The organism is Streptomyces sp. NPDC055254, from assembly GCF_053606025.1.
Map to the genome: position 1 here is coordinate 400,712 of NZ_JBSGQV010000001.1, position 56,194 is coordinate 456,905.

General features: G+C 74.4%; 48 protein-coding genes (2 of these 48 cut by a window edge). 17 read left to right on the forward strand and 31 right to left on the reverse strand.

The window, feature by feature from the left end:
* Together ACWFQ8_RS01750 and ACWFQ8_RS01755 are read left to right on the forward strand one after the other, a co-directional pair.
* Positions 1 to 411, forward strand: the 3' end of a protein-coding gene (locus ACWFQ8_RS01750; protein WP_453784194.1) for an XdhC family protein. Its footprint begins 573 nt before the window's first position; 411 of the gene's 984 nt are visible here — the last part of the coding sequence; its start codon lies beyond the left edge, outside the window; its stop codon occupies positions 409 to 411.
* A gap of 213 nt (positions 412 to 624) precedes the next feature.
* Complete coding sequence (locus ACWFQ8_RS01755) at positions 625 to 987, forward strand: hypothetical protein (RefSeq protein ID WP_453784195.1); 363 nt, start codon at positions 625 to 627, stop codon at positions 985 to 987.
* Between the two features lie 80 nt (positions 988 to 1,067).
* Here ACWFQ8_RS01755 and ACWFQ8_RS01760 read toward each other — a convergent pair whose 3' ends face one another.
* Both ACWFQ8_RS01760 and ACWFQ8_RS01765 read right to left on the reverse strand, forming a co-directional pair.
* Complete coding sequence (locus ACWFQ8_RS01760; RefSeq protein WP_453784196.1) at positions 1,068 to 1,448, reverse strand: hypothetical protein; 381 nt, start codon at positions 1,446 to 1,448, stop codon at positions 1,068 to 1,070.
* Between the two features lie 234 nt (positions 1,449 to 1,682).
* Positions 1,683 to 2,006: a plasmid stabilization protein gene (locus ACWFQ8_RS01765; protein ID WP_453784197.1), complete on the reverse strand. Its 324-nt coding sequence runs from the start codon at positions 2,004 to 2,006 to the stop codon at positions 1,683 to 1,685.
* Positions 2,007 to 2,117: 111 nt separating this feature from the next.
* Between ACWFQ8_RS01765 and ACWFQ8_RS01770 the strand changes: the two genes are divergently transcribed.
* Complete coding sequence (locus tag ACWFQ8_RS01770; RefSeq protein WP_453784198.1) at positions 2,118 to 2,513, forward strand: DUF6479 family protein; 396 nt, start codon at positions 2,118 to 2,120, stop codon at positions 2,511 to 2,513.
* Between the two features lie 199 nt (positions 2,514 to 2,712).
* Here the strand turns inward: ACWFQ8_RS01770 and ACWFQ8_RS01775 are convergent, their stop codons facing one another.
* Together ACWFQ8_RS01775 and ligD are read right to left on the reverse strand one after the other, a co-directional pair.
* Complete coding sequence (locus tag ACWFQ8_RS01775; protein ID WP_453784291.1) at positions 2,713 to 3,600, reverse strand: ATP-dependent DNA ligase; 888 nt, start codon at positions 3,598 to 3,600, stop codon at positions 2,713 to 2,715.
* Positions 3,600 to 4,496: a non-homologous end-joining DNA ligase gene (gene ligD, locus ACWFQ8_RS01780; RefSeq protein WP_453784199.1), complete on the reverse strand. Its 897-nt coding sequence runs from the start codon at positions 4,494 to 4,496 to the stop codon at positions 3,600 to 3,602. Before ligD ends, ACWFQ8_RS01775 begins: the two co-directional genes overlap by 1 nt.
* 31 nt (positions 4,497 to 4,527) lie before the next feature.
* Between ligD and ku the strand changes: the two genes are divergently transcribed.
* Positions 4,528 to 5,703 (forward strand): non-homologous end joining protein Ku, encoded by a 1,176-nt coding sequence (ku, locus tag ACWFQ8_RS01785; RefSeq protein WP_453784200.1) that lies wholly within the window; start codon positions 4,528 to 4,530, stop codon positions 5,701 to 5,703.
* A 451-nt stretch (positions 5,704 to 6,154) separates the two neighbouring features.
* Here ku and ACWFQ8_RS01790 read toward each other — a convergent pair whose 3' ends face one another.
* A complete protein-coding gene (locus ACWFQ8_RS01790) occupies positions 6,155 to 6,949 on the reverse strand; it encodes a nuclease-related domain-containing protein (RefSeq protein WP_453784201.1) in 795 nt (264 codons plus the stop codon).
* A gap of 184 nt (positions 6,950 to 7,133) precedes the next feature.
* On the opposite strand from ACWFQ8_RS01790, the gene ACWFQ8_RS01795 reads away from it, so the two are divergent.
* Positions 7,134 to 7,775 carry a hypothetical protein gene (locus tag ACWFQ8_RS01795; RefSeq protein WP_453784202.1) on the forward strand — a complete coding sequence of 214 codons (642 nt, stop codon included), beginning with the start codon at positions 7,134 to 7,136 and terminating at the stop codon, positions 7,773 to 7,775.
* Between the two features lie 242 nt (positions 7,776 to 8,017).
* Here ACWFQ8_RS01795 and ACWFQ8_RS01800 read toward each other — a convergent pair whose 3' ends face one another.
* Genes ACWFQ8_RS01800 through ACWFQ8_RS01810 form a run of 3 tightly spaced genes read right to left on the reverse strand, consistent with a single transcriptional unit; the run spans position 8,018 to position 9,958 of the window.
* Positions 8,018 to 8,275: a hypothetical protein gene (locus ACWFQ8_RS01800; RefSeq protein ID WP_453784203.1), complete on the reverse strand. Its 258-nt coding sequence runs from the start codon at positions 8,273 to 8,275 to the stop codon at positions 8,018 to 8,020.
* Positions 8,276 to 8,285: 10 nt separating this feature from the next.
* The gene (locus ACWFQ8_RS01805; protein ID WP_453784204.1) at positions 8,286 to 8,999 is read right to left on the reverse strand and encodes a TetR/AcrR family transcriptional regulator; all 714 of its coding nucleotides are present in this window, start codon (positions 8,997 to 8,999) and stop codon (positions 8,286 to 8,288) included.
* Between the two features lie 29 nt (positions 9,000 to 9,028).
* Entirely contained in the window at positions 9,029 to 9,958 is a 930-nt protein-coding gene (locus ACWFQ8_RS01810) for an AurF N-oxygenase family protein (RefSeq protein WP_453784205.1), read from the reverse strand.
* 166 nt (positions 9,959 to 10,124) lie between these two features.
* On the opposite strand from ACWFQ8_RS01810, the gene ACWFQ8_RS01815 reads away from it, so the two are divergent.
* A complete protein-coding gene (locus ACWFQ8_RS01815; protein WP_453784206.1) occupies positions 10,125 to 11,237 on the forward strand; it encodes a ferritin-like domain-containing protein in 1,113 nt (370 codons plus the stop codon).
* A 151-nt stretch (positions 11,238 to 11,388) separates the two neighbouring features.
* Here the strand turns inward: ACWFQ8_RS01815 and ACWFQ8_RS01820 are convergent, their stop codons facing one another.
* Both ACWFQ8_RS01820 and ACWFQ8_RS01825 read right to left on the reverse strand, forming a co-directional pair.
* Positions 11,389 to 12,858: a penicillin-binding transpeptidase domain-containing protein gene (locus ACWFQ8_RS01820; protein ID WP_453784207.1), complete on the reverse strand. Its 1,470-nt coding sequence runs from the start codon at positions 12,856 to 12,858 to the stop codon at positions 11,389 to 11,391.
* The gene (locus ACWFQ8_RS01825) at positions 12,855 to 14,222 is read right to left on the reverse strand and encodes an FtsW/RodA/SpoVE family cell cycle protein (protein ID WP_453784208.1); all 1,368 of its coding nucleotides are present in this window, start codon (positions 14,220 to 14,222) and stop codon (positions 12,855 to 12,857) included. Before ACWFQ8_RS01825 ends, ACWFQ8_RS01820 begins: the two co-directional genes overlap by 4 nt.
* A 96-nt stretch (positions 14,223 to 14,318) precedes the next feature.
* Here ACWFQ8_RS01825 and ACWFQ8_RS01830 point away from each other — a divergent pair, with 96 nt between their 5' ends.
* From ACWFQ8_RS01830 to ACWFQ8_RS01840, 3 genes are all read left to right on the forward strand, one after another.
* Positions 14,319 to 14,726, forward strand: a complete 408-nt coding sequence (locus tag ACWFQ8_RS01830; RefSeq protein WP_453784209.1) for a DUF6325 family protein — start codon at positions 14,319 to 14,321, stop codon at positions 14,724 to 14,726.
* The gene (locus ACWFQ8_RS01835) at positions 14,726 to 15,079 is read left to right on the forward strand and encodes a hypothetical protein (RefSeq protein WP_453784210.1); all 354 of its coding nucleotides are present in this window, start codon (positions 14,726 to 14,728) and stop codon (positions 15,077 to 15,079) included. The genes ACWFQ8_RS01830 and ACWFQ8_RS01835 overlap by 1 nt, the downstream gene beginning before the upstream one ends.
* A gap of 120 nt (positions 15,080 to 15,199) precedes the next feature.
* Positions 15,200 to 16,453 carry an NlpC/P60 family protein gene (locus ACWFQ8_RS01840; protein WP_453784211.1) on the forward strand — a complete coding sequence of 418 codons (1,254 nt, stop codon included), beginning with the start codon at positions 15,200 to 15,202 and terminating at the stop codon, positions 16,451 to 16,453.
* On the opposite strand, the gene ACWFQ8_RS01845 is transcribed toward ACWFQ8_RS01840, so the two are convergent.
* From ACWFQ8_RS01845 to ACWFQ8_RS01865, 5 genes are read right to left on the reverse strand one after another with little or no spacing between them, the layout of a single operon-like run.
* A complete protein-coding gene (locus ACWFQ8_RS01845) occupies positions 16,378 to 17,664 on the reverse strand; it encodes a styrene monooxygenase/indole monooxygenase family protein (RefSeq protein ID WP_453784212.1) in 1,287 nt (428 codons plus the stop codon). The two genes, ACWFQ8_RS01840 and ACWFQ8_RS01845, sit on opposite strands and share 76 nt — an antisense overlap.
* 46 nt (positions 17,665 to 17,710) lie before the next feature.
* Entirely contained in the window at positions 17,711 to 18,343 is a 633-nt protein-coding gene (locus tag ACWFQ8_RS01850) for a GTP-binding protein (RefSeq protein ID WP_453784213.1), read from the reverse strand.
* A gap of 22 nt (positions 18,344 to 18,365) precedes the next feature.
* Positions 18,366 to 18,758, reverse strand: coding sequence for a DUF742 domain-containing protein (locus ACWFQ8_RS01855; protein WP_453784214.1), 393 nt, complete (start codon positions 18,756 to 18,758; stop codon positions 18,366 to 18,368).
* Entirely contained in the window at positions 18,755 to 19,243 is a 489-nt protein-coding gene (locus ACWFQ8_RS01860; RefSeq protein ID WP_453784215.1) for a roadblock/LC7 domain-containing protein, read from the reverse strand. The genes ACWFQ8_RS01855 and ACWFQ8_RS01860 overlap by 4 nt, the downstream gene beginning before the upstream one ends.
* A complete protein-coding gene (locus ACWFQ8_RS01865) occupies positions 19,240 to 22,065 on the reverse strand; it encodes a nitrate- and nitrite sensing domain-containing protein (RefSeq protein ID WP_453784216.1) in 2,826 nt (941 codons plus the stop codon). The genes ACWFQ8_RS01860 and ACWFQ8_RS01865 overlap by 4 nt, the downstream gene beginning before the upstream one ends.
* A 461-nt stretch (positions 22,066 to 22,526) precedes the next feature.
* On the opposite strand from ACWFQ8_RS01865, the gene ACWFQ8_RS01870 reads away from it, so the two are divergent.
* Positions 22,527 to 23,300: a hypothetical protein gene (locus ACWFQ8_RS01870; RefSeq protein WP_453784217.1), complete on the forward strand. Its 774-nt coding sequence runs from the start codon at positions 22,527 to 22,529 to the stop codon at positions 23,298 to 23,300.
* A 103-nt stretch (positions 23,301 to 23,403) separates the two neighbouring features.
* Here the strand turns inward: ACWFQ8_RS01870 and ACWFQ8_RS01875 are convergent, their stop codons facing one another.
* From ACWFQ8_RS01875 to ACWFQ8_RS01890, 4 genes are all read right to left on the reverse strand, one after another.
* Positions 23,404 to 23,859 (reverse strand): MarR family winged helix-turn-helix transcriptional regulator, encoded by a 456-nt coding sequence (locus tag ACWFQ8_RS01875; protein ID WP_453784218.1) that lies wholly within the window; start codon positions 23,857 to 23,859, stop codon positions 23,404 to 23,406.
* Between the two features lie 302 nt (positions 23,860 to 24,161).
* On the reverse strand, positions 24,162 to 26,558 hold the full coding sequence (lon, locus tag ACWFQ8_RS01880; protein WP_453784219.1) for an endopeptidase La: 2,397 nt from the start codon (positions 26,556 to 26,558) through the stop codon (positions 24,162 to 24,164).
* Positions 26,559 to 26,741: 183 nt separating this feature from the next.
* Positions 26,742 to 27,572, reverse strand: a complete 831-nt coding sequence (locus tag ACWFQ8_RS01885) for a sulfurtransferase (protein WP_453784292.1) — start codon at positions 27,570 to 27,572, stop codon at positions 26,742 to 26,744.
* A gap of 626 nt (positions 27,573 to 28,198) precedes the next feature.
* Positions 28,199 to 29,596, reverse strand: a complete 1,398-nt coding sequence (locus ACWFQ8_RS01890; protein WP_453784220.1) for a glycosyltransferase family 39 protein — start codon at positions 29,594 to 29,596, stop codon at positions 28,199 to 28,201.
* 36 nt (positions 29,597 to 29,632) lie between these two features.
* On the opposite strand from ACWFQ8_RS01890, the gene ACWFQ8_RS01895 reads away from it, so the two are divergent.
* The 4 genes from ACWFQ8_RS01895 (at position 29,633) to ACWFQ8_RS01910 (ending at position 36,545) form a co-directional block, all read left to right on the forward strand.
* Positions 29,633 to 30,250 carry a hypothetical protein gene (locus tag ACWFQ8_RS01895; RefSeq protein WP_453784221.1) on the forward strand — a complete coding sequence of 206 codons (618 nt, stop codon included), beginning with the start codon at positions 29,633 to 29,635 and terminating at the stop codon, positions 30,248 to 30,250.
* Positions 30,251 to 30,579: 329 nt separating this feature from the next.
* Complete coding sequence (locus tag ACWFQ8_RS01900; protein ID WP_384532548.1) at positions 30,580 to 31,320, forward strand: response regulator transcription factor; 741 nt, start codon at positions 30,580 to 30,582, stop codon at positions 31,318 to 31,320.
* The gene (locus tag ACWFQ8_RS01905; RefSeq protein ID WP_453784222.1) at positions 31,317 to 32,414 is read left to right on the forward strand and encodes a HAMP domain-containing sensor histidine kinase; all 1,098 of its coding nucleotides are present in this window, start codon (positions 31,317 to 31,319) and stop codon (positions 32,412 to 32,414) included. The genes ACWFQ8_RS01900 and ACWFQ8_RS01905 overlap by 4 nt, the downstream gene beginning before the upstream one ends.
* 258 nt (positions 32,415 to 32,672) lie before the next feature.
* Positions 32,673 to 36,545 (forward strand): multifunctional oxoglutarate decarboxylase/oxoglutarate dehydrogenase thiamine pyrophosphate-binding subunit/dihydrolipoyllysine-residue succinyltransferase subunit, encoded by a 3,873-nt coding sequence (locus ACWFQ8_RS01910; protein WP_453784223.1) that lies wholly within the window; start codon positions 32,673 to 32,675, stop codon positions 36,543 to 36,545.
* Positions 36,546 to 36,745: 200 nt separating this feature from the next.
* Here the strand turns inward: ACWFQ8_RS01910 and fxsT are convergent, their stop codons facing one another.
* From fxsT to ACWFQ8_RS01945, 7 genes are all read right to left on the reverse strand, one after another.
* Positions 36,746 to 39,754, reverse strand: coding sequence for an FxSxx-COOH system tetratricopeptide repeat protein (gene fxsT, locus ACWFQ8_RS01915; RefSeq protein WP_453784224.1), 3,009 nt, complete (start codon positions 39,752 to 39,754; stop codon positions 36,746 to 36,748).
* Positions 39,755 to 39,842: 88 nt separating this feature from the next.
* Positions 39,843 to 41,099: an HEXXH motif domain-containing protein gene (locus ACWFQ8_RS01920; RefSeq protein ID WP_453784225.1), complete on the reverse strand. Its 1,257-nt coding sequence runs from the start codon at positions 41,097 to 41,099 to the stop codon at positions 39,843 to 39,845.
* Complete coding sequence (locus tag ACWFQ8_RS01925) at positions 41,096 to 42,559, reverse strand: FxsB family cyclophane-forming radical SAM/SPASM peptide maturase (RefSeq protein WP_453784226.1); 1,464 nt, start codon at positions 42,557 to 42,559, stop codon at positions 41,096 to 41,098. The genes ACWFQ8_RS01920 and ACWFQ8_RS01925 overlap by 4 nt, the downstream gene beginning before the upstream one ends.
* Before the next feature lie 439 nt (positions 42,560 to 42,998).
* Positions 42,999 to 43,139 (reverse strand): FxSxx-COOH cyclophane-containing RiPP peptide, encoded by a 141-nt coding sequence (gene fxsA / locus ACWFQ8_RS01930; protein ID WP_453784227.1) that lies wholly within the window; start codon positions 43,137 to 43,139, stop codon positions 42,999 to 43,001.
* Between the two features lie 760 nt (positions 43,140 to 43,899).
* Complete coding sequence (locus tag ACWFQ8_RS01935; protein ID WP_453784228.1) at positions 43,900 to 47,799, reverse strand: SAV_2336 N-terminal domain-related protein; 3,900 nt, start codon at positions 47,797 to 47,799, stop codon at positions 43,900 to 43,902.
* A 147-nt stretch (positions 47,800 to 47,946) separates the two neighbouring features.
* Entirely contained in the window at positions 47,947 to 49,092 is a 1,146-nt protein-coding gene (locus ACWFQ8_RS01940) for an AAA family ATPase (protein ID WP_453784229.1), read from the reverse strand.
* A 22-nt stretch (positions 49,093 to 49,114) separates the two neighbouring features.
* The gene (locus ACWFQ8_RS01945; protein WP_453784230.1) at positions 49,115 to 51,205 is read right to left on the reverse strand and encodes a VMAP-C domain-containing protein; all 2,091 of its coding nucleotides are present in this window, start codon (positions 51,203 to 51,205) and stop codon (positions 49,115 to 49,117) included.
* Positions 51,206 to 51,322: 117 nt separating this feature from the next.
* Here ACWFQ8_RS01945 and ACWFQ8_RS01950 point away from each other — a divergent pair, with 117 nt between their 5' ends.
* Positions 51,323 to 51,508, forward strand: a complete 186-nt coding sequence (locus ACWFQ8_RS01950) for a DUF6104 family protein (protein ID WP_008741559.1) — start codon at positions 51,323 to 51,325, stop codon at positions 51,506 to 51,508.
* 111 nt (positions 51,509 to 51,619) lie between these two features.
* On the opposite strand, the gene sodN is transcribed toward ACWFQ8_RS01950, so the two are convergent.
* Positions 51,620 to 52,015: a superoxide dismutase, Ni gene (gene sodN, locus ACWFQ8_RS01955; RefSeq protein ID WP_384372162.1), complete on the reverse strand. Its 396-nt coding sequence runs from the start codon at positions 52,013 to 52,015 to the stop codon at positions 51,620 to 51,622.
* Positions 52,016 to 52,186: 171 nt separating this feature from the next.
* On the opposite strand from sodN, the gene sodX reads away from it, so the two are divergent.
* Positions 52,187 to 52,609, forward strand: coding sequence for a nickel-type superoxide dismutase maturation protease (sodX, locus tag ACWFQ8_RS01960; protein ID WP_453784231.1), 423 nt, complete (start codon positions 52,187 to 52,189; stop codon positions 52,607 to 52,609).
* Here the strand turns inward: sodX and ACWFQ8_RS01965 are convergent.
* Positions 52,513 to 53,142: a CGNR zinc finger domain-containing protein gene (locus tag ACWFQ8_RS01965; protein ID WP_453784232.1), complete on the reverse strand. Its 630-nt coding sequence runs from the start codon at positions 53,140 to 53,142 to the stop codon at positions 52,513 to 52,515. The two genes, sodX and ACWFQ8_RS01965, sit on opposite strands and share 97 nt — an antisense overlap.
* An 81-nt stretch (positions 53,143 to 53,223) precedes the next feature.
* On the opposite strand from ACWFQ8_RS01965, the gene ACWFQ8_RS01970 reads away from it, so the two are divergent.
* Complete coding sequence (locus ACWFQ8_RS01970) at positions 53,224 to 53,988, forward strand: class I SAM-dependent methyltransferase (RefSeq protein WP_453784233.1); 765 nt, start codon at positions 53,224 to 53,226, stop codon at positions 53,986 to 53,988.
* A gap of 93 nt (positions 53,989 to 54,081) precedes the next feature.
* On the opposite strand, the gene ACWFQ8_RS01975 is transcribed toward ACWFQ8_RS01970, so the two are convergent.
* The 3 genes in view from ACWFQ8_RS01975 to ACWFQ8_RS01985 are tightly spaced (at most 38 nt apart) and all read right to left on the reverse strand, a layout consistent with a single transcriptional unit that may run on beyond the window.
* On the reverse strand, positions 54,082 to 54,846 hold the full coding sequence (locus ACWFQ8_RS01975; RefSeq protein ID WP_453784234.1) for an amino acid ABC transporter ATP-binding protein: 765 nt from the start codon (positions 54,844 to 54,846) through the stop codon (positions 54,082 to 54,084).
* Positions 54,846 to 55,787 (reverse strand): amino acid ABC transporter permease, encoded by a 942-nt coding sequence (locus tag ACWFQ8_RS01980; protein ID WP_384532516.1) that lies wholly within the window; start codon positions 55,785 to 55,787, stop codon positions 54,846 to 54,848. The genes ACWFQ8_RS01975 and ACWFQ8_RS01980 overlap by 1 nt, the downstream gene beginning before the upstream one ends.
* Positions 55,788 to 55,825: 38 nt before the next feature.
* Positions 55,826 to 56,194 carry the end of an ABC transporter substrate-binding protein gene (locus ACWFQ8_RS01985; protein ID WP_453784235.1) on the reverse strand. The gene runs 591 nt beyond the window's last position, so 369 of the gene's 960 nt are visible here — the last part of the coding sequence; the start codon falls outside the window, past its right edge — the gene reads right to left on this strand; its stop codon occupies positions 55,826 to 55,828.

Consider the following 56,194-nt stretch of genomic DNA (forward strand, 5'->3'; position numbering starts at 1 on the left):
GCCGGCGTCATCGCCCGGCAGGCCGAACTGCTGGGCTGGGGAGCGGAGCTGGTGGAGACGGCCGCTGATGCCGAGAAGGTGCTGACGGCCCACCGCGACGCCGCCTGTCTGGTGCTGCTGAGCCACGATCCGGACTTCGACGTCCCGACGCTGCGCAGGGCGCTGGCCCTCGAAGTGCCGTACGTGGGGGCGCTCGGGTCGCGGCGCACCACCGCGCGGCGCCGGGAAGGGCTGGTCGCCGCCAGGGTGCCCGAGGCCCGACTGGCCCGTGTGCACGGGCCGATCGGGCTCGATCTGGGGGCCCGTACTCCGGCGGAGACCGCCCTCGCGATCTGCGCCGAGATCCTGGGCGTGCTGGGCGGCCGCGAGACCCGGGGGCTGAGCGACTCCGACGGACCGCTGAGGGGGTAGGGGCGGTTCCTTCCCGTGGTCCGGAGTCCTCCCTCGCATCCGGGCCTGCGTCCGGGCGTCCGGGCCTCCGTCCGGTCTCCGTGGCGCAGCTCGTTCCCCCGCTGGTGGGGGGGTGGGGGCGCCGCCGCGGTCGAGGTGTTGAGGGGGGCGCCGGGACTGGCACTCTGCCGCCATGGCCTTCCTAGACGGAAAGGCGGACTCCGCCGCGCGACTGTGAGCGCCCGGGAGTTCGAGTACGAGCGCGTGCGCGAGGCGTGCGCGCTGCGGGACGCGTGGCTGGCGTACGGGCTCAGTACCCGGTCGGCCGAACGGGCCGAGGCCGAGGATGCGGTCGGGGAGATCCACCGGCTGTTCGGCGAGCCTCGGCCCCGGTTCGAGTGGGTGGCGTCACCGGCCGCCGCCCTGGACGCCGTACGGGACGGGCCCGGTTTCCGGTCCGGGCTGTCGAAGCCCGGGGCGTTACCCCTGCCCGACCGGCTCGCCGGCCTGGAGTCCGGTCTGCGCGAGCGGCTCGACCAGGCCGTGCGGGAGCCGCGGGTGCTGTCCTGGGCGTCCCGGGGCGCGTTTCCGGACTGAAAAGCGGTGCCCCTGCTGTCGGCGACGACACCAGGGGCACCCGGGTGGAGGCGGCGGATCCGATGTGGATTTATGCGGTGCTACTGGGGCGACGCCTCCGTCTTCCGCTTGCCGAAGTGCCACTCGGAGACGACGAACTTGCAGTTCGTGAGGTCACCCCTCGCGTCGAAGCTCAGGTCGCCGGTCGGCATCTGGAAAGTGCCCTCGTGGATGGCCTTCGCGACCCTGTCGGTGTCCTCCGAGCGGGCCGCATTGATGCCCGCGACGACCAGCGCGACCGCCGAGTAGGCGGGGAAGACGTACGGGCCGCGGGGGTCCAGGCCGTCGGCCTTGATCGCGTCGGCGATGACCTTGTTGGCGGGGTCCGCGTCGAATGCCTTCGGAGCGGTGACGAGCAGCCCCTCCGATGCGCCCTGGGCGATCTGGGAGAGCGAGTCGTTGGCGCAGGCGTCGCCGGCCATGAATAGACCGGCCTCCTCGGCAGCTCGGCGGGGCCGGGAACCCCGGGCCGTGACCGTGACCGGGAAGCGCGGGGCTGGGGGCCGCGAGCACGGGCCGGGACCAGAAGCGCGGGCTGGGGGCCGGGCCCGGCGTCGGGAGACCGGGGCGAAGGGCCGCTGGGCCGCCGGGCCGCCGGGGCCGCCGGGGCCGCCGGGGCCAAGGCCTCCGGGCCGCCAAGGCCCCGGGGCGGTTGCTCAGGCGTCCAGGGCGCGTTGGAGCTGGGCCTTGTTCATGTCCGAGCGGCCGGGGACGTTGCGGCGCTTGGCCTCCGCGTAGAGCTGGTCGTACGTGGGGCCCTCAGGGCCCGTGTGGGAGTGGAGGCCGCCTCGCCGGGAGGAGGACATGTCCTCCAGCGACTCCTTGCTCGCCGTCTCGGACTCACCCGCCCGGGCGCGTTCCTTGTTCACGGTCCGGGCCGCGATCTCCTTCGCCTTCTCGGCGGGCTCCCCGCGCTCCTCCAAGCCCTCCTTGATGTGCTCGTACTGGCGTTCACGCTTGGGGGAAGATCCGCGGGGCATGACCGGGCTCCTCTCGGTTCGGGTGTGCGCGCCCCGGCTCGTACCCCGGATGCCGCAAGGTATCCCGCCCGCGATGGCGCATATCGGGGCGAAGTGCGGGAAAATGGAGTCATGGACCCGATCCTGAGTGTGGACTCGACCCTCACCGACATCGCGTGGTTCCTGGTCGTCGGAATCATGGTGGCGGGCTTTCTGCTCGGCGGATTCTGGCTGGGCAAGAAGGTGCGGGCGCAGGAACCCGCGCCACCGACTGCCGAGAGCCAGCCGCACCTTCCGGCCGGCGGGGCGGTCTTGGAGGTAAGTGAGGAACGCGAGCACGTGGAGTTCCCCAAGAACGGCCTGAGGCCGCACGAGATGCAGGGCTACGGAAACTTCGGCTCCACCACCTCCAGCCATCAGGAGGAGACCCGCGCCGAACGGGAGTCGGGCTACAGGCACTCCGAGGGCCCGCCTCCGCACGCACAGCCGGGGGCTCCCCCGGACGCGGGGCGCGGCGCCCACAGCTGACCCGCGGGACCCGCCTTGTGGGCGCGGGACCCGGCCCGAGCGGCTCCCGGCCGCGCCTGACCCGAGCCGCGCCCGAGCCGAGCCCGAGCCGAGCCGGCCCCGACCCGAGCCGGCCCCCGAGCAGCCCGGGCGAGCAGCGCCGCCCCCACACCGGGAAGCGACCGCCCGGGACGGTTCTGACCCGCGCCTGCCGCGCGGGTCAGAGGTCCGTGCGCAGTCTCAGCACCTCCGGCGGCGGATGCCGGGCCGACGTGTGCCGCACCTCCGCCGTCAGCGGCGGGTCCAGTGGCCTGAACGGCACCTCGCCGAGGCCGATCGCCGTCACCGTGGCCCCGGTCGGGGCCACCGCCTGCCGCGCCGCCACCGCCTCGGCCACCTCCGCGCGCAGCGCCGCCGACAGCGGGCTCGACACCAGCGGGGTCTCCTCGCCGACCGGCAGCACGAGTACGAGCGCCAGCGGCCGGCGCGGGGTCCCGGTGTAGCCGACCACCGCCGCGTCCCGCACGTTCGTGTGCCGCAGCTTCTGCCAGCCGCGCCGCCCGGCCGGGTAGGTCTGGTCCAGCCGTTTGACGACCAGTCCCTCGATGCCGCTGGCGGGCAAGGTCTCGTACCAGGTGGCGGCCAGTTCCGGATCGGTCGTCATCGGTACCGGCTGGAGGGGCGGCCCCAGCGGCAGCAGCAGCTCGACCAAGAGCGCGCGGCGGCGCTCGTAGGGGCGTGCGCGCAGGTCGAGACCGGCCAGTTCCAGGACGTCGAAGGCGGCGTACGAGGCCGGCAGGGTCTGCGCCAGTACGGCGGCCCGCGCCGCCGAGGCCACCGCCGCCCGGCGCTGCACGAGGGCGAATTCGGTACGGCCGGCGTGCCAGACCACCACCTCCCCGTCGAGGACCGTCCCGGCGGGCAGCTGCGACGCGGCCGCCGCCAGGTCCGGGAAGGCCGCGGTCACGATCCGGCCGGAGCGGGCCTGGAGCGTCACATCGGCGGCCGAGCGCACTACGACCATCCGATGGCCGTCGAACTTCGGCTCGTAGGCGAGCCCGGGCCCGCGCGGCAGGGTCCGTACGGCGGTGGCCAGCGCGACGCGGATCACGACCGGCTCCCGGGGAGCGGGTGCGCACGGCCGGGGTCGGCCAGGGGGGCGAAGAGGTCCCCGTCGAGCGCGAGCCGGGGCGGGACGTCGTCGGCGAGGAAGACCAGGTCGGCGGGGGTTCGACAGGCCTCGACCTCGGCCCAGGAGACGGGCGCGGATACGGTCGGCCGGGCCCGCGCGCGCAGCGTGTAGGGGGCGGCGGTGGTCTTGGCGGCGGCGTTCTGGCTGTGGTCGACGAAGACCTTGCCGGGCCGCAGGGCCTTGGCCATGCGGTGCACGACGAGGTCGGGGAGGTCGCGCTCGGCCTCCTGCGCGAGCCGTTTGGCGTACGCCGACACCCGCTCGGACGGGGTCGGCTCCAGTGCCACCGCCATGTGCAGGCCCTTGGACCCGGAGGTCTTGACGAAGGCCTCCAGACCGTCGGCGGCGAGGCGGTCGCGCAGCCAGAGCGCGGCGGCGCGGCACTCGACGACGGTGGCGGGCGGGCCGGGGTCGAGGTCGAGGACGAGCCGGTCGGCGATCGCCGGACTGCCGGCGGTCCACTGCGGGGTGTGGAACTCGACGACGAGGTTGGCGGACCACATGAGGGTGGCCAGGTCGGCGACGACGAGCTGTTCGGCGGACGGGTCGTCGGAGCGGGGCACGGGGGTGGTCGTCACCCATGCGGGTGTGCCGGGGGGCGGATTCTTGGTGAAGAAGAGCTGGCCGTCCGGGCCGTCGGGATAGCGCAGGAACGACACCGGCCGGTCGTGGATGTGGGCGAGGAGGGGCGCCGCGACGGTGGCGTAGTAGTGGAGCACCTCGCCCTTGGTGAAGCCGGTCTCGGGGTACAGGACCTTGTCGAGATTGCTGAGCGCGATGCGACGGCCCTCCACCAATGTGATCGGCGTCATACGATGAGATTGCCACGAATCAGGAGGAACCGTGCGATCCATTTGGAACGGGGCGATCTCCTTCGGCCTGGTCAGCATTCCGATCAAGCTCGTGAACGCCACCGAGAGCCACTCGATCTCCTTCCGTCAGATCCACCTCGCCGACGGCGGGCGGATCCGCTACCGCAAGGTGTGCGAAACGGACGGGGAGGAGGTGCCGGGCACCGAGATCGGCAAGGGGTACGAGGAGGCCGACGGGTCGATCATCCCGATCACGGACGAGGATCTGGCGCAGCTGCCGATCTCCACGGCCCGGACGATCGAGATCATGTCGTTCGTACCGGCGGACGAGATCGATCCGCTGCAGATGGATGCGGCGTACTACCTCGCGGCGAACGGGGCGACGGCGGCCAAGCCGTACACGCTGCTGCGGGAGGCGCTCAAACGGAGCCGGAAGGTCGCGATCGCCAAGTTCGCGCTGCGCGGGCGGGAGCGGCTCGGCATGCTGCGGGTCGTCGACGACGTGATCGCGATGCACGGGCTGTTGTGGCCGGACGAGATCCGGGCGCCGGAGGGGGTGGCGCCGGACGCGGACGTGACGGTGCGGGACGCGGAACTCGACCTGGCGGACGCGCTGATGGCGACCTTGGGGGAGGTGGAGATGTCCTCGCTGCACGACGACTACCGCGAGGCCGTGGAGGCGATGATCACGGCGAAGGCGGGCGGGGCGTTCGAGCCGGGCGAGGCGGTCGTGGAGCCGGCGGGTGGGCAGGTGATCGACCTGATGGCGGCGCTGGAGCGGAGCGTGCGGGCGGCGAAGGAGTCCCGGGGCGAGGGTGCGGGTGCCGGCGGCGCGGATACGGGGTCGGAGTCGGGTTCGGGGTCCGGTGAGGCGGCTGATGTCACACCGATCCGGGGCAAGGCGGCGGCCGGGCGCGGCAGCACGAATGCGCCGAAGGCGGTGGGCGGGAAGAAGTCGACGGCGGCGTCGGCCGGGAAGTCCGCGTCGGGGGCGGCCTCGGCCAAGAAGAGCACGGCGACGGGCAAGTCCGCTGCGGCGGCCACGCGGAAGACGACGGCGAAATCGACGGCGAAGACGACGAGGACCGCGAAGTCGGCGAAGTCGGGGTCCGCGGGAGCCGTCAAGTCGACGTCCGCCTCCGCGAAGAAGGCCTCCGCAGCCGCTGCGAAGAAGGCCGCCCCGGCCCGGAAGCGCTCCTCGGCGTGACGCCTGCGGCGCGCTTGAGGGGGGCGGTACCGCGGCCGCGTCGGCGGATACGGGGGCCCGGCGCCGGGACGGAACCATCGCCGCGCGGCAGCGGCCTCACCCGGCACGGCGTATCGGGCGGGCGGGCCGGCAGGCGGCTAGGCGGGGTGCGGGCGGGCAGGCGGAGGTGGGCGCGGGCAGGCAGGCCGGCAGGCGGCCAGGCCGAGGTGCGCGCAGGCAGGCGGAGGTGCGCGCGGGCAGACGGGCCGGCAGGCGGCCAGGCGATGGTGCGCGCAGGCAGGCGGGGGTGTGCGCGGGCGGGAGGAGGTGGGCGCGGGCAGGCGCGCCGGCAGGCGGCCAGGCCGAGTTGGGCGCGGGCGCGCGGGCAGGCGGGCCGGCAGGCGGCCAGGCCGGGGGGCGCGGGCAGGCGGGGGGTGCGCCGGTAGGTGGGCGGGGCGGGGAGCCGGGTGGGTCAGAGCCAGGTTCGGGTGTCGCGGGCCAGGGCGAACAGGGTCTCTATGTCCGGCGGTTTGAGGGTGACGGGGGCTGCGGCCAGGTCGGCGGCGGCCGTTGGCGGTTGGAGGACGCGGACGTCCCGCAGGGTCGGGGCGATGTCGACGCGCGAGGCGTCGACCACCCCCAACGCCGGAGTGACCTCGGCGGACAGGGCGCGCGTGGCACGGGCCGCCGCGCGGCGGGCCCAACGGGGGTCGGCACGGGGCTCCGTACGGCCGACCGTGATGAGCAGGTCGCCGGCCACCGCGCGCTGGCGGCGGCCGGGGACCGTACGGACGCAGAAGATTCCGGCGGGCCCGACGAGCAGGTGGTCGATGCGGCCCAGGCCCGGGAGCGGTACGCAGTGCAGCGTCCGCCAGCCGCTCGCTTCCAGGGCGTCGAGGGCGTCCCCCATCCGCTGCCGGGCGGCGAGCTCCAGCCGCAGCCGGTGGCGGGCCCTCGTCCCCGCCTGTCCGTGTTCCAGCTCGCCCAGCAGGGTTTCGGCCGGTCGGTTCGGCGCCAGGTCGGCATCGGGCGGGAGGGCCAGACGGCGCAGCTCGGCCGCCGTCGGGACCGGGGGCGGGCCGATGGCGACCGGTCCGCGCAGGTACGGCCGCAAGACCTTGACGACCGCCTCGCGGTGGTCGTCCGCGAGGACGCTGATCCGGTTCGTCTGCCGGTCGTACCAGGCCACGGCCCTGCCGTCGGGCAGATTGACGTACAGCCGGCCGCGGCCGGGCCGGCCGCTCGGCAGCACCTTGAGTCCCCGCATCGCCGTCACCCCCGCCGTCCATAGGAGCAGCCGGGGCGCCGCGCGGCAATCCCCCGGTGGTGTAACGACTCCGCGGGGACCCTGCGACGTCGCTGTTACAAGAACGGGGCCCCGGCGCAACGGCCGGCCCCTACGTTGGTCCCGCCTGGACGCACCAGGGCCTGACCAGCACCGAAGGATTCGAGTGAGCACCGTCAGCCGTCGCACTCTTGTTCGCGCCGCCGCCGTGACCGCCTGCGCCGGGAGCCTGCTGGCACTGCCGACCGCCGCGGCCCTCGCCGAGGGAGTGCCGGCGGCCTCCTCGGCGCGCTCCGCGGCGTCGGCGCGGACCCTGGTCAAGAGCCTTTCCCTCGCGGACGGCGTCTCCACGGCGAGGGTCTACCGCCTTCCCGGGAACGTCCACCAGGCGGACATCCTGGCCGCGGACGGCCGCCGGGCCGCCACCTTGACCAGCGGCGGCGGCGCCTCCGGCACGGGCGCCTCCGGCACGGGCTCCACCGGCGAGCTGCACGCCGCCCTCGCCGCGGACGGGGAGCTGACGTCCTGGGTCGGCGGAAGCCCTTCCCGGGACGGCGGGCACGGCGTCGTGGCGGGCGGGTACAAGACCGGCACCCGGACGGGCCGGGTCGTTCCCGCCGCCGCGCGGCCCTCGGGCGGCGACGCGGGCATCGTGGCCGCCCGGCCCGCCGGTGTCCCCCGCCTGAACACGTTGGCCGACGGCCCGGGCGAGGGCGTCCTGCTGCTCGCCGCGGGTGGCGGCCTGGCCGCCGTCGGTGCGGCCGGGCTCGGCTTCGCGATGCTGCGGCGCGGGCGTACGGAAGGCTGACGCGTCCGGCGCCGCCCCCGCCGACGTGAGGGGCGCGGGCACCGGGCCACCCATGTGCTCGGGCGGGCCCTGTCGGCCCCGCCGGCGTTCGAGGCGCGGGGCGGGGCCCCGAGTGTTCGAGGCCCGGTCCCCGGCCCGGGACGCCACGTGCGGCTCATGGCGGTCCGGGGCCCGGGACGCCAGCGGCTCGCCGGGGGCAACCCGGCCCCGCCGGCGTTCGAGGCGCGGGGCCGGGGCGGGGATCAGGGGCGGCGCCAGGGCCAGCGGGGTGCGGGCTTGGTGGCGGAGGGGCGGAACGCGTACTTCCAGCCCTTCTGGAGGCCCAGCCGCTTGCTGTACCCCGACGGGACCCGTTCGTACAGCAGCACCGTCGCGGGGCCCTCGGGCGTCGGGACCGGGATCTCGTACCACTTGGGCGGGTGCCCGGTCGGGCCGAGGAGGATCGGGAGGACCCGCCCGTCCATCGGGCCGCCTTCGAAGGGGGTCGGTTCGCTTCTCACGCCTCCAGTGTCACAGCAGGTGGGCCGCCTCGGAGACCACGGGGATCACGCGCCGGGCCAGGACCCCGACCGGCCCGTCCGGGGACTCCAGGGCGAGGGCCGCCCGCGCGGCGGTGGCCGTCTCCGGGTCCGTGGCCGCGGTGGCCGTCAGCAGGGCGATGAACTGGTCCACCAACCAGTCCCGGAGGGAGTCGACCTCCGGCTGCTTGCCCTCGTCGATCCAGATGAGCGAGGCCGCCTCGACCGCCGTGATCCAGGTGCGGACCATCATCCGCAGCCTGGGCCCCGGGGCGGGGACAGACAGGTGGACGAGGATCTGGTCGGCCGCCGCGCGGCGGATGCCGTCGACCGTCGCCGTCGTGCGGGAGGTCTCGACGACGCTGCCGCCCTGGAGGAGGGCGGCGAAGCCGGCGTCGTGTTCGTCGACGAAGGCCAGGTACCGGTCCAGGGCCCGGGAGAGGCGCTGGGTCAGGGGCCCCTGCTGGGGTTCGGCGAAGCACAGCTCCAGGACGTCCGCCGCCGAGCGCAGGGCGGCTTCGTAGAGCTGCTGCTTGCCGCCCGGGAAGTAGCGGTAGACGAGCGGGCGCGAGACCCCGGCCGCCTCCGCGACGTCGTCGATCGAGACGTCCTCCGGCGCCCGGTGCGCGAACAGCGAGAGGGCAGCGTCGAGGAGTTGGGCTCGCCGCTCCTCGACGCCCAGCCTGCGGTAGGCGCGTACGGTCATGACCGCAGGGTAGCCGCCCGGCACGCGCCTCAGGCCAGGAGTCCGGAGCTCTTCCACAGCTTCCGGCCGACCCCGCGCAGGATGCCGATGTCGTCGAGGAAGTCGGTGAGCCGCTTGGCTCCGGTCTGCATGACCTCGCGGCGGTGGCCGCTCGCCCGGACCTGTGCGACGGCTTCGCGCCGGTCGAGGCCGATGTTGTCGTAGACGGCGGGGTTCACGAAGGCCACCGAGAAGACGCGGGCGGCCTCGCCGCAGCTGATCCGGGTGAGTTCCTGTTCCCAGCGCGGCGCCGTGAGCATCTGGCGGCGCAGTTCCTCGCGGGCGTACCGGACGTGCCGGGCCTCCTCGATGACGTGGATCCGGGTGACGCCGCGGACCAGCGGCTGGATGCGCTCGTCCGGGAAGGTCAGGCGCTGCATCCAGTCGAGGATCTCCTCGCCGAGGAGGGTGCAGGCGAAGGAACCGGGCGTGGTGGAGACGGTCTTGAGGATCCGCGCGAGGTTGTGGTTGAGGCGCGAGACCGGGTACTCGGGCGCCCCGCCCGTCCGGATCATCCGCGCGAACATCATCGAGTGCCGGCACTCGTCGGCGATCTCGGTGAGGGCGTAGCGGACGTGATTGCTGGTCAGGGACTTGTCGTAGATGTGGCGCACCAGGAGCTGCATCAGGATGATCTCGAACCAGATGCCGAGCGAGCCGAGCGCCGCGGCTTCGTGGCGGGAGAGGTCGATGCGCTGCTCCTCCCCCATCTTCTTCCACAGGGGGGTGCCGTAGAGCGAGAGCAGCTCGGGGGGCCAGTAGTACTTGCCCTCGATGACGGGGGCGTCCCAGTCGAGTTCCTTGTCGGGGTCGAAGGAGTGCTTGGCTGAGGATTCGAGCAGCCGCTCGGCGATCTGCTCGCGGTCCTTGAGCAGGCCGAGGGCGTCCCTCAGCTCGGCTCGATAGGTCACGGTCGTCATGGCTTCGGACACCTCGTCGTCGAGTTACCGGCGGTCCCTCTTTATGAGACTGCCTGTCAGCAAGGTCGTCAATCCCTCGCGCACGACTTGTTGACCCCGCGTCTACCAACGTGTGACGCTGCCAACTGTCCGGTCCTGTACGGCGGTACGTGACAAGGGGGCGTCAGTGTCGACGCACGAGCTCTACACCCAGCACCCGGGCGACGGCGTCTGGGACGTCCCGTCCTTCGGTTCGGCCCGCTTCAGCTGGGAGTACGACGGCGGCCGCGAGCGGCTCCTCGCGCTGTACCAGAAGGGCAAGGACAAGCAGTGGGACGGCGCCAAGCGCATCGCCTGGGACATCGAGGTGGACCCCTGCGATCCGCTCGGCACCCCCGACGAGGTGCTGACGCTCTACGGCACGCGGCACTGGGCCAAGCTCACCGAGAAGGACAAGGGGGAGCTGCGCCGGCACTACACCGCCTGGAACTTCAGTCAGTTCCTGCACGGCGAACAGGGCGCGATGGTGTGCGCGGCGCGCATCGTGGAGTCGGTGCCGGACCTGGACGCGAAGTTCTACTCCGCGACGCAGACCATGGACGAGGCCCGGCACGCCGAGGTCTTCGGACGCTTCCTCCACGAGAAGGTCGGGATGCTGTACCCGATCAACGACAGCCTGCGGGGACTGCTGGGCGACACCCTGCGCGACTCCCGCTGGGACATGCCGTACCTGGGCATGCAGGTGCTCATCGAAGGCCTGGCCCTGGCCGCCTTCGGCATGATCCGCGACACGACGGACAAGCCGCTGCCGAAGCAGATCCTGGCGTACGTGATGCAGGACGAGGCCCGGCACGTGGCCTTCGGCCGGATGGCGCTGCGGGACTACTACAAGCAGCTGACGGACGCCGAACTGCGCGAGCGCGAGGAGTTCGTGATCGAGGGCTGCTACTTGATGCGGGACCGCCTGCGCGGGGTGGAGGTGCTGGAGAACTTCGGCATCCCGAGGAGGGAGGCGGAGCGGTTCAGCGAGCAGTCGGAGTTCCTGCACCTTTTCCGGAAGCTGCTGTTCAGCCGGATCGTGCCCTGCGTGAAGGACATCGGGCTGTGGGGCGAGCGGCTCCAGCGGGCGTACCTGGACATGGGCGTCTTCGACATGGGTGACTCCAACCTGGACCTGCTGATGAGCCAGGACGAGGAGATCGCGGAGGCGTTGGACGCGGAGCGGTTCGCGGTCGAGGAGCGCGAGCGGGTCGCGGAGGTGGAGGCGGCGATCGCCTCCGGCCGACACCCGCAGCCCTGAGCCCGGGCGGGGCCCGGCCCCTGAGCCCGGGCGGGGCCCTCGCCCACCGGCCGCCGCACGGAGCCGTCCGCCGCTGCCGCGGCCACCCGCGGAGCCGTCCCCCGCCGCCGACCGCCACCCGCGGAGCCCTCCGCCACTGCCGCCCCTCAGGTCACGGGCCGGACGCGGAAGTCAGCGCGGCCTCCATCACGGCCCGCGCGATCGGGGCGGCGGCGCTGTTGCCGCTGATGTCCCCCCGGTCCGCCGCCGCGTCCTCGACCACCACCGCGACCGCGACCGCGGGCAGCGGCGCGCCCTCGGCCCTGGCCCAGGAGATGAACCAGGCGTACGGCGTGCCCGCGTTGCCGAGGCCGTGCTGCGCCGTGCCCGTCTTGCCGCCGACCACCGCGCCCGGGATGGCCGCGTTCCGGCCCGTTCCCTCCCGCACCACCTTCACCATCAGCTCCTGGAGCCGCAGCGCGGTGGCCGGGCTCATGGCCCGGCCGAGGGTCTGCCGGCCGACGCGGCGGACCTGGTCCCCGTCGTCCTGCGTCGTCCGGTCGATCAGGTGGGGCGCCTGGAGCTCGCCGCCGCCCGCGACCGCGGCCGCCACCATCGCCATCTGCAGCGGGGTCGCCTTCGTGTTGAACTGCCCGATCGAGGACAGCGCGAGCTGGTCCTGGCTCATGTCGGTGTCGAAGTTCGACCGGGACACCCAGGACGGCACCTTGAGCCGCCCGTCGTTGAACCCGAAGCGCTCGGCCGCCTCCACCATCGCCCGCAGCCCCACCCGTACGCCGATCTTCGCCATGACGGTGTTGCACGACCACTGCACCGCCTCCGCCATCGAGGCGTCCCGGCAGCCCGTGCCGGCGTTCGGCAGCAGGGTCCTGGTCCCGGGGAGCGGGTACGGGTCGGGGGTCTCGGTCGGCGCGTCGACGTCGGTGACCGCACCCGAGTCCAGCGCGGCCGCGGCCGTCACGATCTTGAAGGTGGAGCCCGGCGGGTACGTCTCGCGCAGGGCCCGGTTGAGCATCGGCTTGGCCGGGTCCGCGTTCAGCCGCGTCCACGCCTCCCTGACGCCCGTACCGGTGCCGGACAGCACGGCGGGATCGTAGGAGGGGCTGCTGACCAGGGCCAGGATCTTCCCGGTGGCCGGCTCCACGGCGGCCACCGCGCCGCGCTTGCCCGCCAGCCCGTCGTACGCGGCCCGCTGCATGCCGGCGCGGACGGTGGTGGCCGCGTTCCCGCCGCCCGGTCGGCCCCGCGACAGGTCGTACCAGAGGGGGAAGGCGGAGAGCCCGGGGTCCGTGCCGGACAGCACGGCGTCCTCCGCCCGCTCCACGAAGCTGGTCCCGTACGTCTGGGAGGAGAAGCCGGTCACGGGGGCGTAGAGCGGGCCGTCGCGGTACGTCCGTTCGTAGCGCAGCAGTTGCCCGCTGTCGCGGGAGCCGGTCACGGGGCGGTCGTCGACCAGGATGTCCCCGCGCGGTTCGGCGTACCGCGCGATGGCGGGGCGCTTGTTGGCCGGGTCGGCGCCGTAGGCGGCGGCCTCCCAGACCTGCACGCGGGCGAGGTTGACCAGCAGCGCGACGAGCAGCAGGGCGCAGAAGTACGCGCACCAGCGGATGTAGCGGATCACCCGGCGCCCTCCTCTGCGGGGCGGGGCCTGCGGGAGCTGTCACTGAGCCGCACCAGCAGTGCCACGATGATCCAGTTGGTGACGACGGACGAGCCGCCCTGGGCCAGGAAGGGCATGGCCATGCCGGTGAGCGGGATCAGCCCGGTGACGCCGCCGGCGATGACGAACACTTGGAGCGCGATGATCGAGGCGAGGCCGGTGGCGAGCAGGCGGCCGAAGGGGTCGCGCAGCCACAGCCCGGCCCGGAAGCCCCGGGCCACGAGGAGCCCGTAGAGCAGCAGGATCGCGGTGAGTCCGACGAGGCCGAGCTCTTCCCCGGCGGTGGCGAGGATGAAGTCCGACTTGGCGGCGAAGCCGATGAGGAAGGACTGGCCGTTGCCGAGCCCGGCGCCGAGCAGGCCGCCCGCGCCGAAGGCGAACAGGGACTGGGCGAGCTGACCGGGGCCCTCGCCGCGCTCGATGGAGGCGAAGGGGTTCAGCCAGTCGTCCACCCGGCTGTGCACGTGCGGTTCGAAGGTCCCCACCGCGTACGCGCCGAGGGCGGCCAGGACCAGGCCGATCGCGATCCATCCGATGCGGCCGGTGGCCGTGAAGAGCATGATGACGAACAGCCCGAAGAAGAGGAGCGAGGTACCGAGGTCGCGCTCCAGGACCAGCAGCCCGACGCTGAGCAGCCAGATGGTCAGGATCGGGCCGAGGACCCGGCCGGGCAGGAGGCGCAGCTTCCAGAAGAGCCGGCGGCCGGTGAGGGCGAGGGCGGTGCGGTTGGCGGCGAGGTAGGAGGCGAAGAAGACGGCGAGCAGGATCTTGGCGAACTCGCCCGGCTGGAAGGACAGTCCGGCGAACCGGACCCAGATGTGCGCGCCGTTGACCGCGGGGAAGAAGACGGGTACCAGCATCAGCGCGAGCGCGGAGGTCACGGAGAGGTACGCGTACCGCTGGAGCACCCGGTGGTCGCGCAGCAGCACGACGACGAGGACGAACAGGGCCGTCCCGAGCGCGGACCACAGCAGTTGGTCCCCCGCGGTCGGATGCGCGGGGGTGGTCACGTCCAGGCGCTGGACGAGGACGAGGCCGAGCCCGTTGAGCAGGACGGCGATCGGGAGCAGCAGCGGGTCGGCGTACGGGGCCCGGAACCGGACGGCGAGGTGCGCGACCAGGGCGAAGGCGGCGACGCCGCCCGCGTACCGGGCGGCGGGGCGGGGCAGGTGACCGGTGGTCGCGAGGCCGACGTACAGGTGCCCGAGCACGGCGATCAGGACGGCGCCGGCGAGCAGCGTCAGCTCGACGCCGCGGCCGGTGCGGGTGGCGGCGCCGGGGGGCGGTGGCGCGGGCTCCGCCACCTTCGCCGTCAGAGCGGTCATACGGGAAACGTAGCAAGCAGAGGGATGCTATGTCCGCTTATGTCATAGTGTGCCGAAGAGTCGTCAGAATCGGTCAGGTGTGAGGAGCCCAGACGCATGGGACCTGTGGAATTCATCGTCCTCGCCTTCCCCGAGGAGCAGCTGCGCGTACCGGCCGTCGAGGCCGTGATGGGGCTGCGGAAGACCGGGGTCGTCCGGCTGATCGACGGGCTCGTGGCCACGCACACGGCGTCGGGCGAGGTGCTGGCGGCGGAGTTCGACGAGTTCGTGGAGCTGCACGGCCTCCTCACCGGCCGCGACGTCGCCCGGCTGATCGGACCGGAGGACGTCCAGGAGGCGGCGGAGCTGCTGGAGCGCGGGAGCTGCGCGCTGCTCCTGGTCGTCGAGCACGTGTGGGCCGAGGACGCGGCGGTCGCCGTCCGCGCGGCCGGCGGCCGGATCGTCGGCTCGGTCCGCATTCCGGTGGACCGCATGCCGGCGGAGCCCCGGGCGGGGGTCGCCTGATGTTCATCCGCCCGCTGCACACGACGGTGACCCCCGCGGACCGCCCGGCGGGCCGCCCCCTGCTGCGCGGCCTACTGACCCGCGCCGCCGCACCCCCGCCCCCGGGCCTCCTCACCCGCGGCGTCCGGGCCGCCGCCGAGCCCCCCTCCCCGCCGGAACCGCCCTCCCGTCCGGAGCCCCCCGCCCCCGAACCGGACCCCCGCCCCGAGGACGTCCCCCCGCCCCCGGAGCCTGCTCCCGCGCCCAGCCCGGGCCTGGCGGCCGACCTCGCCCAACTGGCCGCCCTGGCCCGCGAGGGCCTCCTCACCCCGGACGAATTCACCACGGCGAAGGCGCACCTCCTCCATCCCTGACCCCCGCCGGCGGGCTCCCCTTCCCGCCGCCGAACGGATGACCCCCGTACGACCGGCCGATACGGTTGGGCGATTTGTCATACCGGGCGTGGCAGCATCGGCCGCCTCGGAGGTGATCCCATGTCACATCGGCCGCTGCCCCCCGCCCCCGGCGCCCGCGCGCTCCGCGCCACCCGCGCCGCCTGCGTCGCCGCCGCACTCCTCGTCGTCGCACCCGCCCCGGCCGCCCGAGCCGAACCCCCGCCGCCCGCAGGGGGCGCGGAGTCCGTAGGCGCGCTCCTCACCCGCCTCCGGGGCCTCTACCAGAAGGCCGAGGAGGCCACCGAGGCCTACAACGCCACCGAGGCCGCCCTCGGATCCCGCGCCGCCGACGAGCGGCGGCTCAGCGCCGAGCTCGGCAAGGTCCGTACCGCGCTCGCTTCCGAGCGGGCCCTGGCGGGACAGCTCGCCCGGGAGCAGTACCAGAGTGCCCGCGGCCTCTCCCCGTACGCCCGGATGCTGCTCGCCGGCGATCCGCGGGCCGCCCTGGACCAGCGCCGCCTCGCCGCGCGCGAGGGCGCCCGCCGGGCAGCCGTGCTGCGCCGCCTCGCGCGCGGCGAGAAGGCGGCCGGCTCCCTCGCGGTCGAGGCCCGCAAGGCCCTGGACGCCCAGCAGTCCCTGGCCGAGCAACGCAGGACGAGCAAGGAGGAGGTCGCCCGGCAGCTCAAGGAGGTCGAGCGGACGCTCGCCGCGCTGACCCCCGAGCAGCTCGCGCAGCTCGGCGCGCGGGAGGCCGCGGACACCGCCGAGGCGCAGCGGCGGCTGGTGGATTCCGGCCGACTGCCCGCCCGTACCGGTACTCCCACGGCCGCCGGTGGCGCGGCCCTCGCCTACGCCGCCGCCCAGATCGGCAAGCCGTACGTCTGGGGCGCCGAGGGGCCGGCTTCCTTCGACTGCTCCGGTCTCACCTCGCAGGCCTGGGCACACGCCGGCCGTGCGATCCCGCGGACCAGCCAGGAGCAGTGGGCCCGGCTCCCGAAGGTGCCGCTCGACCGACTGCGCCCGGGCGACCTGGTGGTGTACTTCCCCAAGGCCACGCACGTCGGCCTGTACCTCGGCGACGGCAAGGTGATCCAGGCGCCGCGGCCGGGCGCGAAGGTCAAGGTCTCGCCGATCGCCGCGAACCCGCTGCTGGGCGCCGTCCGTCCGGACCCGCAGGGGACCCCGCTGACGGAGTTCACCCCGCCGCCGCTGCCCGAGGCGCCGGCGGCGGGCGACGACAGCGGCTACTCCGCCGAGGAGGCCCCTCCCGAGGCGGATCAGCCCGAGGACTCGGCGGGGGCCTCCGCGGACGGACCGGCGCCCGACACCGATTCCGCCACCTCGGCCAGGTAGTCCGCCGCGTCCTGCGGGTCGTAGAAGTACCCGTCGAAGTCGGCCGGGTTGTCGAAGCCGTTGGCGAACCGATCCGCCACCGGCTGGAGCTGCCCGGCCGCCCCGATCAGGTTCAGGACGTGCTCCGGCGGGACGCCCAGCATCGCGTTCGTCCACTGGGTCACCGGCTTGCCCGTGGTGAACCAGTACTTCTCGAACGTCGCCTTCATCCACGCCTCGTCGAACGGCTTGTCGCCGTGCATCAGGATCGACGAGAGGTACGAGGCGGCGCACTTGGCGGCGGAGTTCGAACCCTGCCCCGTGATCGGGTCGTTCGCGACGACCACGTCCGCCACGCCGAGGACCAGGCCGCCCCCCGGGAGCCGGCCGATCGGATTGCGGACCACGGGCGCGTACCGGCCCGCCAAGGTGGCGCCCGCGTCCGTCAGGTCCACCTTGGTGGCCCGCGCGTACTCCCAGGGGGTGAACCGCTCCATCAGGTCCAGCGTGAGCGCCAGGTGCTCCCCCGGGTCCTTGACCCCGTTGAAGGCGTCGACCGGGCCACCGGGCACGCCCTCCCAGAAGAGGATGTCCGCCCGGCCCGAGGTGGTGAGGGTCGGCATCACGAACAGCTCGCCGACGCCCGGCACGAGGTTGCAGCGGACGGCCTCCGTCTGCGGGTGCTCCGGCCGCGGGCCCAGCCCGTGCACGTAGGAGACCGCGAGCGCGCGCTGCGGGGCGTCGTACGGGGAACGCGCCGCGTCCCGCCCGAACATCGAGACCAGCTCGCCCTTGCCCGCGGCGACCAGCACCAGGTCGTAGGTGCGGGAGAAGTAGTCGAGGTCGGCGACGGAGGCGCCGTGGACGACCAGCTGCCCGCCGCGCTGCGCGAAGGTGTCGAGCCAGCCGGCCATCTTCACGCGCTGGTCGACGGATTGCGCGTACCCCTTGAGGCGGCCGAGCCAGTCGATCGGACGGGAGCCGTCCGGGGCGGCGACGGAGACGCCCAGCCCCTCGATCCTCGGGGCCTGCCGGTCCCAGAAGTCGATGGCGAGATCACGCTCGTGCTGGAGCGCCGTGTCGAACATGCACTGCGTGGACATCACCCGCCCGGTGCGTATCTCGTCCGGCGTCCGGTTGGACATGAGGGTGACCTCGTACCCCTTGGACTGCAGTCCGAGGGCGAGCTGGAGACCGGACTGACCGGCTCCGACGACGAGTATCTTGCGCATCTGGGTTCTCGATTCGGGGCTAGTGCGGCGGTGGACCGGGACCGGGCTACTCGGGGGTGCTGTCCAGGGCGTGGCCCACCAGGGTCAGCAGGGACTCGACCACGGTGCCCCGTTGCCGTGCGTCCATGATCACGACCGGTACGTGGGGCGGCACCGTCAGCGCCTCGCGCACGTCCTCGGGCTCGTAGGCGCGCGAGCCCTCGAAGTGGTTGACGGCGACGGCGTACGGGAGGCCGCAGCTCTCGAAGTAGTCGAGGGCGGGGAAGCAGTCCCGCAGCCGGCGGGTGTCGGCCAGCACGATGCCGCCGATGGCGCCGCGCACCAGGTCGTCCCACATGAACCAGAACCGCTCCTGGCCCGGGGTCCCGTACACGTACAGGACGAGGTCGTCGTCGAGGGTGACGCGGCCGAAGTCCATGGCGACGGTGGTGGTGTGCTTGTCCGGCGTCCCGGACAGGTCGTCGGTCGTGACACTGGCCTGGGTCATCACCGCCTCGGTGCGCAGCGGGGTGATCTCGGAGACGGAGGAGACGAAGGTGGTCTTGCCGACGCCGAATCCACCCGCCACCAGCACCTTGACGGCGACGGGCGCGCGGGAGCGGTCGTACTGCCAGGGCTGTGCGGGCTCGGAATCGGCCGACCCGGACACAGCGGCCTCGGACACAGCGGCTTCGGACACAGCGGCTTCGGAGAGGCTGGATTCAGAGACGGCGGAGCCCACTGAGCACCCTTTCCAGCAGCGCGCGTTCGGGGCGGCCGGCGCCGTGCCCCGTCCCGTAGACGCGGATCCGTCCCTGGTCGGCGAGGTCGCTGACCAGGACGCGGACCACACCGAGCGGCAGTTTCAGCAGCGCCGCGATCTCGGCGACCGTGCGCATGCGGCGGCACACCTCGACTATGGCCCGCATCTCGGGCATGCGGTCGGGCTTCTGGGGCTCCGGCTTCGAGGCGGTGTCCAGGGCGGCGACGAAGGTCTCGACGAGCAGGACTTGCGCGAAGCGGGTGCGGCCGCCCGTGAGGGAGTACGGGCGGACGCGGGCGGGGCGGCGGTCGGCTCCGCGTATCGGCAGCCGGTCGGAGGCCGTACTCCTCACGGGGTCTTCTCCATCGACTGGCGCAGCTCACTGCGGACTTCGGGGGTCAGGACGTGGCCGGCGCGGCCGACGAACAGGGCCATGTGGTAGGCGACGACGCTCATGTCGCAGTCCGGGGTGGCGTGCACACCCAGCAGTGAACCGTCGCTGATCGCCATGACGAAGACGGAACCGTGCTCCATCGCCACCATGGTCTGCTTGACCGATCCGCACTCCATCAGCGAGGCGGCGCCGGCGGTGAGGCTGCCGAGGCCGGAGACGATGGTGGCCAGGTCGGCCGAGGCGCCGCGCGGGCCCTTGGCCGGCCGGGTCGGCCGGGCCGCCTCCGCCGCGCCCGTGCCGGGATCGGAGGAGAGCAGCAGCAGGCCGTCGGAGGACACGACGGCGACGGAGTTGACGCCGGGCACCTCCTCGACCAGGTCGGTCAGCAGCCACTGCAGGTTGCGTGCCTGGGTGCTCAGTCCGTACGTACTGGGCGCGGTCATGTGCGTGCCTCCTGTGCGGTGTCCCCCTGGTCGGTCGGCCCCTGTCCCTGCCCCCGGGCCTGAACATGGTCCTGGACGTCGTCCTGCGCGTCCTGCGCGTCCTGCGCCTCCGACGCGTCCTGCGGCGCGTGGTCGCGCGCGAGCTCGGCCGCGACGACGCGGCGCCCGTCCTGGGCCCCCTGGTAGAAGCCGCCGAGGCGGCGTCTCAGCTCGTCGGCGTCGACCCGGCGCGGCGGCTCGGTCCGTACGGGCTCCTCGGCGCGGCCGGTGCCGACGGTGCGCGGGGTCCGCTTGGGCAGGCCCTTGTCGGTGACGGCCTCCTCGGAGTCCGTCCCGTGCGCGGGATGGCTGCCCTGGCGCGGCACCCAGTTCTCCTCGGCGGCGGCGTGGCTGTGCGGGTGCGGCTCGGGCTCCGGCGCCAGGTCCGGGTCCGGGACGAGCGGTCGCTCGTGGGAGGCCGCCGGGTCCTGGACGGTGAACACCTGCTCGGCGGGCGGCAGCTGGGCATCGGCACCGGGCTCGAAGGCGAGCGGGGCATCGGGCACCACCCTGGCCAGCAGCTCCTCGGCGGCGGCCGGCTCGGGGGCGCCGTCCCGGGCGTCGAACGGGAGGCCGTCCGCGTCCGTGCCCGACTCCCGCACGGCGTCCGAGTCATGGCCCGAGGGGCTCGCGAGCCCCTCCGGCTCCGCGGGGTCCGCCGGCCGCGGTTCGTCCGCGGGGGCGGACGGCGCCGCCGCGACCGGCTCCGCCTCCGCCGCGTTCTGCGCGGCCTCCGGGCCGCGGGCCCGCGACGGAAGGGTGTTCTCGTTCGCCTCCGCGATCACGCCCGGCAGGCGCAGCGCCGGCGCGCCCGGCGTGGCGAGGCTGTGGACGGGGGACGCCGGCGGGGTGGCCGGCAGCAGCGCCGCCGGGACGACCACGAGGGCCTCGGTGCCGCCGTGCCGGGCGGCGCGCAGCTCCGCGGTGACACCGTGCCGGGCGGCGAGCCGCCCGGCCACGTACAGGCCGAGGCCCAGGCCGTGTTCCGCCTCGGGTTCCTCGTCGTACGCGTCGGGCGACGACAGCCGCAGGTTCAGCGATTCCAGCCGGTCCGCGGTGACGCCGATGCCCTCGTCCACGACGGACAGCACCACGTTGCCGGAGTCCAGCGTCCAGCCCGACACCTTCACCTTGGCGTCCGGCGGCGAGAACGTCGTCGCGTTCTCCAGCAGTTCGGCCAGGACGTGCGAGATGTCGTCGGCCGCGTGCCCCGCTACCTGCGTGTACGAGGGCAGCGCCGCGAGGTCGACGCGCTCGTAGCGCTCGATCTCGCTGACGGCGGCCCGCATGACGTCGACCAGCGGGACCGGCAGGCCCTGCCCGTGGCCGTGCTCCTGACCGGCCAGGACCAGCAGGTTCTCGTTGTGCCGGCGCATCACGGTCGCCAGGTGGTCCAGCTTGAAGAGGGTCGCCAGCCGGTCCGGGTCCTGCTCCTTGGACTCCATCTCCTCGATGACCGCGAGCTGGCGCTCGACCAGGCCCAGGGTCCGCAGCGACAGTGAGACGGAGGTCGTCGACATGTTGCGGCGGTGCTCCTCCAGCCCGGCCCGCAGCGTGCCCAGCTCCTCCTCCAGCACCTCGCGGCCGGCGGCCAGGGCCTCGTTGCGGCCGATGATCCGCCGCCGGTCGGCGTCGAGCCCGGCGATCCGGGTGTGCAGGGAGACCGTCTGGTCCCGTACCGCGTTCAGGTGGCGGACGACCTCGGCGAACTCGTCGTTGCGGCCGGTGAACCGGACCGGTTCCACCGAGCCCTCGGGAGTCGCCAGCCGCGCCGCGCCCCGGCGCAGGACGGACAGCGGGCGGGTCAGCGAGCGGGCCACGGCGGTCGATACGCCGACCGTGACCAGGAACAGCGCGCCGAGCAGTCCGATCAGGACCTCCAGCCGCGTCACGTCGTCGTCCCGCAGCGCGGCGAGCGATGAGGCCCGCTGTCCGGCGAGGGTGGACTCCACGGACCGGATCCGGTCGACGCGGGCGGTGAGCGCGGACCCGAGGGCGGCCGGATCGGTCCGGCGGTCGGCGGTGGTGAGGGTGGGCCGGTCGGTGAGCCGCCCGAGGAAGTCCTCGGCGGTCTTGACCTCGGGTCCGGTGACGGTGGCGGCGAGGGTCTGGCGCACGTCCGGCCGCGCGACCCGCGCGAAGTCGTCGAGGGCGGCCTGCTCCCGTACGCGCGAACGCTGGGCGGCCGTGGTGAGTTCGTCGGCCACCGCCGAGTTGGGGAGCTGCTCGCCGCGGGGGACGGCCAACGCGGCGAGCAGCAGTCCGCGGGTGGCCGAGGCCTGTTCCACGGCCTGGCCCAACGGAGCCAGCGGGCGGGTGGTGGCGAGGGCGGCCTCGGCGCGCGGCGGGGTCAGCTCGGCGAGCCGGTCGCCAGGGGCGAGGACTTCCGAGATGACCCCGGCGTAGGCCTGGTGGGCGGCGAGGGCGCTGCCCTTGCCGTCGACGGCCTCGGTGCGGACGGCCTGGACGCGCCCCAGGGCGCGGGCGAGTTCCTCGTCCGCCTCGGCCCGCACCTCGGCGATCTGCCGGTCGGTGCGGGCGGTGCGCTCCTGGACGGGGCCGCGGGCGGCCCCGGGGCGGCCCTTGGCCGCGTACTCGACGACGGCGTCGCGCTCGTCGCCGAGGAGGTGCGCCAAGGTGAGGATCTGCCCGGTCTGCTCCGCGAGGTTGACCAGGCGCTGGGAGTCGTTCAGTTCCGTCGTGGCCGAGACGACGGCGGGGGCACCGGCCGCGAGGACGGTGAGGCCCGCGACGGCCACGCCGACGACCAGCCTGCTGCGCACGCGAACGCGCCGCCCTGCGGGGGCCGGGCCGTCGGTGGCGGTGCCGTTCTTCCGAGACCGCTTCTTCTGCACCGGTACTCGCAATCCTGTACGTGGGCTCTGGCTCGTCTACTCGTGTGGCCGAGGTAACGGCCGGTCAACAAGTAAACGCTCCCTGCCCCCTCGTACCGCCTCAGACCCTTGCAGTGTGATGGGGAGAGAGCCGTACATCGCCCGCCCCGCCACCTGAACGAGTGAACATCACGGATTAGTTGGCGACCAACTCGGACACCCCGTGTCAGAAGGCCGTCCGTGGACGGGTGGTTGAAAGATCGATGCGGCCTTTGGCAGGATGCCCGCCCACATGCGCCGCGGACCGGTGCGCCCTCCCGGTGCGCGGCCGGTCGGACGGGTCCGGGCGGCGGCCGCTGCGGTACGTACCTGATCGGGCACCCCTGCACCCTGCCGGGCAGAATGTCCGTATGCGCATCGACCTCGCATCGACCCCCGGCGACCCGGAACGCCCCAATGAGGACTGGCTGTCGGCCGCGATCCCCGCCTCGGGCGGCGGTGTCCTGGTCGCCCTGGACGGGGTCACCCCGCCCCGCGGCGAGGACGGCTGCGTGCACGGAGTGCCGTGGTTCACGGCGCGACTCGGCGGCCGATTGACCGAACTGTCCGGATCGCGACGGGACATGCCGCTGGGCCGAATCCTGGCCGAAGCCGTCCGCGGCACGGCCGAGGCACATCGTGACACCTGTGACCTTTCTCACATCCGTACGCCGCAGGCGACGGTGGTCGTCGTCCGCTGGGACGGCTCGTACGTGGAACACCTGGTGCTGTCGGACTCCGTGCTGCTCCTCCAGGCGCCGGCGGGCGATGTGACGGCGGTGCTCGACGACCGGCTGGACCTGGTCCCCCGGGAAGTGCTGCGCTCGGTGGCGGCGACGGACGCGCTGCGCAACGCGGAGGGCGGCTTCTTCACGGCGGCGGCGGATCCGGCGGTGGCGGCCCGGGCGGTGACGGGGCGCACCCCGAGGGAGCGGGTGCGGGCGGTGGCGGTGCTCACGGACGGCGCGAGCCGGTGGACGGACACGTTCGGGGAGGGCGACTGGGGCGCGTGCGTGGCGGTGCTGCGCAAGGAGGGCGCGGCCGGCCTGATCGGCCGGGTCCGCGCCATCGAGTCCGATCCGGCCCGGCCACCGGCCCGGCACAAGCGCCACGACGACGCGTCAGCCGCGTACGCGGAGCTGTAGCGGCGCGGCGCCCGCCGGGTTCCGCACGCCACGACTGCGTCCCGGGACCGGCGGGCAGCGCGAAGGACGTGCCCTTCACCTCGGCGGCTCGGGCGGCCTGCGCCTACTCCGCGCCGGCGTTCAGTTGGTTGAGCAGTCGGGCCAGTTCCGCCACTTCGCCGCGGTCCCAGTCGGCGAGCTTGCGCATGTACTGCTCGCGCCGGGCGTCCCGTACCCGCAGGAACCGTTCGCGGCCCTCCTCGGTGAGGCCGACCAGGAAGGCCCGGCCGTCGGCGGGGTCCGGTTCGCGGGCGACCAGGCCGAGGACCTCCAGGGCCCGGAGCTGCCGGCTCATGGTGGCCTTCCCGACCCCGAAGTACGCGGCGAGCTCGGTGGCCCGCTGCCGCCCGGCGGCCTCCAGGCGTACGAGCAGTCCGTACGCGGCGGGCTCCAGCTCGGGGTGGAGGGCGCGGGCCATCTCGCCGGAGGAGGCGCGGGCGCGCCGGAGGAAGACGGACAGCTCCCGCTCCAGGGCAAGGAACTCCTGGTCTTCGCTCCCGTGCACGTCCCGCTCCTTCACTGGTGGGTGACACCCGATGGGCGCCCGATGGGCGCCGGACGGCGGCCCGTGGATGGACGCCCAGTATTTCGCAGCGGGCCCGCCGGGGCCCCGGGACCCCACCGGAGCGGGACCCGGGGCCATACGTCCGGCGGTGCTGGCGCCCTCGCGGGCAGCCGACCCACCGGACCCCGGACCCGGCCGGCCCCGGCCCGCCGGGGGGCCTCCGTAGCGGACGGACCCCGGACCCGGCGGGCCCCGGACCCCGAAGGCGTCCGCGGACGGGTGCCCGCACGGGGCCGCGGGCGGGTGGGGGCGGAGGGTCAGGCGGCGACCGGGACGCGGGCCTGCGCGGGAGTCAGGGCGAGTTCCAGGACCTGGCGCACGTCCGTCACCGGGTGGACCTCCAGGCCGGCCAGCACCTCCGCCGGGACGTCGTCCAGGTCGGCCTCGTTCCGCTTCGGGATGATCACCGTGGTCAGCCCGGCCCGGTGCGCGGCCAGCAGCTTCTGCTTGACGCCGCCGATCGGCAGCACCCGCCCCGTCAGCGAGACCTCGCCGGTCATCGCCACGTCCGTCCGCACCTGCCGCCCCGACAGCAGCGAGGCCAGCGCCGTCGTCATCGTGATGCCCGCGCTGGGGCCGTCCTTGGGCACCGCGCCCGCCGGGAAGTGGATGTGCACGCCCCGGTCCTTGAGGTCGGCGACCGGAAGCTCCAGCTCCGCCCCGTGGGACCGCAGGAAGCTCAGCGCGATCTGCGCCGACTCCTTCATGACGTCGCCCAGCTGACCGGTGAGGGTCAGGCCGGCCGCTCCCGTCTCCGGGTCGGCCAGCGAGGCCTCGACGAACAGCACGTCGCCGCCCGCCCCGGTCACCGCGAGGCCGGTGGCCACACCGGGTACGGCCGTGCGCCGCTCCGCCGGGTCCTGGGCGGACTCCGGCACGTGGTGCGGTCGCCCGATCAGCCCGCGCAGCTCACCGGCGCCGATCCGCAGCGGCAGTTCCCGCTCCCCCAGCTCGTGCTGGGAAGCGACCTTGCGCAGCAGCCGCGCCAGCGACCGCTCCAGGGTGCGCACGCCCGCCTCGCGGGTGTACTCCCCGGCGAGCTTCCTGAGCGCGTCCTCCTCCAGGACCACCTCGTCGGCGGCGAGTCCGGCCCGGTCCAGCTGCCGGGGCAGCAGGTGGTCGCGGGCGATGACGATCTTCTCGTCCTCGGTGTACCCGTCGAGGCGGACGAGCTCCATCCGGTCGGCCAGCGCCTCCGGGATGGCCTCCAGGACGTTGGCGGTGGCCAGGAACACCACGTCGCTGAGGTCCAGTTCCACTTCCAGGTAGTGGTCCCGGAAGGTGTGGTTCTGTGCCGGGTCCAGGACTTCGAGCAGTGCGGCCGCCGGGTCCCCGCGGAAGTCGGAGCCCACCTTGTCGATCTCGTCGAGGAGCACGACCGGGTTCATGGACCCGGCCTCCTTGATGGCCCGCACGATCCGGCCCGGCAGCGCGCCGACGTAGGTCCGGCGGTGTCCGCGCACCTCGGCCTCGTCCCGTACGCCGCCCAGGGCGACCCGGACGAACTTGCGGCCCATGGCGTGGGCCACCGACTCGCCCAGCGAGGTCTTGCCGACGCCGGGCGGCCCGACCAGCGCGAGCACGGCTCCGCCGCGCCGCCCGCCGATGACGCCCATGCCGCGCTCGCCGCGCCGCTTGCGGACGGCGAGGTACTCGGTGATGCGGTCCTTCACGTCGCCGAGGCCGGCGTGCTCGGCGTCGAGGACGGCCCGCGCGCCGCGGATGTCGTACCGGTCCTCGGTGCGCTCGTTCCAGGGCAGTTCCAGCACGGTGTCGAGCCAGGTGCGGATCCAGGAGCCCTCCGGGCTCTGGTCGCTGGACCGCTCCAGCTTGTCGACCTCCTTGAGGGCGGCCTCGCGTACCTTCTCCGGGAGGTCGGCGGCCTCGACGCGGGCCCGGTAGTCGTCGGACTCCTCGCCCTCCTTCTCGCCGCCCAGCTCGCGCAGTTCCTTGCGGACCGCCTCCAGCTGCCTGCGGAGCAGGAACTCCCGCTGCTGCTTGTCCACGCCTTCCTGGACGTCCTTGGCGATGGACTCGGCGACGTCCTGCTCGGCGAGGTGGTCACTGAGCGCCTTGACGGCGAGCTTGAGGCGGGCGATCGGGTCGGCGGTCTCCAGCAGTTCGACCTTCTGCTCGACCGTCAGGAACGGGGAGTAGCCGGAGTTGTCGGCGAGGGCCGACACCCCTTCGATCTGCTGGACGCGGTCGACGACCTGCCACGCCCCGCGCTTCTTGAGCCAGCTGGTGGCGAGCGCCTTGTACTCCTTGACGAGCTCGGTCACCGCACCGGGCAGCGGGTCCGGCAGGGCCTCCTCCACCGTCTCGCCCTCGACCCAGAGCGCCGCGCCGGGACCGGTGGTCCCGGCGCCGATGCGGACCCGCTCGCGACCGCGGATGAGGGCTCCCGGGTCGCCGTCGGAGAGCCGCCCCACCTGTTCGACGGTCCCCAGCACACCCGTTGCCGCGTACGTGCCGTCGACCCGGGGCACGAGCAGCACCCGGGGCTTCCCGCTGCCCGCCGCGGCCTGCGCGGCCTCGACGGCGGCGCGCACCTCGGTGTCGGACAGGTCCAGCGGAACGACCATTCCCGGCAGCACGACCTCGTCGTCGAGCGGCAGCACGGGCAGGGTGAGCGATACGGACGTCGAAGCCATGATCTTCCCTCCGGCAGTGAAGTTGAGCTATGCCGACTCAATGCATGTGCGCCTCCGGATGTTCCCCCACGCCCGTTCGCCGGCGGCGAACACCTTCGTACGGGGGCACGCAGCGCCGTGGGGAAGGCCGGTCGGCGCGGTCGGCCGTCGGGGAACGGTGCGCTGGGGGGCCGTCGGGGACGGTCAGCTGCCCGTGACCACCGGGCGCGCGTCCGAGGGCAGGCCCCACTCGCTCCAGGAGCCGTCGTACACGGCGATCCGGCCCCCGTGTCCGGCGAGCTCGGCGCCCAGAGCGAGCACACAGGCCGTCACTCCGGAACCGCAGCTGAAGTAGAGGTGTTCCCGATCCCCCGTCAGCGCCCGGAAGATGTCGCGGAGTTCCTCGGGCGGGCGCATCCGGCCGTCGGGCCGCCGGAGTTCGCCGAAGGGGAGGTTCAGCGCGCCCGGCATGTGACCGCCGCGCAGGCCGGGGCGGGGTTCGGGGTCGGTACCGGCGAAACGCCCCCGGGTCCGGGCGTCCAGGACGGCCGCGGCGGGGTCGGCCAGAGCGACGGTGACGGCGGCGGCGTCGACGAGCAGCCCGGGGCGGGGGCGGGCGGTGAAGGAGCCGCGCGGTCCGTCGTACGCGGGGCCGGCGGGCTCGACGGGCAGGCCGGCGGCCGTCCAGGCGGGCAGGCCGCCGTCGAGCACGGCGACCCGGTCGAGGCCCATGGCGCGCAGCATCCACCAGGCGCGGGGGGCCGAGTAGACGCCGGCGCCGTCGTAGACGACGACGGTGCTGGTGGCGTCCACGCCGAGGTCGCGCAGGGCCTCGGTGAACGCGGCGGGGCCGGGCATGGTGTGCGGGGCGGGGGCGTCGTGGTCGGAGAGGGCGCCGTCGAGGTCGAAGGGGCGGGCGCCGGGAATGCGGTGGTCCGCGCCGCGGTGGGCGCCGACGGAGGCGTCGAAGAGGACGAGCCCGGGCGCCCCGAGCCGCCCGGCCAGCCAGTCCACCCCGACCAGCGGCCCCGGCACCTCGGCGTCGCCCCGGGCCCCGGCGCCGGCGTCCGCGCCACCCGGCCGGGTGCCCGCCGCCGGACCGGCGCTCGCGGGGTCGCGGCCTTCGGCCGCTGTCCCCCGTCCGGGCGGTACGGGCTCCTGGGACGCGGGGGTTCGGGGCGTGGACGCGGGGGTTCGGGGCGTGGGCACGGGGCACCTCCGGAGGTTGCGGCCGACCGCGCCGCCCAACTCCCGGGCGGACGGCCCGCCGACTGCGCGACGCGGGTCGCCCCCATCCTCGTCCGCCGCCTGACCGGTGGTACCACCGGCCCGACTCGGGCCGTGCCGCCAGGGGCAGGCCGCCGCCCGTCACGAGGCGGCGCGGTCAGGGGGCCGGTCCCGCCGCCCTGCATCCCGGCGGACCCGGCACCCACGTAGGTCCGGTCCGCCCCGGCCTGCACGGTCGGAGCCGAACCCCGCGCCCACGGGTGGGCCGTTCGTGGGCCCGGGCAGGCGCAGGTGCAAGGGAGACGGAGGGCACGCCCCGGGGCGACTCGGCCCCTGAACCGGGTACGACCGACCCGTGACCCCGCATGCCCGCGGGGCAACCCGGCACACACCGGAACGCGCGACCCGGGACGGGAGCCTCAGGAACAGGAGCCTCAGGGGCAGGTGTGGGGGCGGGCGTAGAGCGCGATGCGGGCGCCGCGGACCTCCGTGGTGGAGCAGAGGTCGAACCAGGCCGCCAGGGTCTGGCGTTTGACCGCCTCGCGCGGGTAGGGGTCCACCGGCTGGTCGGCCGGGTCCAGCAGGGCGACGACCCGGGGGGACGCGATCAGCGCCTCGCGGATCTCCACCGACGGCAGCTCCGTGCCCTGGAGGCTCCGCGAGGCGGCCGGGGCGCGGTCCAGGGCGACGTCGCGCAGTTCCCCGTACGCCTCCGGCGACGACAGCAGCCACTCGCGCCGCCGCGACGGCAGGAACACCACCGCGTCGCCCGGCCGGGCCCGTTCGCGGACCGCCGCGGCCACCGCGAGGGCGTCGTCCTTGCGGCTCTCGGGGGTGTGCAGCCACGCCGACCACAGCACGGTCGGCGCCAGCAGCGCCGCGGCCGCCAGCCAGGGCCACACGCGCCGGACCGTCCCGGACGGCAGCGCCGCCAGTCGCGCCCCTGCCAGCAGGGCGAGGCCGGCCAGCGCGTACAGCACGTACCGGTCGACGTACCAGGGGTGCACCAGCGACAGCGTCAGCAGCAGCCCGGGCGGCAGCAGCACCAGCGGCAGGGCCACCCGTACGAGCTCCCGTTCCGCCCCCCGTGCGAGCAGCAGCGCGGCCGCCGCGACCACCCCGTACGCCGTCCAGTCCTCCCAGCCCGGCCGCCCCAGCCAGCCCAGCTGCTGCCGCGCCTGCCGCGCGCTCACCAGTGCCAGCGGCAGCAGCAGGGCGAGCACGGCCCCGGCGGCCCACCACCAGCCGCGCGAGCGCCGGCCGGTGAAGGCGTGGGCGAGCAGGGCCAGCGCGGCGAACTCGTGCAGCCAGCAGCCGAGCAGCAGCACCACCGCGTACGCCGCCCACCGCTCGCGCAGCATCAGGTACGTGGCCCACACCACCGCGGCCGCGACGAGGGCGTACGAGCGCCCCTCCTGCGCGTACATCTGCACCGGCGGCAGTACGGCGTACCCGAGGCCGGACAGGAGCGCCGCCCGGTCGCCGGCGAGCCGGTGGGCGACGGCGGCCACGCCGGCGGCGGCGAGGGCGGTCGCGGCGACGGAGGGCAGCCGCAGCGCCCACAGGCCGCCGTCCCACAGCTGGAAGACGCCGTGCAGGAGCAGGTAGTAGAGCCCGTGCACGGCGTCGACCTGCCCCAGCAGGTCCCAGAGCCCGCCGAGGGGGCGGTGGGCCACCTGCCAGGTGACGGACTCGTCGCGCCACATGCTGCCGCCGCGCTCCAGGCCCCAGAGGCCGAGCAGGGAGGCGAGCAGCGGCGGCAGCACGCGCCATGGGGCGATGCGGCGGATGACGGCCTCCGGGTGCTGTTCGTACGGTGGTGGGGACTCCATACTCGGGGTTCGGCCCGGGTCCTTGCGGAGGTGGGTGTGCGAGCGTTGCGAACGGCGGCGGTGGCGGGGCTCCTGCTGGGCGCGGTGGTCCTGGGCGGGTGCGCGCCGTCCGGCGCCGGGGACGGTGCGCCGCCCGCGCCGGGGCCGACGGCGAGCGGAACGGCGGGCGGGACGGCGGGCGCGACTGCGACACCCGGACCGGACCCGACCCGGACGTCGGCCCCTCCGACCGACCCCGCCACGCCGGCGGCCACGTCCCCGGCCACGACCTCGTCCGCCTCGACGCCCCCGGCCGCGACCCGGCCGCCCGCCGCCGGCGCGGCGCTGGTCCGTGTCTCCCGTACGGGCGGCTTCGCCGGGGAGACCCGGACCGTCGTCGTCAAGGAGGACGGCTCCTGGAGCCGGTCGGACGCCAGGTCGGGGACGGAATCGTCCGGCCGGCTGCCCGGCGCGGACCTCGACCGCCTGCGCGCGGCGCTGCGCGAGGCGGACTTCGCCCGGCTGCCGAGGATCTCCACGGGCGGTCCGAAGGTCTACGACGGGTACTTCTTCGCGTTCGTCCACGGCGGCCACGAGGTGTCCGGCGCCCAGGAATCGCTACCGCCGGCTCTGACGCGGGTGCTGGAGGCACTACCCCCGCTGACCGGAGGCTGACTCCGCCGGGGCGAGCCCCATCCGCTCGGACGGGGCAGGTCGCCTCGGAGCGGCACGGGCAGGGCCGCATCGGATCAAGGACGTGGTCACCGGCCGGCCCCGGCGCAGGACCGGGACCGACCGGGGACGGTAGCCCCCGAGACCGCGAGGCACCTGACCGCCTCGCCTGCCAGGGGCCGGTCCCGTGGGGGGGTCCGGCACCCGGCACAACCTCCGCCCTACCAGGGCGTTCCGCACAAATGCCCTGTCCGAACCCCGCATAGCCGCAGCCCGGTGCCTCCTCTACGCTGCACCCCACCACGCAGATCTTCATGGGGCGGGACCGGGACATGGAACAGACACACACCACCCACAACGGCGCCGCGGCGACACCCGGCGCCCAGCGGCGCGTGCTCGTCGTCGAGGACGACCGCACCATCGCCGAGGCCATCGCGGCCCGACTGCGGGCCGAGGGCTTCCAGGTGCAGACGGCCGCGGACGGCCCCGCCGCCGTCGCCGCGGCCGAGAGCTGGCTGCCGGAGCTGCTGGTGCTCGACATCATGCTGCCGGGCTTCGACGGGCTGGAGGTCTGCCGCCGGGTGCAGGCGCAGCGGCCGGTGCCGGTACTGATGCTCACGGCCCGGGACGACGAGACCGACCTGCTGGTCGGCCTCGGGGTCGGCGCCGACGACTACATGACCAAGCCGTTCTCGATGCGCGAGCTGGCCGCCCGCGTCCACGTGCTGCTGCGACGCGTCGAACGGGCCACGCTCGCCGCGCACGCGCCGCGCGGGGCCACCCTGCGGCTGGGCGACCTGGAGATCGACCACGCGCAGCGCCGGGTCCGGGTACAGGCCGAGGACGTGCACCTGACGCCGACCGAGTTCGACCTGCTGGTGTGCCTGGCCGGCACCCCGCGGGCGGTGCTCTCCCGCGAGCAGCTGCTGGCCGAGGTGTGGGACTGGGCCGACGCGTCCGGCACCCGTACGGTCGACAGCCACATCAAGGCGCTGCGGCGGAAGATCGGCGCGGAGCGGATCCGTACGGTCCACGGCGTCGGGTACGCCCTGGAGACCCCGGCGCAGGCATGAGCGGGCCGGCCCATCCGCCGGCCCGGTCCTCGTCCGGGGGGCTCCGGCCGTTCTCGCCGTTCTCGATCAAGACGAAGCTGGGCACCCTCGTGGTGGTCTCGGTCTTCATCACGACGGGCCTGCTGCTGGTGGCCCTGCGCACCGACACCGAGCTGCGGTTCATCACGGTCTTCTCGGTGATCGCCTCGATGCTGATCACCCAGTTCGTGGCGCACAGCCTGACGGCTCCGCTGGACGACATGACGACGGTGGCGCGGGCGATATCGCGCGGGGACTACACGCGGCGGGTGCGCGGCGTCGGGCGCCGGGACGAGCTGGGCGACCTGGCCGCGACGATCAACCTGATGGCGGACGACCTGGAGGCGGTGGACCGCCACCGCAAGGAACTGGTCGCGAACGTCTCCCACGAGCTGCGCACGCCGATCGCGGCCCTGCGGGCGGTCCTGGAGAACGTCGTGGACGGGGTCTCGGCCGCCGACCCGGAGACCATGCGCACGGCCCTCAAGCAGACCGAGCGGCTGGGCCGTCTGGTGGAGACCCTGCTGGACCTGTCCCGGGTGGACAACGGGGTGGTCCCGCTGCGCGCCCGCCGCTTCGAGGTGTGGCCGTACCTGTCGGGGGTGCTCAAGGAGTCGGGGCTGGCGGCTGCCGGTCGGCCGGGGCTGTCCTCCGGTTCCGGCGGGCACACCCGCAACGACGTGCACCTGCATCTGGACGTCTTCCCGCCCGAGCTGACGGCGTACGCGGACGCCGAGCGGCTGCACCAGGTGGTGGCCAACCTGATCGACAACGCGGTCAAGCACAGCCCCGCGCACGGCCGGGTCACGGTCCGCGCCCGGGCCGGCGAGGCGCCCGGCAGTCTGGCCCTGGAGGTACGGGACGAGGGCCCGGGCATTCCGGAGGCGGAGCGGCACCGGGTCTTCGAGCGGTTCAACCGGGGCAACGCGGGCGGCGGCGACGGCGGCACCGGGCTGGGGCTCGCCATCGCCCGGTGGGCGGTGGAACTGCACGGCGGGCACATCGGGGTGGCCGAATCGTCACGGGGCTGCCGAATCCTTGTCACACTGCCGGGCAGCTCGCGGGCGCCGCGTTGACGTAGGGTTCGAGTGGGAAGGACATGATCTCGGCCACATGTGCCCGAGGTCGTCAGGGGTGCGAAGCCATGGGGGCCGCAACCACGCTGTCGCCTACCCGAACCACGCTTGTTTCCCGCCATTCCAGGCGGCGAAACCCGCCGTTCGATGTGACCTGCGTGACGGAAGTCCCGCCCGGTCTGCATGTCGCGGCCCAGGAGGCGTAGCCTTTATTCCCGCTGTCCATACCTTGTGAAGCGGAAGAGGGCGGTTGCCGCCGTGTCGCCACAGTCCCCCAGTAATTCGAGCACCACGACCGAAGCAGCAGAGGGCGGGAAGAACCCCGCCTCAGGCTTCGGTGCCAACGAGTGGCTCGTCGACGAGATCTATCAGCAGTACCTCCAGGACCCGAACTCGGTCGACCGGGCCTGGTGGGACTTCTTCGCCGACTACCAGCCGGGGGGCACCGTCGCTCCGGCCAAGGCCGAAGAGCCGAAGAAGTCCCCGACGACGGACGGCGCCTCCGCACAGGCCGCCGACGCCGCCGCAGTGCCGCAGGCCGCCGACGCCGCCACGGGGGCGGCGAGCACCGTGCCCGCGTCTGCGCCGACCCCCGTCTCCGCGCCCACGCCCGTGCCAGCTCCTGCCCCTGCTCCTGCCACCCCCTCTGGTGCCCCTGCTGTGACTGTCACCTCCCAGGCCCCGGCCGCCGCACCGGCCGCCGCTCCCGCTCCCGCAGCCCCCAAGCAGGCCGCGCCCGCCACCGGGGGCCCCGCGGGCCCCGAACTGGTGACGCTCCGCGGCCCGGCGGCTGCCGTCGCCAAGAACATGAACGCCTCGCTGGAGGTGCCGACGGCCACGTCCGTCCGCGCCGTCCCGGTGAAGCTGCTGTTCGACAACCGCATCGTCATCAACAACCACCTGAAGCGCGCCCGGGGCGGGAAGATCTCCTTCACCCACCTCATCGGCTACGCGATGGTGCAGGCCATCAAGGCCATGCCGTCGATGAACTACTCCTTCGCGGAGAAGGACGGCAAGCCGACCCTGGTCAAGCCGGAGCACGTCAACTTCGGCCTCGCGATCGACCTCGTGAAGCCGAACGGCGACCGCCAGCTCGTCGTCGCCGGCATCAAGAAGGCCGAGACGCTCAACTTCTTCGAGTTCTGGCAGGCGTACGAGGACATCGTCCGCCGGGCCCGCGTCGGCAAGCTGACGATGGACGACTTCACCGGCGTCACCGTCTCGCTGACCAACCCCGGCGGCCTGGGCACCGTCCACTCCGTGCCGCGCCTGATGCCCGGGCAGTCGGTCATCATGGGCGTCGGCTCGATGGACTACCCGGCCGAGTTCCAGGGCACCTCCCAGGACACCCTGAACAAGCTGGGCATCTCCAAGGTCATGACCCTGACCTCGACGTACGACCACCGGGTGATCCAGGGCGCCGCATCGGGCGAGTTCCTGCGCGTCGTCGCGAACATGCTGCTCGGCGAGAACGGCTTCTACGACGACGTCTTCGAGGCGCTGCGCATCCCGTACGAGCCGGTGCGCTGGAACCGCGACATCGACGCCTCGCACGACGACGACGTCACGAAGGCCGCCCGCGTCTTCGAGCTGATCCACTCCTACCGGGTGCGCGGCCACGTCATGGCCGACACCGACCCGCTGGAGTACAAGCAGCGCAAGCACCCCGACCTCGACATCACCGAGCACGGCCTCACCCTGTGGGACCTGGAGCGCGAGTTCGCGGTCGGCGGCTTCTCCGGCAAGTCGATGATGAAGCTCCGCGACATCCTCGGCGTGCTGCGCGACTCGTACTGCCGCACCACCGGCGTCGAGTTCATGCACATCCAGGACCCGAAGCAGCGCCGCTGGATCCAGGACCGCATCGAGCGCCCGCACACCAAGCCGGAGCGCGAGGAGCAGCTGCGCATCCTGCGCCGGCTGAACGCGGCGGAGGCCTTCGAGACCTTCCTGCAGACGAAGTACGTCGGCCAGAAGCGCTTCTCGCTGGAGGGCGGCGAGTCCGTCATCCCGCTGCTCGACGCCGTCATCGACTCGGCCGCCGAGGCCCGCCTCGAAGAGGTCGTCATCGGCATGGCCCACCGCGGCCGCCTGAACGTGCTCGCGAACATCGTCGGCAAGTCGTACGCGCAGATCTTCCGCGAGTTCGAGGGCAACCTCGACCCGAAGTCGATGCACGGCTCCGGCGACGTCAAGTACCACCTGGGCGCCGAGGGCACCTTCACCGGCCTCGACGGCGAGCAGATCAAGGTCTCGCTCGTCGCGAACCCCTCGCACCTGGAGGCGGTCGACCCGGTCCTGGAGGGTGTCGCCCGCGCCAAGCAGGACGTCATCAACAAGGGCGGCACGGACTTCACCGTCCTGCCTCTGGCCCTGCACGGCGACGCGGCCTTCGCGGGCCAGGGCGTGGTCGCCGAGACGCTGAACATGTCGCAGCTGCGCGGCTACCGCACCGGCGGCACCGTGCACGTGGTCATCAACAACCAGGTCGGCTTCACCGCCGCACCGGAGTCCTCGCGTTCCTCGATGTACGCGACCGACGTGGCCCGCATGATCGAGGCGCCGATCTTCCACGTGAACGGCGACGACCCGGAGGCCGTGGTCCGCATCGCGCGGCTCGCCTTCGAGTTCCGTCAGGCGTTCAACAAGGACGTGGTCATCGACCTCATCTGCTACCGCCGCCGCGGCCACAACGAGTCCGACAACCCGGCGTTCACGCAGCCGCTGATGTACGACCTGATCGACAAGAAGCGCTCGGTGCGCAAGCTGTACACCGAGTCCCTCATCGGTCGCGGCGACATCACGCTGGAAGAGGCCGAGCAGGCGCTCCAGGACTTCCAGGGCCAGCTGGAGAAGGTCTTCGCGGAGGTCCGCGAGGCCGCCACGCAGCCGGCCGCCGGCTCCCCGGTGCCGCCCGCGCAGGTGGCGCAGGTGTTCCCGGTCGCCGTGAACACCGCGATCTCCCAGGAGGTCGTCAAGCGGATCGCCGAGTCCCAGGTCAACATCCCCGAGCACGTCACCGTCCACCCGCGCCTGCTGCCGCAGCTGCAGCGCCGCGCGTCGATGATCGACGAGGGCACGATCGACTGGGGCATGGGCGAGACCCTGGCCTTCGGCTCGCTGCTGATGGAGGGCACCCCGGTCCGGCTGTCCGGCCAGGACTCCCGGCGCGGCACCTTCGGCCAGCGGCACGCGGTCCTCATCGACCGGGAGACCGGCGAGGACTACACCCCGCTGCAGTACCTGTCCGAGGACCAGGCCCGGTACAACGTCTACGACTCGCTGCTCTCCGAGTACGCGGCCATGGGCTTCGAGTACGGTTACTCGCTGGCCCGTCCGGACGCGCTGGTCCTCTGGGAGGCCCAGTTCGGTGACTTCGTCAACGGCGCGCAGACCGTCGTGGACGAGTTCATCTCCTCGGCCGAGCAGAAGTGGGGCCAGACCTCCGGCGTCACGCTGCTCCTGCCGCACGGCTACGAGGGCCAGGGCCCGGACCACTCGTCCGCCCGCCCGGAGCGCTTCCTGCAGATGTGCGCGCAGGACAACATGACGGTCGCGATGCCGACCCTGCCGTCGAACTACTTCCACCTGCTGCGCTGGCAGGTCCACAACCCGCACCACAAGCCGCTGATCGTCTTCACCCCGAAGTCGATGCTGCGTCTGAAGGCGGCGGCGTCGAAGGCGGAGGAGTTCACGAACGGTTCGTTCCGTCCGGTCATCGGCGACAGCACGGTGGACCCGAACGCGGTCCGCAAGGTCGTCTTCTGCGCGGGCAAGGTCTTCTACGACCTTGAGGCCGAGCGGGAGAAGCGCGGCATCACCGACACGGCCATCATCCGCATCGAGCGGCTGTACCCGCTGGCGGGCGCGGAACTCCAGGCGGAGATCGCCAAGTTCCCGAACGCGGCGAAGTACATCTGGGCCCAGGAAGAGCCGGCGAACCAGGGTGCGTGGCCGTTCATCGCGCTGAACCTGATCGACCACCTCGACCTGGCGGTCGGCGCGGAGGTCCCGGCGGGCGAGCGCCTGCGGCGCGTCTCGCGCCCGCACGGCTCGTCCCCGGCGGTGGGCTCCGCGAAGCGCCACCAGGCGGAGCAGCAGCTCCTCCTGAACGAGGTCTTCGAGGCCTGACCCCGGCGCACCTCACCACCCGGAAGGCCCGGTCCCCCCAGGGGGCCGGGCCTTCCGGCACGTCCTGACCTCGGGCACCGGCGCGGGCGGTCGATCGGTACCGGAGTGGATCGTCCTTCCGGTAAGAAGGCGGCTCAGACGCCTACCTGTCACGGGTCGCCGACGAAACCTCCCCGGGCGCGTGACGCGCCCGACCCCCTCTACGGTTGGGGCTCGAAGTCCCAGTACGGGCGGGTGCGTTGTTTCGCCGAGACCGTGTGGACGTGCTCCGCGCCCAGGGTGCGGGTGAGGCCCTGGATGGCGGCGTCCTCGTGCTGGGCCGCCTCCGTGTCCTCGCGTACCGACCGGAGGTCCGCGGCCAGGGCGATGCGGGCGCTCAGCGCCAGCGGGTGGTCCCGGCCCAGGACCCGTTCGGCGGTGCGGAGCGTCTCGCGGCTCAGGTCCAGCGCGTCCTCCAGACGACCGGTGATGTTGCGGTGCCCGGTGGCGTTCAGCGCGCAGCCCAGCGTCCAGGGGTGCCGGTCCCCGAGCGCGTTCCGCATGCCGACCAGGGCCCGTTCGGCGAGGTCCAGTGCCTCGGTGCGCTCGCCCTGGGCGCGGAGTACGAGGCCGAGGTTGCCGGCGGTGCCGACGCTGTACGGGTGGGCGGGGCCCAGCTGCGAGCGGTAGCCGCGGACCACGTCCTCGGAGATCCGGCGCGCCTCGCCGATGTCCCCGTACTCGCGCAGGTAGGTGGCGTAGTCGGAGGCGACCATCAGCGTCCACGGGTAGTCGGCCCCGAAGACCCTCGTCGCCCGTTCCCACACCGTCCGCAGCCGCAGCCCCGCACCCGGGATGTCGCCGCAGCGGCGCAGGCACAGGCCGAGGTTGTGCTCGGCCCGCAGGGTCTGCGGGTGACCCAGGCCCAGGACCTGCGTGTTGAGCTTGACGCCCTGCTCCTGCCGGGTCTGCGCCTCCCGGTAGCGGCCCATCAGCCGCAGTCCCATGGCGCAGGCGATGCCGGAGGCGAGGGTCGAGATGTGCAGGGCCTTCAGGACCCGCTCGCGGCGGCGCAGGGTGTCCAGGTCGAGGTCGTAGGCGTCCTGGTAGCGGCCGAGGAGCCGGTAGGTGGCGGCGAGGTTGTTCTGGGCGTCGAGGGTGACCGGGTCGTCCTCGCCGAGCAGTTCGCGGTACGTGGCCAGGCAGTGCTCGAAGATCTCGCGGGCCGGCTCGAAGTCCGCGATGCACAGCAGGACGCCGCCGTAGGCGCTGCTGGCGCGCAGGGTCTGCAGGTCCCGCTCGCCGCGCTCCCGCGTGAGCCGGTCGGCGACGGCCCGGGTGAGGATCTCGCCGCGGCGGAAGAGGCCGAGGTTGCGCAGGGCTCCGCCGTACGGGTAGCTCAGCTCGCGCACCATGGGGTGGTCGTCGCCGAGCGCGGCGCGCCAGACCCGGTCGGTCTCCTCGGACAGCCGCAGGCAGGTGCGGTACTCGCCGGCGAGCAGCAGGTAGCGCAGGCAGTGCAGGAGGAAGTTCTGGATCCGGGGGTTGCCGCTGGTCAGCACCCCGGAGGTGGTCAGGTGCGGGACGAGTTCGGCGTAGCGGGGCCACAGCCGCGCGTCGGAGGGGCGGCCGGGGTCGGCGGCCGCGAGCACCTGGCGGACGGCGCGGGCGAGCGGTTCGGCCTCGTCCTCGGCGAGGTCCTCGCGGACGATGCCGTGGACCATGCGGTGCAGTTGTACGGTCTCCAGCCCGCCGCCCTCCTCCACGGGCAGGTCGGAGTACTCCAGGCGGACGACGGAGAACTGGACGAGCTTGTTCAGGGCGGCGTTCCAGCGGATCTGGTCGTTGATCAGGCCGGCGAGGTCCTCGGGCACGTCCTCGGCGGGGAATTCGCGCAGCAGGCGCAGCGGTACCGGTCCGGGCGCGAAGAAGACGAACAGCCGCAGCAGGGCGAGGGCGTCGGGGAAGTTCTCCCGGACGTTGTTGAGGAGTATGGCGAGGGCGGTGGGAAAGGGCAGCGGGTAGTCGTCGGAGAGGGTGACGGCCTCGCGGGAGTCCAGTCGGCGCCGGAGCAGTTCCAGGTAGTCGCCGACGGTGAGCGGGGAGTCGGCGAGCCAGCCGGCGGTCTGGTCGAGGGCGAGGGGGTAGTCCTCCAGGGCCTCCGCGAGCCGGTCGGCCTCGGCGGCGGTCAGCCGCAGGGCGCGGCGGCGGATGAAGGTGACGGACTCGGGCCGCGCGTAGAGGGGGACTTCGACCAGGCTGGTGTGCCGGGAGCCCCAGGCGCGGTTGCGGGAGGTGATGATGACGTCGCCCGCGCCGGAGGGCAGCAGGTCGACGAGGTCGTCGGGGTTGTCGCAGCCGTCGAAGACCATCAGCCAGCGGTGGTACGGGGCCCCGCGCCGCAGCGCTTCGAGGACGGCCCGGATCTGCTCCCCGTAGCTGCCCGCGCCGCGCGGCAGGCCGAGGGCGGGGGCCAGGTCGGCGAGGCGTTCGCGCAGGGTGGGCCGGTCCTCGGCGGGGACCCACCAGACGACGTCGTACTCGGAGGCGAAGCGGTAGGCGTACTCGGTCGCGACCTGGGTCTTGCCCACGCCGGAGAGCCCCAGCAGGGTGACGGTGGAGGCGCCGGGCGGCGCCTCGGTGAGCGCCGCGCGCAGGGCGCCGATGACGTCGTTGCGGCCGGTGAAGCGGGGGTTGCGGCGCGGGACCCGGCCCCAGATCTCGGGCGGGTCGTTGGGGAAGCGGGGTCCCCGGCGGCCGGTCTCGACGCCGATCCGGTCGGTGGGGAGTTCCAGCCGGCGCAGCACGCGGTACTCCGCCTCGTACGCGTCCAGGCCCCACAGGTCGGCCTTCTCCAGGACGGCGACGGCGCTGGGCAGCGGGGCGTCGGTGAGGCAGACGGCGGCGAACCGCTCGGGGTGGCGGTCGGTGACGGTGCGCAGGGCGGTGTTCCACTCCTCGTCGGTGTGGGTGCCGACGGAGAAGTAGCGCTCGCTGAGGACCAGGAGGACCCGGCTGCCGGAGCGGGCCAGGTCGTCGAGCGCGGGGGCGAGTCCGGGGCCGCCCTGCGGGTCCCAGCGCTGGAGCGCGACACGGTGTCCGTGCTCCTCCAGGCGGTGGGCGATCCACACCGCCCAGGGGCGGTTGAAGCCTGCGAAGCTGATGACGAAGCGCTGCGGCCGCCGCGGCCGCAGCGCCGCCGGGTCGGGGTCCTGACGACTACCGGTCATGCTGCCGTCTCCCTGGGGTGCGGGCCGTGGACGGGGTGCACAAGGTATCGCGGACGTACCGGGACGGAGCCTGTCGATCCGCTCCGGCTCACCCGTCCGCGAACGGCGCGAGTTCGGGGTGTGCCTCGCACCAGGCGCGGCGCTCCCGGTCGACGGCGCGGCGGGCGGTGGCGTGCTGGTCCCCGGGCGGCGGCAGCTCGTCCATGGCCCGTTCGGCGGCGGCCATCGCGTCGGTGAACTCCCGTCCGGCGGAGGTCAGTCGGTCGTGGGCGCGCAGGGCGGGCAGGACGGCGGCCACCTGGGCCCGGATCCGGGCGTGCTGGGCCCAGGCGCCCCGGGCCCCGTAGAGGGCGGCGCGCTGCCAGTACCCCGCCAGGGCCAGGTGCGCGTAGGTCCCGTGCAGGAGCCCCTCCAGGGGGCGGGGGTCGGCGCGCCAGGGGGCCCAGTGGCGGGCGGTGCGGTCGGCGGTGTGCAGGGTCAGCACGTCGGCGAGGGCGGCGAGTTTGCCGTGCTGGACCTCGTGGACGAGCGTGGCGGCCAGGGCGGGCGGGGCCTGCGCCCGGGCCAGTACGGAGCCGGGAGCCGCGGGGAGGGTGGCGCCGCTGGAGCGGGAGCCTCCGGCGAGCGGTACGACGGAGCGCAGCAGGTGGACGGTCTCCTCCGCACGGGTGGTGTCGTACCGGTGGAGGAGGGTGAGCGCGCCGGACCACTGGGTGTCCCAGCGCTTGTGGCCCTTGGCGGTGAGCCGGCGGGCCGGTCGGACGGGCGCCGGGCGGGCCGGGCCGGGCGCGCGGTACGGGTCGAGGTCGTCGAGGGTGGTGCCGCCGCCGGGCAGGGCGTGCAGGGGCAGCGTGGCGGGATCGTCGGGGTCCCAGGAGCGCTCGGTCAGGGCGAGCGGGCCGGGGCGTTCGGGGCGCAGCAGGCCGAGGGTGGGCAGGACGAGGCGGCCGTGCACGGGCCGAAGGGTCGTGGTGAAGGCGATCCCGGCGCGCAGGGCGGCGGCGACGGCGACGGCCCCGAGGTGGGCGAGGTCGGGCGCGGGTCCGTGCGGGGCGTGCAGGCGGCGCAGGGTCTCCTCGGCCCAGACCCCGGTGGCGGGGTAGTGCAGTACGTCGCGCACGGCGGCCGGGGCGTGTCGTTCGGCGTCCTCCAACAGGGCCCAGTGGTCGGCGGTCTCTCCGGTCGGGCCGCCGGGGGCGGCGTCCAGGACGGCGCGGAGCAGGACCAGGCGCTTGGAGCGGCGGATGTCGCGGACGAGGCGGGTGCCGTCGGGGGAGGGCTCGGTGGAGGCGAGGGCGCGCAGGGTGCGGGAGGTGACGGCGAAGGAGGTGAGCACGGGGTTCATGAGGCGGCCCCCGCGGGGCGGTCGGTGGCGGGGGGCGGGGTGGTGGGGGGCGGGGTGGTGGGGGGCGGGGGCTGAGCGGCCGGCCTCGGGGAGAGCGGCTGGGCGGAGGGTCGGGCGGGTGCGGGGTCGGCGGGGGCGGGCGGCGGGGCGGGGCGGGTGGGCGCGGGGTCGGCGGGGGCGGGCGGCGGGGCGGGGCGGGTGGCTCGCTGGAGGGCGGCGGCGATGTGCCGGATCAGGGCCTGCAGGTCGGCGCAGTACACGGACGGCTGCCGGAAGCCCTCCCCGTCGCGGAAGCGGTGCGGGTAGTGCCCGCCTCCGCACACGTCCACCAGGGCGCAGGTACGGCACCCGTCGGCCAGGGCCTCCCGCCCGAGCTGGCGGGCGGCGAAGCCGGGGTGGTCGAGGAGCTGGTCGAAGCTGTGGGTGTCGAGGGCCAGGCCGGTGGCGGCGGCCCCCTCGTAAGCGGATTTCAGCGAATCGGCCTGTTCGATGGAGCCGTCGGTCTCGATCACGGCGGTGGTGGCGGGCGTGAGCCCGAGGGTCTCGGTGGCGGCGGGCAGGCCGAGCAGCAGGGCGATGATCTCCTCGAACATCCGGATGCGGGTGCGCCGCGCGTCGTCGTGCCACCAGCGTTCGAAGACGGCGAGGAGCCAGGCGGCGTACGGCGGCCCGTCGGGGGCGTGGCCGGTGGGGCGCGCGGGCGGTGGGGTGCTCCAGTTGGCGAGGGGCAGCAACAGCCCGACGCTGGGCGGGGCGAACGCGAGCAGGGACTCGTACGTCTCCACCGGGTCCTGGCCGAGGTCGATGACGCAGAGCACGCCGGCGTAGCTCTCCGGATGGCGGGCCAGCAGCCGCAACCCCCGGGCGGCGGCGCCGAATCCGGGCCGCCCGGCGTGGTCCACGCGGCGGCGGTTGTGGGCGGGCAGCCCCCCGTCGAGGCTGACCCCGACCCGTATCCCGGCGGCGGCCAGCGCGGCGAGGCGGCCCCGGGTGAGCAGCGTGCCGTTGGTCTGGACGGTGGCGGTGACCCTGGTGCGGGGCGAGTGCCGGGCCACGGCGGCCCGTACGGCGTCGACGGGCACCGCGAGCCGGGCCGGGGCCGTGAGCAGCGGTTCGCCACCGTGCAGGACGAGGTCGACCCGGGGCAGGGCGTGCGCGGCGGCGTGCTCGGCGATCCGCTGGGCGGCGCGGTCGGCGGTGGCCCGGCTCATCACGGCGGGCTGGGTGCGCCAGCCCTGGTCGGCCATCTCGTAGACGTAGCAGTAGGTGCAGGCGAGGTTGCAGCGGCTACGGGTCTTGAGGACGAACTGCCGTACGGGGTGGGGCCGGTGGCCGGCTGCCCGCAGGGCGGGGACGTCGAGTCGGGCGTACGGCCAGGGCGCGTGGCGGGCGTGCCGATCCCGGAGGGACTGGTTCCGGTGCGGGGGCAGCACGGCGTCGCCGGCCTTCGTGTGCCTCATCGCCTTACCTCCCGCTGCGGACGGTGCATCCCTGCCCTCGGGACACCCCGGCCTAACGCCGGAAAGCAGTCAACCGACGGCGCTGACCCGGGCATCGCGGCGGGCGCGGCTCCCGGGACCCGGGGGGGCGGGGGCCGGGCCCGGCTCGCCGGACCCCTCACGGCGCTCCCCGCCCGCGCCTCAAGCGCCGGCGGGGCTGGAAGACGGGGCTCAGCCCCGGGCCCCGGAGGAGGGGGCGGGCACGGCTCACCGGGCCCCCGGGGGGCGGAGCCGGGCGGCAGGGGGCGACCAAGGACGGCCGCAGGACGGCGGGGGCGGCCAGGGCCGGCGACAGGGGCTGCTGCGGGACGGCGCGGGGTAGGTCGGTCGGGACGGTCAGGGCGGGAGCCGGAGGCGGTCGGGGCGGGCTGAACGGTGTTGTCCTCGGGGGGTCGGCAGGTCAGACGACCCCGGAGTCAAAGGCGTTCAGGATCTCGGCGGGATGCGTGACCCGCTCCACCATGCCTTCGATGACCGCGGCGAGCACCGGGTGGTCGATCCCGCGCAATTCGGCCAGATCGAGGCCGGAGAGGTCGGGCAATCGCCCACCGCACGCGCGTCGCGCGACCGAGGAACGGGTCTGGGCGTGGTCCGGAAGAGGGGCTCGGGCGGGGGTCGGGGCGGGTGCCTGCTCGGGGGTGGCAGCCTGCCCCGGTACCGGGGCCCGGGCCCGGCCCGGAGCAAGGTTGTGACCCGGGCCGTGAGCCGAGGCCGAGACAGGGCGATTTGCGTCAGCCGGTGCCTGGGCCTGGGCCCGAACCGAAGCAAGGGCTTGTGCGTCGACCAAGTCCGAAGCCTGGGCACGGGCCAGGACCGAGGCCGGGCCGGCGGAGGGGGCCGGGGCCCGCCCCGGAGGCGGAACCTGGCGCAGTCCGGGAGCCGGGGCCGAGACCGGGAGCTCGGCGTGCGCCGGGGCGGCACTCGGGACCTGAGCCACCTGAGTCGGACCCGCGGCGGGGGCCGGAACCGACGCGGCCCCCGGAGGCGTGGCCGGGGCGCCGGCCGGGCCCCGCGCCGTGACCGGGGCCTGGCTGGGGACGTGCGCCGGGGCCTGACTCGGCGCCGGCGTTCGGCCCCGGACAGGAGGCGGGGTCGAGACCGGGAGTCGGGCCGGGGCCGGGGCCGGGGCCGGAGTCTCGGTCGGGGTCGGGGTCGGGGTCGGGGTCGGGGAACCTTTTTGATGCTTCGTCACCGTGGGTTGACCGTCCCCTCGTCGCGTCGGGTGCCGTTGGCCGATGCCTTCTCCCCTACCCCCGGTGGCGGAAACGAACGGCGGGGCGTACCGGCGTACGGGCGGCGCATCAGAGGCTCGTCTCCAGCGCGCGGACCCGGGACAGCGCGGCCTCCCGGTGTTCCGAGGGCGGATCTCCGAGCCGCTGCCACAGCTCCAGCGCGGCCCGGTAGGCGTCCAGGGCCGCGCGGGGCCGGGCCAGCCGTTCCAGTACCTCGCCGCGTGATTGCTGGACGCGCGCGGCCAACCCGAGGGCCGCGCCCCGAGCCTCCTCCGGGCGGTGCTCGTCCCCGCCCGCCTCCAGGGCGGACCGCCACGCGCGCCGGTAGGAGTCCACCGCCCGGTCGAGGCGGTCGGCCGCCCGGGTGTGGCCGTGGATCTCCCGCTGCACGTCGCCGTGGTCCCGCCAGGCGCGGGCCCGCTCCAGGGGGCAGCGGCTCTGCCGGACGGCCAGCTCCAGCAGGTACTCCGCCTCGCGCAGGTCCACCGGGTCGCCCTCGTACGCGTGCCGCAGCCGTAGCCCGGAGGCCAGCCGCAGCAGCCGGTGCGCGGAACCGGGGTCGGACTGCGCGACCGCCGACCGGCTCTCGCGCAGCACGCGCACCGCGGTCCCGGTGAACCGCCGCCCGTCGGGCACCGCGCGGGCGCGGTCCAGGAGTACGTCGCCCCACTCGGGCAGCAGTTCCGCGAAGGCCTCCGCGTCGCGGGGGATCAGCCGCCGGGCCCGGCCGTACGCCTCGGCGGCGTCCTCCAGGGCCAACGGGTCGGCGTCACGGGCGTACCGGGCCCGGTGCACCCGTGCGAGGCAGATCAGGGCGGCCACCCGCAGCTCGGGGTCCGGCCCGGGCGGGTCGAGGGCCGCGCCCAGCTGGCCGGCCGCCTCCTCCAGCCGCCCGGGCAGGTGCCGGAGCACCCCGGCGAGCTCCAACCGCACCCGGGCCGCCTGCCCGGGCGGCCCGTCGGGACCGCGCAGCAGCATTCCCAGTACCGCCCGCAACCGCGCGGCGGCCTCCTCCGCGAGCGCGTCCCGCTCTGCGGCCCCCGCGGCGTACGGCACCAGCGCCGACAACACCTGCCCGAGCACCAACTGCGCCTCCGCGTCCCCGTCCCCGTCCCCGGCGTTGCCGCTGCCGCTACCCGGCTCGGGCGCGGCGCCCGCGTCGGCGGGTCCACTGCCACCGCCGAGCGGGGCAGCAGGCACGGCGCGCACCTCACCACCGCCCGGCGGGGCAGCGGGCACGGCGCGCACCTCACCACCGCCCGGCGGAGAAGAGGGCACGGCACGCTCGCCACCACCGCCCGGCGGGGCAGCGGGCACGGCGCGCTCCGCACCGCCCGGCGGAGCGGGGGCCAGCGGGCGCTCCGGACTGGCGTCCCCCGGCGGGGTGTGGGACGGCGACCCGGCACCGGCAGATGCGGCACGCTGCTCGGCGTCGCCCGGCCGGGCAGCGGGCACGGCGCGCTGCTCGCCACCGCCCGGCGGGGCGGGCGGCGCGGTGCGCTGCTCGGCGTCGCCGAGGGATGCGGGCGGCGACGAGCGCGTCCGGCTGCCGCCCGGCGGGGCGTCGGGGCCCGGTGCGGCACTCGGCGGGGCATCGGGGCCCGGTGCGGCAGGGGGCGGCGGTGGGGCATCTGGCCGCGGGTGTTCCGCGCCTCCGGCTCCCGGCGGGGGGCACGGGGGCGGAGGGGTCGTGAGAGGCGTGAGGGTGGTGCGGGCCTCGTGGAGGGGGGCGGGGTCTTCGTGCAGGGTGCCGAGGTGCAGCAGGGTGCGGGCACGGCGGATCGCGCAGTCGCGCCGCCGGCGCGGGTCCCCCGTCGCGGCCGCCGCCGCGAACTCGCGGTCCGCCGCGGCCAGCAGCTCCGCGTCCGGTGCTCCCGCCAGCGCCCGCTCGTACAGCACCCGGCCCAGCACCGCCCGCGCCGCCGCGACCGTCCGCAGCGCGGGCGCGGACACGGCCCGCTCCGCCTCCGCCAGGAGTTCCGGGTCGCGCTGCTCCGCCCACAGCCGCAGCAGCGCCCCCGCCAGTTCGGTCTCCGCCTCCCCCGGCTCGTCGCCCGGCGCCTCCGGGGCCGCCACCGCGCGCCGCAGCACCGCCACCGCCTCGTACAGCGCGCGTGCGTCCCCGTCGGCGAGCCGCTCGCGCGCCGCGCGCACCGCTGCCGCCCGGACCCGCGCCGACGGGGGCGCGGCCAGGGGCGCGGCCGCCGCCGGGCCCGCCTCCGTCCCGGGCAGGTAGCGGCGTACGACCTTCGCCGAGACCTGGGCGAACGCCTGCGCGAAGGCCTCCGGGAGCCGCCCGGCCGGCGCCCGCCCCGGGTCCCCCGGCCGGGGCCCCGGCAGTGCGACCGGCGCGCCCGTCAGCTGCGACACGGCCAGGGCGGGGAAGTTCCGTACGCCCCGCCCGAAGTGCGCCAGCACGTACTCCGAGCAGTGCTTGAGCACCAGCGCCGCCTCGTCCCGCCCCAGCGGCCCCAGCAGCACGTCGCGCACCCCGGGGACGAACTCGTACCACTGCCCCGCCGACGGCCCCACCCTCCGCAGCAGCCCGCTCAGCAACACCTCCGCCAGGTCGGACGGTTCCGAGTCCGGCAGCATCGTGCGCTGCACCAGCCGCATCACCGGCAGGGTGAGCGGGGCCGCCGACAGGTACACCGCCAGTTGGACGGCGCGCGGCCCGGCCGAGGACCGGAACCGCGCCACCAGCTCGCGCGGCGGCCGTTCGGCGCGCGGCGGCGGTACCCGCGCCGCCGGGTGGTCCGCCCGTACCCGGCCCACCTCGGCCGGTACCGGTCCCGCCCCCAGCCCGGCGACGAGCCGCGCCCAGGTACCGAGCGCGGTGGCGCTCGGCGGCAGCACGGGCACCGTCAGGCCCCCGGTGGGCCGCCCCGGCGCCGGCGGCCGGTCCGACCGGAATTTCAGCTTCCCGCCCCCGCCCTCGACCCGGGCCAGGGTGCCCCGCTCGGTCGGCAGCCAGCTGCGCCCCCACAACCGCTGCGGCAGCGGCTGCACGACCACGCACGGGGTGCACTCGGCCCACCGGTGCAGCAGCCGCTGCGCCGCGCCCTCCCGCCACAGCGGCCCGGCGCAGTCGGAGACCACCATGGTCAGCGCCCGCCCGGTCGGGTCCCGCAACTGCTCGCCGGAGCGCATCGCGGCGCCGGGCTCGGGGCCGCGGCCGATCGCCGCCGTGCCGTCCGCCAGCCGGTGCAGGTAGTGCACCTGGACGTCCCGGAAGGCCCCCAACCGCTCGCACACGGAACGAAGTTCCTCGAACATCTCCTGCCACACCGCCATCGAGGGCGACGCGTCCATCACCAGCCGTACGGTCGCCTCGCGCCGGCTCTCCCCGCGCAGCACCGGGATGATCAGGCCGAAGGCCCGGGCGCTGGCCTCGACGGTGGCCGGCTCGTCGAGCACCGTCCGGGTGGGCGGCGCGGGCGGCCGGTGCCGCTGCAGGACGCGCAGGGCCCGCTGGATGTCCAGGATGCGGGGCAGCGCGGCCGCCCCCGGCACCCGTACGGGCACTCCCCGGTCCCCCGCCGGTCCGCTCCGGGCCGGCGCGTCCCCGGGCAGTTCCGCCTCGGGCTCCTCCGCTACGTCCGCCCCGCCGACTCCCGCGCCCGCCGGGTACGGGGGCCCTTCGGTCGCGTGGAGGCCGACCCGCCCGCGCGCTGCCCCGGGCCCCCCGGCGGGCGGTACGGGCTCCTCCCGCGAGCTGACCGGATCCTCAGCTTCCGGCCCGGTCCCGGACCCCGCCCCCGAGGCGGCCCCGGCCCCCGCGCCGGGCCCGTGCGCCGACCCGGGCGGCCACGCCCGCGCGGCGTCCGCCGCCGGGCCGGACCGCCGGATCCGCCCGGCCAGCCACAGCGCGTCGGCGAGTTCCCCGGCCGTCGGATCGAGCCCGGCGTCCCGGAGCAGGGCGGCCAGTTCCCGGATGCCGGGCCCGCCGGGCGCCCCGGATGCGGGCACCGGCGGCGGGCCCGGCGCAGGCGCCGACGATGCGGACGGTGACGATGCGGACGGTGCCGCCGATGACGCCGATGACGATGGCGACGCCGAGGACCAGGGCGACGATGGCGACGGCGGCGCGGCGTCGGACGGTGGTGGCACGGCCCCTCACCTCGGGCGGTCGAGGCGCTGGATGAGCAGGTCGGCGAGGTCCTCCCGGGTGGGCGGGGCGGCGTAATGGGTGAGGTACACGGCATTGAGCAGCTGGTCGGCGGCGACCAGTTCGGACTGCGAGCGGCTGAGGAACTCGCGGATCAGTTCGGCCCCGAGCCGGGCGGCCTCCTCGCCGAGGTGGGCGCGGACCATGGTGGCGAGCCGTTTCTCCCCGGGCTGGCCCAGCTTGAGCTGGACGCAGCGGCGCAACAGCGCGGCCGGGAAGTCCCGTTCGCCGTTGCTGGTCATGATGATGAACGGGAACGCCCGGCACTGCACCCGGCCGCCCCGCACGGTCACCTTCGCCCCGTCGTCGCTCAGGACCTGGACCTCCGGCTCGGTGTCCGCGACCCGTTCCAGCTCGGGGAGGGCGAACTCCCCCTCCTCCAGCACGTTCAGCAGGTCGTTCGGCAGGTCGATGTCGCTCTTGTCGAGCTCGTCGACGAGGAGCACCCGGGGCCGCGTGGTGGGCAGCAGCGCGGTCCCCAGGGGACCGAGCCGGATGTACTTCCCGATGCCGGGCGCCCGCCAGGGCCCCCCGCCCGGCCCGGCGCCGCCCCCGCTGCCCGGTGCGCCTTCGCCCGGCGCTCCGCCGGCCCACGCCCCGCCCCACGCCCCGCCGCTCGCCGCGATCTGGACGTCCTGGAGCCGGGCGAGGGCGTCGTAGCGGTACAGCCCGTCCTGGAGCACCGTCCGCGACACCACGGGCCAGCGCAGTACCCGCCCCAGTTTCAGCTCGTGCGCCACGGCGTGCGCGAGGGTGGACTTCCCGGTCCCGGGGAAGCCGGTCACCAGCAGCGGGCGGCGCAGGTACAGCGCCGCGTTGATGGCCTCCAGCTCCTCGGGCTCGGGCCGGTGCAGCTCGGCGGCCTGCCGGTGCGCCCCGAGCCGCCGGGCGATGCTCCCGTCGGGCGTCCCGGCCACCCCCGCCGGCCACTCGCCCGAGCCACCCGATCCGCCCGGGCCACCCGGGCCGCCCGCGGCGCCCGGCTCCCCCACGGGACCGCCGTCGAAGTCGCGCCACGGCGGCGGGTCGGGCAGGGCGTCGATCCCGTCGTGCGGCTCACCGACCCCCCGGTAGATGAGCCATTCGTCGTTCATGGCCGCTGCTCCCTCCTGCCGGTCACAGGTCCCCCTGGAGCGGCTCGTCCTCGGGCAGGGCGCGCGCGGGGTCGTCCCACACGAGCGCGGCACCCGCCGCCCAGTACGCGTCCGGGTCCGCCCCGTGCGCCCTCCCCCGCAGCTCCTGCATCCGCACCGGCAGGGTCTGCGCCCGTCCCGCGTCGGCCAGTTCCTCGCGCAGGCCCCGGTGGAAGGGCGCGCACGAGGCGGTCGGGTCCGCCGGGGGCTGCCGGCAGACCACCACCCCGTAACCGGCCTCCCGTACGGCGTGCAGCGACCCGAGCGTGGGTTCCGAATCGGGCGCCCGGCAGTGCACCGGAACCGTGTTGTCGGGCAGCCCGGACAGCCACTCGGTCGAGGGGCTGCGCGGGCGGCCCCGCGCGCAGTCGGCCCGTTCGTCCGCGACCGGGCCCGCCTGCACCCGCGCCCACCGGGCGTCCGCCGCCGCGAATCCGGCGGGTGCGGCCGGGCCGGCGCCGCCGACGGGATGCCGCAGCACCACCGGCCGCTGCACCCCCACCGGCACCCCGCCCACCAGCCGCCACTCCTGCACCCCGAGGCCGAACAGCTCGGGCGCGACGGCCACTTCGAGCAGCGCCGGCGCGTCGTGCGTGTCACACCGCCGGAAGGCCTCCGCGAGCGGGGCCCGCGCGGCCTCCGCGAGCCCCGCCCGGGTGGCCCGGACGCCCTCGTCCACCGGTGTCACCCGCCCCGGGCGGGCCGGTCCGGCCAGGACCGAGACCCGCCAGTCGTACACGTCCTCCCAGCTGTGCGCCCAGATCTCCAGCAGCACCGACACGCCCGGCACCAACCCGCCCGACGGCCGGGCCCGGCCGTGCGCCGGCCGGCCGGCCGAGGACCGCCGGCGCCGCTCGCGCTCGGCCAGGCCCCGCTCGCGGCGCTCGCCGAGCTCCCGCCGCAGCGGCCGCCACAACCGCTCGGCCGTGGCCCGTACCCAGTCCCACAGCTCCTCGTCGGCGCCGGGGGCCGGCGGCTCGCGGTAGTCGGCCACGCTCACGTCCGTCGCGTAGCGGAGCATCGCCACGGCCTCCCCCGTGCCGCCCGGCGGGTCGTGCAGCAGCCCCAGCCCGTCGCGCCAGCTCAGCGGGGCCGGGGGCTGGGGGTCCGGCTCCTCCCCGCGCGCCGTCTCGACCAGGGCCCGTACGACCTCCGAGGAACCGGGCGGGGGCAGTTCGGCGAGCAGCCCGCACAAGGTGGTGCGCTCGCCCGGGGTCAGCCGCCCGCGTCCGCCGTACGCGTCCCCTTCCTCGCGCGGCAGCTCGCCGTGCACGTCCGTCCAGGTGCGGCGGCTGTCGAGGTCGCTGAGGTGCTGGTCGTAGTGGTAGAGGTCGTGGGCCTGCATGACCCGGCGGTAGAGCCCGGTCCGGTCCGCCGCCGCCATCGGCAGGGTGCGCAGCTGGACGACGGACACGGCGAGCCCGCCGCCCGCCCCGGACCGCCGGGCCTTGACCACGCCGACGACCTCGCCGCGCGCCAGGTCCACCACGGGCCCGCCCGACATGCCGGGCTCGATGTCGTCGTCGCCGCCGAGCCGGATGGCGGCGCCGTTCCCGGCGGTGCCGTGCAGCCGGGTGGTGCGGCCGGTGATCTCGGGGGCGCCGAGGTCCTCGGTGCAACCGAAGTACGCCACCTCGTCGAACCGGGGCCTGGACCGGTCGGTCAGCCAGACGCAGGCGTGCGAGACCGGTGCGAGGACCCGTACGAGCGCCAGGTCGGGAAGGTCCCACAGGGACCGGGGGCCGGGACGGCGCTCCTCCAGCCGCTCGGGCAGTACGCATTCCACGCGCCCGGCGACGGTCCCGGTCGCGCCGCTGCCGCCGGAGGAGAAGGTGATGCCGACCTCGCGCCCTGCCAGACGCACCGCAGCACCCCCTTCACCGACCACGTGGGCGCACGTCAGGACCCAGCCGGGGGCGATGAAGAAACCGCTGCCCCAGGTGGGTCCGGGCGAGTAGCCGCTGCGGGTCTCATACCCGCGCGGAGGGGCGTGGACGCGTACGGTCGCGGCGTGGACGAGGGGTTCGAGGAGCTCGAAGGCGCGCGCGGTACCCACCGTGCGCCCGTCGGTCATCCGCGCCCCCCGCTCGTGAGGCATCCAGGCTACCGCCGGGTACGCCGCGGGCGGGAGATCTCTCCACAGCTCGCATTATCCTGGCGGGAAACACCCCATCACGGCACGGAGCCCCCCTTGTACTTCACCGATCGCGGCATCGAGGAGCTGGAGAAGCGGCGCGGCGAGGAGGAGGTCACCTTCGAGTGGCTCGCCGAGCAGCTCCGCACCTTCGTCGACCTGAACCCGGACTTCGAGGTTCCGGTGGAACGCCTGGCCACGTGGCTGGCCCGCCTGGACGACGACGAAGCCGACGACGAGTAGCCTTCCGCAGCCGGCCGGCGGCGGCGCGACGGCAGTCGCTCCACGCACGCGGCGGGGCCCGTCCACCGAGGTGGACGGGCCCCGCTGCGCGTGGAGCGCGGAAACGAAGGCTCAGGCGGCCTTGGTCTCCCAGAAGATGCGGTCGACCTCGGCGATGAGGTCGAGGGCCTTCTGGCCGGTCGCCGGGTCGTTCGACGCCTTGGCGGCCGAGAGGGCCTTCAGGGTGTCGTTGACCAGGGTGTGCAGCTGCGGGTACTTCTCGAAGTGCGGCGGCTTGAAGTAGTCGCTCCACAGCACCGAGACGTGGTGCTTGGCGAGCTCGGCGCGCTGCTCCTTGATGGTGATGGCGCGCGCGCGGAAGTCGGCGTCGTCGTTGGCCTGGTACTTCTCCTGGACGGCCTTGACGGACTCGGCCTCGATGCGGGCCTGGGCCGGGTCGTACACGCCGCACGGCAGATCGCAGTGGGCGGAGACCTTCGCCTTGGGGGCGAAGAGGCGGGAAAGCATGGGGTGTGTCCTCCTCGTGATCGTCTTCTCAAGGGGGAGATTACTCGCTGGGGAAGCGCATTTCGCGGGCGCCCCCGTGGGCTTAGGACAAAAGTCCAGGGTCGCGGCGGGACCGGTGAGCGAATGTACGGGGCGGTGCGGCAGCATGCGGGGGTGACGAGGAGGACACGCATGGTGGACAGGACGCGCCGGCGCGGGCGGTTCGAAGTCGTGGAGGTGGCGGGGCCCTCGATGGCGCCCACGCTGATCGACGGCGACCGGCTGCTGGTCCGCTACGGGGCCGTCGTCCGGCCGGGTGCCGTGGTGGTGCTGCGCCATCCCTTCCAGCAGGACCTGCTGGTGGTCAAGCGGGCGGTCGAGCGGCGGCCGCGCGGCTGCTGGTGGGTGCTCGGCGACAACCCGTACAACGAGACCGGCGACAGCACCGACTACGGGCCGGTGCCCGGCGAGCTGGTGCTGGCGACGGCGGTCCTGCGCTTCCGGCCGCGCGAGGAGGGTCAGCTCTCGCTGAGGGCGCGGCTGTCCTGGGCCGTCTCGGCGCTGCGGCCGCTGCGGGCGGATTCCTCGGCCTCCAGGCGCTTGCGGGCGCGGTAGGCGGCCACGTTGGCCCGGGTGGCGCAGCGGTCGGAGCAGTAGCGCCGGGAGCGGTTGGTCGAGGTGTCGAGGTAGGCGTTGCGGCAGGGCGGGGCCTGGCAGAGGCCGAGGCGGTCCGGGCCGTGCTCGGTCAGGTGGAACGCCAGGCCCATGGACGCGATGGCGGCGTAGCCCGCGGACGCGTTCGAGGGATGGTCGGCGAGGTGGATGTGCCAGTGGGGGGCGCCGTCCTCGCCGAGGGTCTCGTGGCCGGAGACCTGGGGGCTGACGGGGAACTCCATGAGCAGCGAGTTCAGCAGGTCGACGGCGAGGACGTGGTCGCCGCCGTCGGCGGCCTCGAAGACGGCGCGCAGCCGGCCGCGGACGTTGCGGAAGCGGGTGACGTCCGTGTCCGTGACGCGCCGTGCCATCTGCACGCTGGCGCCGAACAGGGCGCGGACGGCGTCCACCGAGGTGAGCGAGTCCTTGTTGCGGGCCGGCTCCTCGGTGTTGACCAGGCGCACGGCATAGTCCGAGTAATGGGCCAGTTCCACTTGTAGTCCTTACGGCTGCGGGTTACCGTCTCGGTAACAGCTGAGACGGATACGAGGGTATTACGTACGGAGGGGTTCGCGATGGCTGCTACGACGGAGAACGGCACCCACTGGCAGGCCTGGCAGGACAGCTGGGACCGCCAGCAGGAGTGGTACATGCCCGACCGCGAGGAGCGGTTCCGGGTGATGCTGGACATGGTCGAGGCACTGGTGGGCCCCACCCCCAGGGTGCTGGATCTCGCGTGCGGTACGGGAAGTATCACGGACCGCGTCCTCAAGCGGTTCCCGGAAGCCACCAGTACGGGCGTCGATCTCGATCCCGCGCTGCTGGCCATCGCCCGGGGGCATTTCGCCGGTGACGCGCGGGTCGCGTTCGTGACCGCCGACCTCAAGGACCCCGACTGGCGCGGGACCCTCCCCCACGACACCTACGACGCCGTCCTGACGGCCACCGCCCTGCACTGGCTGCCGAGCGGCGACCTCACCGTCCTGTACGGGCAGCTGGCGCCGCTGCTCCGCCCCGGCGGCGTGTTCATGAACGCCGACCGCATGCCCGATCCGGCCACCCCGCGCATCGACGCCGCCGAGCGGGCGCACCGGCACGCGGGCATGGACCGGGCCAAGGCGTCCGGGGTCCCCGACTGGCGCGAGTGGTGGGCGCTGGCGGCCGAGGACCCGCTGCTCGCGGAGGCGGTGAAGGAGCGCTTCGCGATCTACGGGGAGCACGCCGACGGGGACACCCCCTCGGAGGCGTGGCACGCCCGGACCCTTCTGGACGCCGGCTTCGCCGAGGCCCGTACGGTCTGGCGCTCCCCTTCGGACGCACTGGTCCTAGGTCTGAGGTAGGGACCTCGGATCGCCTGGCGCGGTACGGGGAGAACGCCCGAGGGGCGGTACGGGAATCCGTACCGCCCCTCGGGCACCGCTCGCGTCCGCCGGTCAGAGGACCTTGGACAGGAAGGCCTTCGTCCGCTCGTGCTGCGGGTTGCCGAGCACCTCGCGCGGGTGGCCGGACTCGACGACCACGCCGCCGTCCATGAAGACGAGGTTGTCGCCGACCTCGCGGGCGAAGCCCATCTCGTGGGTGACCACGATCATGGTCATGCCCGACTCGGCCAGGTCCCGCATGACGTCCAGGACGTCACCCACCAGCTCCGGGTCGAGGGCCGAGGTCGGCTCGTCGAAGAGCATCAGCTTCGGCTCCATCGCCAGCGCGCGGGCGATGGCCACGCGCTGCTGCTGACCGCCCGAGAGCTGCGAGGGGTAGTTGCCGCCCTTGTCGCCCAGGCCCACGCGGTCCAGGAGCCGCACCGCGCGCTCGCGCGCCACGGCCTTGCTCTCGCCCTTGACCATGATCGGGGCTTCCATGACGTTCTCCATGGCCGTCATGTGCGGGAACAGGTTGAAGCGCTGGAACACCATGCCGATGTCCTTGCGCTGCGCCGCGACCTCGCTGTCCTTGAGCTCGTAGAGCTTGTCGCCCTTCTGGCGGTAGCCGACGAGGTTCCCGTCGACGTACAGCCGTCCGGCGTTGACCTGCTCCAGGTGGTTGATGCACCGCAGGAACGTCGACTTGCCCGAGCCGGACGGACCGACCAGACAGAACACCTCACGCGGGGCGACCTCCAGGTCGATGCCCTTGAGGATGTGCGCCGCGCCGTAGGACTTGTGGACGCCCTCGGCCTTCACCATGGCAGTCGTCATCAGGCCACCGCCTTGCTGTTCGAGAAGCTGGACAGTTTCGCCTTGATCTTCTGCAACGGCGTGGGCGGCAGCGAGCGGAGCGCACCGCGGGCGTAGCGGCGCTCCAGGTAGTACTGGCCGACGCTGAACACGCTGGTCAGGGCGAGGTACCAGATCGACGCGACGAAGAACATCTCCATCACCGCGAACGACGTGGACGCGATGTCCTGGGCCGCGCGCAGCAGGTCGAAGTACTGCACGGCGACGACGAGCGACGAGGTCTTGAGCATGTTGATGAACTCGTTGCCCGACGGCGGCACGATCACCCGCATGGCCTGCGGGAGCACGACGCGGCGCATGGTCTGCATCCGGGTCATGCCGAGCGCGTGCGAGGCCTCGCTCTGGCCTTCGTCGACCGACTGGATGCCGGCCCGGACGATCTCCGCCATGTACGCACCCTCGTTGAGGCCGAGACCCAGCAGGGCGGCCAGGAAGGGCGTCATGACCTGAGTCATCTCGTCCTTGTAGAAACCGAGGTTCAGGATCGGGAAGATCAGTGCGAGGTTGAACCAGATGAGGAGCTGTACGTACACCGGGGTGCCACGGAACAGCCAGATGTAGAACCAGGCGATGGTGCTGGTCACCGGGTTCTTCGAGAGCCGCATCACTGCGAAGAGAACGCCGAGGACCAGGCCCAGGGCCATCGCGGCGACGCTGATCCAGACGGTGTTGACGACACCACGCAGGATGGTGGGGTCGAACAGCTTCTCCGGCACGGTCGCCCAGCGCACGTTGCCCTGCGAGAAGGCGATCGCGAGCGCCAGGACCAGGCCGATCACGACCACGGCACTGATCCAGCGGCCGTAGTGGCGGACCGGGATGGCGCGGATCGCCTCGGGGGGGACGGCCCCGGCCGGCGGGGTGTCCGCCGGGTCCGGGACCTTGTCGAGCTTGTCAGTCACAGTGACTGCCCTTCAGTGTGCTGCGGTATGCGCGGAGGTCACGAGCCTGCGTTGATCTTGGCCTCGGTCACGGCGCCGGAGCCCGCGTTCCACTTGTCCAGGGCGGCCTTGTACGTGCCGTCCTTGATGACCGCGTCGAGGGCTTCCTTGAGCGCGTCGCGCAGCTCGGTGTTCTTCTTGTCCACCGCGATGCCGAAGAAACCGGCGTCGCTCGGGGTGACGATGGCCTCGAAGTCGTTGCCGCCGCCCGCCTCCTTCGCGATGTGCGCGGCGACCGGGGCGTCGTTGAGGTCGGCGACAGCGCCGCCGGCCTTCACGCGGGTCTGGGCCTCGGCGTCGGTCGGGAAGGACTCGATCGAGAGCTCGCCCTTGCCGTCCGTCTTGCACTTCTCGGCCTGGGTCTTGGC

What these genes read in the sequence shown, in the direction of transcription:
- ACWFQ8_RS01760 (WP_453784196.1), bottom strand. Translation starts at nt 1,448, where the DNA reads ATGGCCGGCGACGCCTGCGCCAACGACTCGCTCTCCCAGATCGCCCAG.
- ACWFQ8_RS01940 (WP_453784229.1), bottom strand. Translation starts at nt 49,092, where the DNA reads ATGAACGACGAATGGCTCATCTACCGGGGGGTCGGTGAGCCGCACGAC.
- ACWFQ8_RS01805 (WP_453784204.1), bottom strand. Translation starts at nt 8,999, where the DNA reads ATGACCGTACGCGCCTACCGCAGGCTGGGCGTCGAGGAGCGGCGAGCC.
- ACWFQ8_RS01920 (WP_453784225.1), bottom strand. Translation starts at nt 41,099, where the DNA reads ATGAACCCCGTGCTCACCTCCTTCGCCGTCACCTCCCGCACCCTGCGC.
- ACWFQ8_RS01870 (WP_453784217.1), top strand. Translation starts at nt 22,527, where the DNA reads ATGCGCATCGACCTCGCATCGACCCCCGGCGACCCGGAACGCCCCAAT.
- ACWFQ8_RS01925 (WP_453784226.1), bottom strand. Translation starts at nt 42,559, where the DNA reads ATGAGGCACACGAAGGCCGGCGACGCCGTGCTGCCCCCGCACCGGAAC.
- ACWFQ8_RS01790 (WP_453784201.1), bottom strand. Translation starts at nt 6,949, where the DNA reads ATGCGGGGACTCAAGGTGCTGCCGAGCGGCCGGCCCGGCCGCGGCCGG.
- ACWFQ8_RS01770 (WP_453784198.1), top strand. Translation starts at nt 2,118, where the DNA reads ATGGACCCGATCCTGAGTGTGGACTCGACCCTCACCGACATCGCGTGG.
- ACWFQ8_RS01945 (WP_453784230.1), bottom strand. Translation starts at nt 51,205, where the DNA reads ATGACCGACGGGCGCACGGTGGGTACCGCGCGCGCCTTCGAGCTCCTC.
- sodX (WP_453784231.1), top strand. Translation starts at nt 52,187, where the DNA reads ATGGTGGACAGGACGCGCCGGCGCGGGCGGTTCGAAGTCGTGGAGGTG.
- fxsT (WP_453784224.1), bottom strand. Translation starts at nt 39,754, where the DNA reads ATGACCGGTAGTCGTCAGGACCCCGACCCGGCGGCGCTGCGGCCGCGG.
- ACWFQ8_RS01840 (WP_453784211.1), top strand. Translation starts at nt 15,200, where the DNA reads ATGTCACATCGGCCGCTGCCCCCCGCCCCCGGCGCCCGCGCGCTCCGC.
- ACWFQ8_RS01765 (WP_453784197.1), bottom strand. Translation starts at nt 2,006, where the DNA reads ATGCCCCGCGGATCTTCCCCCAAGCGTGAACGCCAGTACGAGCACATC.
- ACWFQ8_RS01835 (WP_453784210.1), top strand. Translation starts at nt 14,726, where the DNA reads ATGTTCATCCGCCCGCTGCACACGACGGTGACCCCCGCGGACCGCCCG.
- ACWFQ8_RS01825 (WP_453784208.1), bottom strand. Translation starts at nt 14,222, where the DNA reads ATGACCGCTCTGACGGCGAAGGTGGCGGAGCCCGCGCCACCGCCCCCC.
- ACWFQ8_RS01975 (WP_453784234.1), bottom strand. Translation starts at nt 54,846, where the DNA reads ATGACGACTGCCATGGTGAAGGCCGAGGGCGTCCACAAGTCCTACGGC.
- ACWFQ8_RS01890 (WP_453784220.1), bottom strand. Translation starts at nt 29,596, where the DNA reads ATGGAGTCCCCACCACCGTACGAACAGCACCCGGAGGCCGTCATCCGC.
- ACWFQ8_RS01830 (WP_453784209.1), top strand. Translation starts at nt 14,319, where the DNA reads ATGGGACCTGTGGAATTCATCGTCCTCGCCTTCCCCGAGGAGCAGCTG.
- lon (WP_453784219.1), bottom strand. Translation starts at nt 26,558, where the DNA reads ATGGCTTCGACGTCCGTATCGCTCACCCTGCCCGTGCTGCCGCTCGAC.
- ACWFQ8_RS01845 (WP_453784212.1), bottom strand. Translation starts at nt 17,664, where the DNA reads ATGCGCAAGATACTCGTCGTCGGAGCCGGTCAGTCCGGTCTCCAGCTC.
- ACWFQ8_RS01905 (WP_453784222.1), top strand. Translation starts at nt 31,317, where the DNA reads ATGAGCGGGCCGGCCCATCCGCCGGCCCGGTCCTCGTCCGGGGGGCTC.
- ACWFQ8_RS01900 (WP_384532548.1), top strand. Translation starts at nt 30,580, where the DNA reads ATGGAACAGACACACACCACCCACAACGGCGCCGCGGCGACACCCGGC.
- ligD (WP_453784199.1), bottom strand. Translation starts at nt 4,496, where the DNA reads ATGACGCCGATCACATTGGTGGAGGGCCGTCGCATCGCGCTCAGCAAT.
- ACWFQ8_RS01810 (WP_453784205.1), bottom strand. Translation starts at nt 9,958, where the DNA reads ATGACGACCGTGACCTATCGAGCCGAGCTGAGGGACGCCCTCGGCCTG.
- sodN (WP_384372162.1), bottom strand. Translation starts at nt 52,015, where the DNA reads ATGCTTTCCCGCCTCTTCGCCCCCAAGGCGAAGGTCTCCGCCCACTGC.
- ACWFQ8_RS01970 (WP_453784233.1), top strand. Translation starts at nt 53,224, where the DNA reads ATGGCTGCTACGACGGAGAACGGCACCCACTGGCAGGCCTGGCAGGAC.
- ACWFQ8_RS01860 (WP_453784215.1), bottom strand. Translation starts at nt 19,243, where the DNA reads ATGACCGCGCCCAGTACGTACGGACTGAGCACCCAGGCACGCAACCTG.